The sequence below is a fragment of the Lysobacter sp. HA35 genome (assembly GCF_054061195.1).
The window spans coordinates 1178686-1236356 of the sequence record NZ_JBSSDY010000001.1; the positions used below are offsets into that span (position 1 = coordinate 1178686).

50 protein-coding genes (2 of these 50 only partly in view) are annotated in these 57671 nt (G+C 66.5%); 24 read left to right on the top strand and 26 right to left on the bottom strand.

Annotated elements, in window-relative coordinates; genetic code table 11:
* From ACVWZN_RS05805 to ACVWZN_RS05825, 5 genes are all read right to left on the bottom strand, one after another.
* Positions 1 to 910, bottom strand: the start of a protein-coding gene (locus ACVWZN_RS05805; RefSeq protein ID WP_456952992.1) for a thiamine pyrophosphate-dependent enzyme. Its footprint begins 1364 nt before the window's first position; 910 of the gene's 2274 nt are visible here — the first part of the coding sequence; it begins with the start codon at positions 908 to 910; its stop codon lies beyond the left edge, outside the window.
* A 44-nt stretch (positions 911 to 954) separates the two neighbouring features.
* Complete coding sequence (locus ACVWZN_RS05810) at positions 955 to 1623, bottom strand: glutathione S-transferase family protein (RefSeq protein WP_456952993.1); 669 nt, start codon at positions 1621 to 1623, stop codon at positions 955 to 957.
* Positions 1593 to 2141 carry a GNAT family N-acetyltransferase gene (locus ACVWZN_RS05815; protein ID WP_456952994.1) on the bottom strand — a complete coding sequence of 183 codons (549 nt, stop codon included), beginning with the start codon at positions 2139 to 2141 and terminating at the stop codon, positions 1593 to 1595. The genes ACVWZN_RS05810 and ACVWZN_RS05815 overlap by 31 nt, the downstream gene beginning before the upstream one ends.
* Positions 2142 to 2242: 101 nt before the next feature.
* On the bottom strand, positions 2243 to 3406 hold the full coding sequence (locus ACVWZN_RS05820) for an acyl-CoA dehydrogenase family protein (protein WP_456952995.1): 1164 nt from the start codon (positions 3404 to 3406) through the stop codon (positions 2243 to 2245).
* Positions 3407 to 3552: 146 nt separating this feature from the next.
* Positions 3553 to 4383 (bottom strand): glycine zipper 2TM domain-containing protein, encoded by an 831-nt coding sequence (locus ACVWZN_RS05825; RefSeq protein WP_456952996.1) that lies wholly within the window; start codon positions 4381 to 4383, stop codon positions 3553 to 3555.
* Between the two features lie 143 nt (positions 4384 to 4526).
* On the opposite strand from ACVWZN_RS05825, the gene ACVWZN_RS05830 reads away from it, so the two are divergent.
* Both ACVWZN_RS05830 and ACVWZN_RS05835 read left to right on the top strand, forming a co-directional pair.
* Complete coding sequence (locus ACVWZN_RS05830) at positions 4527 to 4733, top strand: DUF6116 family protein (protein WP_027082077.1); 207 nt, start codon at positions 4527 to 4529, stop codon at positions 4731 to 4733.
* A complete protein-coding gene (locus ACVWZN_RS05835) occupies positions 4730 to 5515 on the top strand; it encodes a TatD family hydrolase (protein WP_456952997.1) in 786 nt (261 codons plus the stop codon). Before ACVWZN_RS05830 ends, ACVWZN_RS05835 begins: the two co-directional genes overlap by 4 nt.
* On the opposite strand, the gene ACVWZN_RS05840 is transcribed toward ACVWZN_RS05835, so the two are convergent.
* A complete protein-coding gene (locus tag ACVWZN_RS05840; protein WP_456952998.1) occupies positions 5487 to 6308 on the bottom strand; it encodes a tRNA threonylcarbamoyladenosine dehydratase in 822 nt (273 codons plus the stop codon). The genes ACVWZN_RS05835 and ACVWZN_RS05840 overlap by 29 nt on opposite strands.
* Before the next feature lie 95 nt (positions 6309 to 6403).
* Between ACVWZN_RS05840 and ACVWZN_RS05845 the strand changes: the two genes are divergently transcribed.
* From ACVWZN_RS05845 to ACVWZN_RS05875, 7 genes are all read left to right on the top strand, one after another.
* Complete coding sequence (locus ACVWZN_RS05845) at positions 6404 to 6856, top strand: hypothetical protein (RefSeq protein ID WP_456952999.1); 453 nt, start codon at positions 6404 to 6406, stop codon at positions 6854 to 6856.
* A 126-nt stretch (positions 6857 to 6982) separates the two neighbouring features.
* Positions 6983 to 7459, top strand: coding sequence for a glycine zipper 2TM domain-containing protein (locus ACVWZN_RS05850; RefSeq protein WP_456953000.1), 477 nt, complete (start codon positions 6983 to 6985; stop codon positions 7457 to 7459).
* A 162-nt stretch (positions 7460 to 7621) separates the two neighbouring features.
* Positions 7622 to 8728, top strand: coding sequence for a M35 family metallo-endopeptidase (locus ACVWZN_RS05855; RefSeq protein WP_456953001.1), 1107 nt, complete (start codon positions 7622 to 7624; stop codon positions 8726 to 8728).
* A gap of 131 nt (positions 8729 to 8859) precedes the next feature.
* Positions 8860 to 9369, top strand: coding sequence for a DUF456 domain-containing protein (locus tag ACVWZN_RS05860; RefSeq protein ID WP_456954721.1), 510 nt, complete (start codon positions 8860 to 8862; stop codon positions 9367 to 9369).
* 80 nt (positions 9370 to 9449) lie between these two features.
* Positions 9450 to 10715, top strand: coding sequence for a phospholipase D-like domain-containing protein (locus tag ACVWZN_RS05865; protein ID WP_456954722.1), 1266 nt, complete (start codon positions 9450 to 9452; stop codon positions 10713 to 10715).
* Positions 10716 to 10737: 22 nt separating this feature from the next.
* Complete coding sequence (locus tag ACVWZN_RS05870) at positions 10738 to 12054, top strand: mechanosensitive ion channel domain-containing protein (protein WP_456953002.1); 1317 nt, start codon at positions 10738 to 10740, stop codon at positions 12052 to 12054.
* Positions 12055 to 12151: 97 nt separating this feature from the next.
* Positions 12152 to 13108, top strand: a complete 957-nt coding sequence (locus tag ACVWZN_RS05875; protein WP_456953003.1) for a patatin-like phospholipase family protein — start codon at positions 12152 to 12154, stop codon at positions 13106 to 13108.
* Positions 13109 to 13165: 57 nt separating this feature from the next.
* On the opposite strand, the gene ACVWZN_RS05880 is transcribed toward ACVWZN_RS05875, so the two are convergent.
* Together ACVWZN_RS05880 and ACVWZN_RS05885 are read right to left on the bottom strand one after the other, a co-directional pair.
* Positions 13166 to 14680, bottom strand: a complete 1515-nt coding sequence (locus ACVWZN_RS05880) for a fumarate hydratase (protein ID WP_456954723.1) — start codon at positions 14678 to 14680, stop codon at positions 13166 to 13168.
* 100 nt (positions 14681 to 14780) lie between these two features.
* The gene (locus ACVWZN_RS05885; protein ID WP_456953004.1) at positions 14781 to 18086 is read right to left on the bottom strand and encodes a sensor domain-containing protein; all 3306 of its coding nucleotides are present in this window, start codon (positions 18084 to 18086) and stop codon (positions 14781 to 14783) included.
* A gap of 171 nt (positions 18087 to 18257) precedes the next feature.
* Here ACVWZN_RS05885 and ACVWZN_RS05890 point away from each other — a divergent pair, with 171 nt between their 5' ends.
* Positions 18258 to 19418 carry a PQQ-dependent sugar dehydrogenase gene (locus tag ACVWZN_RS05890; protein WP_456953005.1) on the top strand — a complete coding sequence of 387 codons (1161 nt, stop codon included), beginning with the start codon at positions 18258 to 18260 and terminating at the stop codon, positions 19416 to 19418.
* A 106-nt stretch (positions 19419 to 19524) separates the two neighbouring features.
* Positions 19525 to 21879, top strand: coding sequence for a Tex family protein (locus ACVWZN_RS05895; protein ID WP_456953006.1), 2355 nt, complete (start codon positions 19525 to 19527; stop codon positions 21877 to 21879).
* Between the two features lie 637 nt (positions 21880 to 22516).
* Here ACVWZN_RS05895 and ACVWZN_RS05900 read toward each other — a convergent pair.
* The gene (locus ACVWZN_RS05900) at positions 22517 to 23068 is read right to left on the bottom strand and encodes a DUF488 domain-containing protein (protein WP_456953007.1); all 552 of its coding nucleotides are present in this window, start codon (positions 23066 to 23068) and stop codon (positions 22517 to 22519) included.
* Between the two features lie 78 nt (positions 23069 to 23146).
* Here ACVWZN_RS05900 and ACVWZN_RS05905 point away from each other — a divergent pair, with 78 nt between their 5' ends.
* The 4 genes from ACVWZN_RS05905 (at position 23147) to ACVWZN_RS05920 (ending at position 27817) form a co-directional block, all read left to right on the top strand.
* Positions 23147 to 24838, top strand: coding sequence for an ABC1 kinase family protein (locus ACVWZN_RS05905; protein ID WP_456953008.1), 1692 nt, complete (start codon positions 23147 to 23149; stop codon positions 24836 to 24838).
* A 120-nt stretch (positions 24839 to 24958) separates the two neighbouring features.
* Positions 24959 to 25735, top strand: a complete 777-nt coding sequence (locus tag ACVWZN_RS05910; RefSeq protein ID WP_456953009.1) for a murein L,D-transpeptidase catalytic domain family protein — start codon at positions 24959 to 24961, stop codon at positions 25733 to 25735.
* A gap of 63 nt (positions 25736 to 25798) precedes the next feature.
* Entirely contained in the window at positions 25799 to 26992 is a 1194-nt protein-coding gene (locus tag ACVWZN_RS05915) for an App1 family protein (protein ID WP_456953010.1), read from the top strand.
* A gap of 30 nt (positions 26993 to 27022) precedes the next feature.
* Entirely contained in the window at positions 27023 to 27817 is a 795-nt protein-coding gene (locus tag ACVWZN_RS05920; RefSeq protein WP_456953011.1) for a ferredoxin--NADP reductase, read from the top strand.
* Here ACVWZN_RS05920 and ACVWZN_RS05925 read toward each other — a convergent pair whose 3' ends face one another.
* From ACVWZN_RS05925 to ACVWZN_RS05935, 3 genes are all read right to left on the bottom strand, one after another.
* The gene (locus ACVWZN_RS05925) at positions 27818 to 29806 is read right to left on the bottom strand and encodes a diguanylate cyclase domain-containing protein (protein ID WP_456953012.1); all 1989 of its coding nucleotides are present in this window, start codon (positions 29804 to 29806) and stop codon (positions 27818 to 27820) included. It lies immediately after the preceding gene.
* A 90-nt stretch (positions 29807 to 29896) separates the two neighbouring features.
* Positions 29897 to 32056, bottom strand: a complete 2160-nt coding sequence (locus ACVWZN_RS05930) for a diguanylate cyclase domain-containing protein (protein WP_456953013.1) — start codon at positions 32054 to 32056, stop codon at positions 29897 to 29899.
* A gap of 15 nt (positions 32057 to 32071) precedes the next feature.
* Complete coding sequence (locus tag ACVWZN_RS05935) at positions 32072 to 32968, bottom strand: LytTR family DNA-binding domain-containing protein (RefSeq protein ID WP_456953014.1); 897 nt, start codon at positions 32966 to 32968, stop codon at positions 32072 to 32074.
* 152 nt (positions 32969 to 33120) lie between these two features.
* Between ACVWZN_RS05935 and ACVWZN_RS05940 the strand changes: the two genes are divergently transcribed.
* On the top strand, positions 33121 to 34314 hold the full coding sequence (locus ACVWZN_RS05940; RefSeq protein ID WP_456953015.1) for an acyltransferase family protein: 1194 nt from the start codon (positions 33121 to 33123) through the stop codon (positions 34312 to 34314).
* A gap of 48 nt (positions 34315 to 34362) precedes the next feature.
* On the opposite strand, the gene ACVWZN_RS05945 is transcribed toward ACVWZN_RS05940, so the two are convergent.
* Together ACVWZN_RS05945 and ACVWZN_RS05950 are read right to left on the bottom strand one after the other, a co-directional pair.
* Complete coding sequence (locus tag ACVWZN_RS05945; RefSeq protein ID WP_456953016.1) at positions 34363 to 36399, bottom strand: amidohydrolase family protein; 2037 nt, start codon at positions 36397 to 36399, stop codon at positions 34363 to 34365.
* 144 nt (positions 36400 to 36543) lie between these two features.
* Positions 36544 to 36966, bottom strand: a complete 423-nt coding sequence (locus ACVWZN_RS05950; RefSeq protein WP_027083562.1) for a CBS domain-containing protein — start codon at positions 36964 to 36966, stop codon at positions 36544 to 36546.
* Between the two features lie 181 nt (positions 36967 to 37147).
* On the opposite strand from ACVWZN_RS05950, the gene ACVWZN_RS05955 reads away from it, so the two are divergent.
* Together ACVWZN_RS05955 and ACVWZN_RS05960 are read left to right on the top strand one after the other, a co-directional pair.
* Positions 37148 to 39352 carry a M3 family metallopeptidase gene (locus ACVWZN_RS05955; RefSeq protein WP_456954724.1) on the top strand — a complete coding sequence of 735 codons (2205 nt, stop codon included), beginning with the start codon at positions 37148 to 37150 and terminating at the stop codon, positions 39350 to 39352.
* Between the two features lie 203 nt (positions 39353 to 39555).
* A complete protein-coding gene (locus ACVWZN_RS05960; RefSeq protein WP_456953017.1) occupies positions 39556 to 40239 on the top strand; it encodes a hypothetical protein in 684 nt (227 codons plus the stop codon).
* A 129-nt stretch (positions 40240 to 40368) separates the two neighbouring features.
* Here the strand turns inward: ACVWZN_RS05960 and ACVWZN_RS05965 are convergent, their stop codons facing one another.
* On the bottom strand, positions 40369 to 41265 hold the full coding sequence (locus ACVWZN_RS05965) for a LysR family transcriptional regulator (RefSeq protein ID WP_456953018.1): 897 nt from the start codon (positions 41263 to 41265) through the stop codon (positions 40369 to 40371).
* Between the two features lie 340 nt (positions 41266 to 41605).
* Between ACVWZN_RS05965 and ACVWZN_RS05970 the strand changes: the two genes are divergently transcribed.
* The 4 genes from ACVWZN_RS05970 to ACVWZN_RS05985 all read left to right on the top strand — a co-directional run bounded on the left by ACVWZN_RS05970 (position 41606) and on the right by ACVWZN_RS05985 (position 44738).
* The gene (locus ACVWZN_RS05970; protein WP_456953019.1) at positions 41606 to 42571 is read left to right on the top strand and encodes an alpha/beta hydrolase; all 966 of its coding nucleotides are present in this window, start codon (positions 41606 to 41608) and stop codon (positions 42569 to 42571) included.
* 72 nt (positions 42572 to 42643) lie between these two features.
* Positions 42644 to 43894, top strand: a complete 1251-nt coding sequence (locus ACVWZN_RS05975) for an MFS transporter (protein WP_456953020.1) — start codon at positions 42644 to 42646, stop codon at positions 43892 to 43894.
* A 32-nt stretch (positions 43895 to 43926) separates the two neighbouring features.
* Complete coding sequence (locus ACVWZN_RS05980) at positions 43927 to 44340, top strand: (R)-mandelonitrile lyase (RefSeq protein WP_456953021.1); 414 nt, start codon at positions 43927 to 43929, stop codon at positions 44338 to 44340.
* Between the two features lie 56 nt (positions 44341 to 44396).
* The gene (locus tag ACVWZN_RS05985; protein ID WP_456953022.1) at positions 44397 to 44738 is read left to right on the top strand and encodes a carboxymuconolactone decarboxylase family protein; all 342 of its coding nucleotides are present in this window, start codon (positions 44397 to 44399) and stop codon (positions 44736 to 44738) included.
* Positions 44739 to 44835: 97 nt separating this feature from the next.
* On the opposite strand, the gene ACVWZN_RS05990 is transcribed toward ACVWZN_RS05985, so the two are convergent.
* From ACVWZN_RS05990 to ACVWZN_RS06010, 5 genes are all read right to left on the bottom strand, one after another.
* Positions 44836 to 45861: an ion channel gene (locus tag ACVWZN_RS05990; RefSeq protein ID WP_456953023.1), complete on the bottom strand. Its 1026-nt coding sequence runs from the start codon at positions 45859 to 45861 to the stop codon at positions 44836 to 44838.
* Between the two features lie 316 nt (positions 45862 to 46177).
* A complete protein-coding gene (locus ACVWZN_RS05995; protein WP_456953024.1) occupies positions 46178 to 46513 on the bottom strand; it encodes a hypothetical protein in 336 nt (111 codons plus the stop codon).
* Between the two features lie 121 nt (positions 46514 to 46634).
* The gene (locus ACVWZN_RS06000; protein ID WP_027083555.1) at positions 46635 to 46928 is read right to left on the bottom strand and encodes a hypothetical protein; all 294 of its coding nucleotides are present in this window, start codon (positions 46926 to 46928) and stop codon (positions 46635 to 46637) included.
* Positions 46929 to 47116: 188 nt separating this feature from the next.
* The gene (locus ACVWZN_RS06005; protein WP_456953025.1) at positions 47117 to 48718 is read right to left on the bottom strand and encodes a M28 family metallopeptidase; all 1602 of its coding nucleotides are present in this window, start codon (positions 48716 to 48718) and stop codon (positions 47117 to 47119) included.
* A 167-nt stretch (positions 48719 to 48885) separates the two neighbouring features.
* Positions 48886 to 49032 (bottom strand): hypothetical protein, encoded by a 147-nt coding sequence (locus ACVWZN_RS06010; protein ID WP_155914371.1) that lies wholly within the window; start codon positions 49030 to 49032, stop codon positions 48886 to 48888.
* A gap of 111 nt (positions 49033 to 49143) precedes the next feature.
* Here ACVWZN_RS06010 and ACVWZN_RS06015 point away from each other — a divergent pair, with 111 nt between their 5' ends.
* Positions 49144 to 49758, top strand: a complete 615-nt coding sequence (locus ACVWZN_RS06015) for an HAD-IB family hydrolase (protein WP_456953026.1) — start codon at positions 49144 to 49146, stop codon at positions 49756 to 49758.
* Positions 49759 to 49785: 27 nt separating this feature from the next.
* On the opposite strand, the gene xth is transcribed toward ACVWZN_RS06015, so the two are convergent.
* Genes xth through map form a run of 6 tightly spaced genes read right to left on the bottom strand, consistent with a single transcriptional unit; the run spans position 49786 to position 56857 of the window.
* A complete protein-coding gene (xth, locus tag ACVWZN_RS06020; RefSeq protein WP_456953027.1) occupies positions 49786 to 50994 on the bottom strand; it encodes an exodeoxyribonuclease III in 1209 nt (402 codons plus the stop codon).
* A 39-nt stretch (positions 50995 to 51033) separates the two neighbouring features.
* Positions 51034 to 52164, bottom strand: a complete 1131-nt coding sequence (gene dapE, locus ACVWZN_RS06025; RefSeq protein WP_456953028.1) for a succinyl-diaminopimelate desuccinylase — start codon at positions 52162 to 52164, stop codon at positions 51034 to 51036.
* Positions 52161 to 52523, bottom strand: a complete 363-nt coding sequence (locus ACVWZN_RS06030; RefSeq protein WP_456953029.1) for a Spx/MgsR family RNA polymerase-binding regulatory protein — start codon at positions 52521 to 52523, stop codon at positions 52161 to 52163. Before ACVWZN_RS06030 ends, dapE begins: the two co-directional genes overlap by 4 nt.
* Before the next feature lies 1 nt (position 52524).
* A complete protein-coding gene (dapD, locus tag ACVWZN_RS06035) occupies positions 52525 to 53427 on the bottom strand; it encodes a 2,3,4,5-tetrahydropyridine-2,6-dicarboxylate N-succinyltransferase (protein WP_456953030.1) in 903 nt (300 codons plus the stop codon).
* Positions 53424 to 56084, bottom strand: coding sequence for a [protein-PII] uridylyltransferase (glnD, locus tag ACVWZN_RS06040; RefSeq protein WP_456953031.1), 2661 nt, complete (start codon positions 56082 to 56084; stop codon positions 53424 to 53426). Before glnD ends, dapD begins: the two co-directional genes overlap by 4 nt.
* Complete coding sequence (gene map / locus ACVWZN_RS06045; protein ID WP_027083549.1) at positions 56081 to 56857, bottom strand: type I methionyl aminopeptidase; 777 nt, start codon at positions 56855 to 56857, stop codon at positions 56081 to 56083. Before map ends, glnD begins: the two co-directional genes overlap by 4 nt.
* A 381-nt stretch (positions 56858 to 57238) precedes the next feature.
* On the opposite strand from map, the gene rpsB reads away from it, so the two are divergent.
* Positions 57239 to 57671: the 5' portion of a 30S ribosomal protein S2 gene (gene rpsB / locus ACVWZN_RS06050; protein WP_027083548.1), read on the top strand. The gene runs 431 nt beyond the window's last position; only the first 433 of its 864 coding nucleotides appear in the window; its start codon is at positions 57239 to 57241; its stop codon lies off the right edge, out of view.

Below are 57671 nucleotides of genomic sequence, written 5' to 3' on the forward strand. Positions count from 1 at the left end.
TGCGGGTGGTCTTGAGATGCAGGAACGTCGGGCGACGCGTGCGTCGGCAATGCTCGACGGCGCGCTGCACGTCGGCATAACCCGACGCCAGATCGAGACCATCCGCGAAGAAGTAATCCAGCCCGGGCATCTGCTGGAAGCGGTTCGCGATCCAGCCGGTCGGCGTCTTGACCGAAATGCCGATGCCGTTGTCCTCGCAGACGAACAGCACGGGCGCGGGCAGCTTCTGATACGCCGTCCACGCCGCGGCATTGAACGCGGTCTGCGCGGTCGCGTGATTGGCCGATGCATCGCCGAACGAGCAGATGGCGATCGAATCGTCGGGGATCGGCAGCGAATGACCGATGCGGCGACCGGTTTCGATTGCTACCGCCGTGCCGAGCGCCTTTGGCAGATGCGAGGCGATGGTCGACGTTTGCGGTAGCACCCACAACGGCTTGCTGCCCCACACCTTGTGGCGGCCGCCGCTCGCGGGGTCATCCTTGCTCGCGGCGAAGCTCAGCGCGGAATCCATGATCGGATCCATGCCCGGCAGCTTGCGGAAGCGCTCGGCCATGAAGCCGCCCGAGCGGTAATGCAGGAACGCGGGATCGGTGTGACGCGCTGCACGCGCGACCATCGCATTGCCTTCGTGGCCGCTGCTGCCGATCGTGTAGAAGACCTTGTTCTGAACGCGCAGCACGCGCGCCATCAGGTCGAGATGGCGGCTGATCAACTGCGACTCGAACAGCTCGCGGAAACCCTGCGCGTCGAGCGCGCTACCGTCGAGGATCGCTTCGTGCGGCGCCGGACGCGCATCGACGCGACCGTTCCACGCGGTGACGAACTCCGTGAAGTTGACGTCGCAGATCTCGGCGCGGTTAAGGCCCTTCATACGGGCGGGAATCGGGTTCGGAAGCGTGGCAGCCATGCGGTCATCCAGGCGGGCCGAAGCCCGCCGTGCGTCGTGAAAAATCAGGTGGACCGCGCGATCAGCGCAGCGGCGCGGTCGTCGGGTTCGACCATCGCGACGAAGCCCGGCGTCGCGCGGACGCGGGCAAGCCAGGCGCGGATCGCGGGATAGGCGTCGAGCGACACGCCGCCGTGCGGCGCGACGTCCGTGTAGGCGAACAGTGCGATATCGGCGACGCCGTAGGCGTCACCGGTGAACCAGTCATGCGATGCGAGATGGCGTTCCATCACGCGCAGTGCGTCGTGCGAGCGCTCGCGCAGGCGCGGCAGGTCGGCGCGACGCGGCGAGTCCGCGGGCGTCCATCCGCAGATGAAACGCGCGACGGCAACGTACGGCTCGTGGCTGTACTGCTCGAAGAACATCCAGCTCAGCGCCTGCGCGCGCGCCCAAGCGTCGCTCGGCAGGTACGACGTGCCGTCGGCGAGCCAGCACAGGATCGCATTCGATTCGACGAGGATGCGGCCATCGTCGAGTTCCAGCATCGGCACTTTGCCGTTCGCGTTCTTCGCAAGGTATTCGGGCGTGCGCGTCGCGCCGGTGCTGCTGTCGGTCTCGACCCACGTGTACGGACGGCGCAGCTGCTCGAGCAGCAGGCGCACCTTGTGGCAGTTGCCCGAAGGCGAGAAGCCGTAAACGGTGATCACGCCGCGGCGCTCCGGCGTGCGCGCCACTCGTCGCGCGTCTGGCCCCAGAGGTCGATCCGGAACTTGTCGTGCGGCGGCCGGAACACGCCGCGACCGCGGTTCTTCGCGCCGAGACGTTTCGCAACGTTCTGCGATGCGGTATTAGCGACGTCGATGGAATGGATGATGTCCGTCCAGCCCAGCGTGTCGAATGCCCAGTCCATCGCCGCGGCGCAGGCTTCGGTCGCGTAACCCTTGCCCCAGGCTTCCGGATGCAGCGCATAGCCAACTTCCGTACCGGGCCAGCCGGCGGGCTGCCACGGACCCGCCTGGCCCATCCACAAGCGGCTGGACTTCTCTTCGATCGCGAACATCGCGAAGCCCTGCAACGCCCATGCGCCCGGCATCTGCAGGAAGCGCCGCCATGCATCGCCGAGCGTGAGCGGCCCGCCGATGTGATGCGTTTCCGGCGCGGCGAACATCTGCGCGTAGCGATCGAAATCCTCGGCGCGCCATTGGCGGAGGATCAAGCGCTCGGTTTCGAGACGCGGGCCCTGCTCCGACATCCTCGCTTCCTCTGCTGGGCGACGCGATGCGCCGCGGAACGATGCGGTGGCGCCATGCCGGGCGCCGATGCGAAAACCGGCCCGAAGGCCGGTTGCGTCGATCAGAACGCGTTGATACCGGTGAGTTCGCGGCCGACCACCAGCTGGTGCACGGTTTCCGTGCCTTCGTAGGTGATGACCGACTCGAGGTTCAACGCATGGCGGATCGCGCCGTGCTCGGTGGTGATGCCGGCGCCGCCGAGCAGGTCGCGGCATTCGCGCGCGATGTCGATCGCCATGCGGCAGTTGTTCCACTTCGCGAGCGACACCTGCGTCGGCTGCATCGCGCCGGCGTCCTTGAGACGGCCGAGCTGCACTACGAGCATCTGCGCAAGCGTGATGCGACGCGCCATGTCGGCCATCTTGATCTGCGCGCTCTGCGTCGCGGCGACCGGGCGGCCGAACAGGATGCGTTCCTTCGTGTAGTTCACCACCTCGTCGAGGCAGGCGATCGCGGCGCCGATCGGGCCCCAGGTGATGCCGTAGCGCGCCTGCGTCAGGCAGCCCAGCGGACCCTTGAGGCCCTTCACGTTCGGCAGGCGGTTCGCCTCCGGCACGCGCACGTTGTCGAAATACAGCGCGCTGGTGACCGACGCGCGCAGCGACATCTTGTGCTTGATTTCCTGCGCCGCGAAGCCGGGCATGCCCTTCTCCACCACGAAGCCCTGAATGCCGTCGTCGGTCTGCGCCCAGACGATCGCGATGTCGGCGAGGTTGCCGTTGGTGATCCACATCTTGGAGCCGTTGAGGATCCAGTCGGCGCCGTCGCGCTTGGCGTTCGTCTTCATGTTCGCCGGGTCGGAGCCACCGTGCGGTTCGGTCAGGCCGAAGCAGCCGATGACCTTGCCCGCCGCCATGTCCGGCAGCCAGCGCGTGCGCTGCTCCTCCGAGCCGTAGGCGTAGATCGGGTACATGCAGAGCGAGCTCTGCACCGAGACGAAGCTGCGGATGCCGCTGTCGCCGCGCTCGAGTTCCTGGCAGATCAGGCCGTAGCTGACCGCGTTGAGTTCAGCGCACCCGTACTTTTCCGGCAGCGACGAACCCAGCAGGCCCATCTCCGCGATTTCCGGCACCAGCTCGCGCGGGAAGCGGCCCTGGTCGAAGGCCTCGCCGATGATCGGGATCACGCGCTCGTCGGTGAAACGGGCGACGGTGTCCTGCACGGCCCGCTCTTCCTCGGACAGCAGCGAACGGACGTCGAAGAGGTCGTACGGATTCAGTGCCATGCGAGGGGTCGGACCTTGGGGCGTGGGAGCCCGATATTGTAGGCCGCCGTCACAGTCCATCGACACCCCCGGCCCGACCGCCGGCGGCTCCGCACATGAAAAAGGGCCGGTTGCCCGGCCCCTTTTCCCTACTCCCGACGCGTCGATCAGCGCGTGGCGACGGCCGTCGAGGTCACGACGCGGCCGTCGATGACCGGCAGCTGCGAGCCCGGGCGCTCGTTCATGCGCACGGTGTGCTGCGCGCCCTGGTAGCGATAGGTCACGTCATAGCCAGCGACCTGCGTGTCGGAACCCACGCGGATACGCGTGCCCGGGCGGCTGGTCATGCGCTGCGTACCGACGGTGCCGTCCGGATTGCGATAGGTGACGGTGTACGCGACGGTGCGCGAGCTGCTGGAGGTGTCGCTGACGGTGTGGCACTGCTGTTCGGTGCGCTCGACCACGCGGCCGCCGACATGGTTGCGGTCGACGCGATTGCCGACGAAACCGCCACCGACCGCACCGGCCACCGTCGCCAGCTTGCGACCGTTACCGCCGCCGACCTGGTTGCCGACGAGCCCACCGATCAGAGCACCCGCGACCGTGCCGCCGACGTTGCCGTCGCGCTCCGGCAGGCGGTCCTGCACTACCACGTCGTTACAGACCTGACGCGGCGTGCTAGTGGTGCTGGTTTCCTTGACCGGATCAACGCCGATCACCGACGCGTAGCGCGGCGACGACGTACGAACCGGATCGACGTTTACGACGTCCGCGTATTCGGCCCGAGGCGCTTCTGCGACGGCGAGCTGCGGCGCGGTCGGCGCAATGCGGCCCTGCGCGTCAGCCGACGCGTCGAACTGCGTGGCACCGACCGCGACCGGCTGCGCGGGCTGCGCGACCACCGCGTCGTCGCGATGATTCATCGAGCTGTAGGCCGCAACCGCAACGCCGCCGAGCAGCATCGAACCGAGAGCGACCGCGAGGATGTTCTTGTCCATAGAGCCTCCGAGCCAGTTCATCCTGGCGTAGGTCGATTGCAGCACCGGGAACCTGAACAACGTCGGAGCATGACCGGGGGTTCACACGGCCCGTTCAGATGTGTCGCGGCAGCGTGGTAGCGTCGGCTTATCGCGAGGTGCACATGGCCCGTTTCCTGCTCAAACCCTTCATGCGCTGGGCTGAAAAGCTGCGCCACCCGACGTTGTTCTGGATCGTTGCGGTGCTGTTCTTCTTCGACCTGCTGATTCCCGACTTCATTCCGTTCGTGGACGAGATCCTTCTCGGCCTCGGCACGATGCTGCTCGCGAACTGGAAGTCGCGCGCCAAGGACGTCCTGCCGCCTCGATGATCCTCGTCGACAGCCACTCGCACATCGACGTCGACGAATTCGATGCTGATCGTGCGGAGGTGATCGGTCGTGCGCGCGCCGCCGGCGTCACGCGGCAGATCGTTCCCGCGATCGAAGCGGCGACGTGGCCGACGCTGCGCGATGTCTGCGGGCAGTTCGGTGGACTGTTCCCGGCGTACGGGCTGCATCCCGTGTATCTCGACCGCCATACCGACGCGCACGTCGACGCGCTGCGCAGCTGGATCGAAAGCGAGCGCCCGGTCGCGATCGGTGAATGCGGGCTGGACCACTTCATCGATGGGCTCGATCGCGAGCGTCAACGCGTGCTGTTCGACGCGCACCTGCGGCTTGCACGCGACTTCGACCTGCCGCTGATCGTGCACGCGCGGCATGCGGTGGACGATGTGATCGCCGCGGTGCGTCGCATCGGCGGCGTTCGAGGCGTCGTGCACAGCTTCGCGGGCAGTCGCCAGCAGGCCGAGATGCTGTGGGCGAACGGGTTTCTCATCGGTCTTGGCGGGCCGGTGACGTACGAGCGCGCGAATCGCCTGCGTACGTTGGCGGCGACGATGCCGATCGAACATCTGCTGCTCGAGACGGATTCGCCCGATCAACCGGGCGCCGCGAGCCGTGGCGAACGCAATGAACCCGCACGGCTTGTCGATGTGCTGGAGATGATCGCGTCACTGCGGGGTCAGTCGCCGCAGCAGCTCGCCGCCGCGACGACGTTGAACGCGGAACGCCTGTTCGGCCTTACGCCCGAGGTGCCGACTTCGCCTTGAGCAGCAGCTCGATGGCCTTGCCGACCATCGCGAATGCGAACGCGCCGGTGATGTGCGTGGCGGCACCGAGCCCGCCGCTGCAATCGAGCTTCAGGCTTCCGTCCGCGTCGGTCGCGCTCGGGCGCAGGCCGCACACGCTGCCATCGGCCTGCGGATAGCGCACGTTCTCCAGTGAGTAGACGGCCGGCACGCCGAAGTAGCGATCCTTGTTCCGCGGGAAGTTGAAGTCCGCACGCAGCTTCTTGCGCACCAGCGCGAGCATCGCGTCGTGCTCGGTACGCGATAGGTCACGTACGCGGATCAGCGTCGGATCGATGCGACCGCCCGCCGAGCCGCTGACGACGATCGGAAGCTTGCGTCGACGGCACCAGGCGATCATCTCGACCTTGCTGCGAAAGCTGTCGCAGGCATCGACGACAAGATCGAGATCGACGTTGAGCTGGTGGTCGAGGTTCGACGCGGTGATGAAAGCCGGCACCGGCTCCACGTCCATCAAAGGACTGATGCGCTGGCAGCGCGCGGCCATCGCGGCGACCTTCGCGTGCCCGAAGGTGCCATCGAGCGCGGGCAGCTGGCGGTTGGTGTTCGACACGCAGATGTCGTCGGCATCGATCAGGCGCAGGTGGCCGACACCCGAGCGCGTCAGCGCTTCCGCGACCCACGAACCGACGCCGCCAAGGCCCACAACGGCGACGCGGCACGTCACGAGTTTGGCGAGGCTTCCTGCGCCGTAAAGGCGGTCGATACCGGCGAAGCGTTCGGTCCAGGCCGGGTCGAGGTCGTGCGTTTGCATGCACGCATTCTAGGCGGTGCGCGCGTGACGATCGGCGCCACGGGGGTGCGTGCTATGGTCCCGCGCACTTCGCGCAGACACGAGGAAACAGGCCGATGTCCGACGTCAATGCTCCGTCGCCCAGCCCTGCCCGCCGCGGCAACGGCTCCCGTTATCTCTTCATGGCGCTGCTCGGCCTGGTGATCGGCGCGGTCGCCAGCGTGATGATCATGCGTGCGATCGATCAGCGGAAAGATCCGTACCCGCTCGCCGTGATGCACGTGATGGCGGCGCACTCGCGCGCACTGAAAGACAACGTTACCCAGAACCGTTGCGCGGCAACGGACGTCATCCCGCACCTGCAGGCACTTCGCACGATGGCGAACGACATCGAGCCCGCGTTCAAGGGCATGCAGGGCGACGAGAAGTTCGCGAAATACGCGAGCGACCTTCGTGCGCGCGTCGATGCGTCGCTCGCTACGCCGCCGCTGAATTGCCCCGGCGTGCAGCCTGCTGCAGCGAAGATCGGCGAGGCCTGCGAGAACTGTCACCACTACGCGAACGAGTGATCGTTGCGCGAAGAACTGTCGGCTGAACGCGTGTTCGCAGTTTGATAACGCGTTCACCGACGCGCTCCCACGATCTGTCGCGCATGGCAATGGCCATCGTCCTGACCACGAATCCTGGAGCGTCCCATGAATGTGCAACTTCGTCTCACCGCCGTCGCGGCCGCCTCGCTGATCGCCCTGGCCGGCTGCGCGTCCACTCCCTATTCCTCGGGCTACGCGGGTTCGCCGCCGCCGGCCAATAGCTACGGCGTCTGTTCCGATTGCGGCGTGGTCACGCGCATCGAAGCGGTCGGTAACGGCACCGCGCCGCGCTCCGGTGTTGCGGGCGGCGTGATCGGTGGCGTCATCGGCGCCGCCGCGGGTCATGAGCTGACCAAGGACTCGAGCAACGGCAAGCAGAACGTCGCGACGGTCGCAGGCGCAGTCGCCGGTGCGGCCGCGGGCGCGGCGGTCGATCGCAACATGTCGACGTCCGGCACCAGCTACAACGTCTATGTGCGCATGAACGACGGACGCACGACGATGGTCAGCCAGACCGACCTGGGCGGCATCGGCGAAGGTTCGGCGGTTCGCGTTTACAACGGTCGCGTCTGGGCACGCTGAGCGACGCTCGTCTCAGTTTCAAAAACGGCCCGGTAACCCCGGGCCGTTTTCGTGTCCGGTCCTGATTGCGGATTGCGTTTGTTGCGGCGCGGCATGCATGGGGCTGATCGCGGGGTTAACGTCGGGGCGTCCATGACGGACTCCCTTCCCCCGAGGTGTCGAATGAATCGCCTGCCCCTGCTTGCCGCCGCCGGTAGCGTCCTGCTCGCCGGTTTTGCCCTGAATGCCGCCGACGCCTCGGTGCAGACCGCCACGTTCAACCCGTTGCGGATCGCCGTGGTCGCGTCGACGGGCCAGTCGTCGTTCCTGGGCGCGGTGGACGTGGAGGTGACCAACACCAGCAATCGCGCCGTGCGCATGCCGGGCTGGCAGCTGCCGTCGCAATACCTGCAGTCCGACGTCTTCAGCGTGACCCACGACGGCCGCGAGGTTCCGTACGAAGGCCCGATGATCAAGCGCGGCCTGCCGGCGGCGAGCGACTTCACCGTGCTGCGCCCGGGCGAGACGATCCGCACCAGCGTCGACCTCTCCGCGTTCTACGACCTGTCGAGCACCGGCGAATACACGGTGACGTACAAGTCACCGCTGCAGCACGCCTCGCTGTCCGGCGGGCAGATGCTGATCGCGTCGAATGGCCTGCCGATGGTGGCGCAGAGCGCCTCGCTGAAGCTGTGGGTCGACGGCACCGACCAGCTGGGCGGTAGCCGCACGCTCAAGGCGCAGGCGAAGCCGAGCGCGGGCGCGACCGTCGTCAACGGCGTGTCGTACAAGAGCTGCTCGACCACGCAGATCAGCACTGCGGGCAGTGCGGTCAACGCGGCGCGCACCTATTCGGAGAACGCGAAGGGCTACCTCAACGGCGGCACCGTCGGTGCGCGTTACACGACGTGGTTCGGCGCGTACACGTCGTCGCGTTATTCGACGGCTCGCCAGCACTTCGTCAACATCGACAGCGCGATCGACCAGAGCGGCGGCCAGGTCACGATCAACTGCGGTTGCAACCAGAGCTACTACGCCTACGTCTACCCGACCCGCCCGTACGAAATCTTCGTGTGCAAGGCGTTCTGGTCGGCGCCGTTGACGGGTACCGATTCGAAGGGCGGCACGCTGATCCACGAGATGAGCCACTTCAACGTGACCGCGGCCACCGACGACCATGTCTACGGCCAGAGCGGAGCCAAGAACCTCGCCGCGTCCAACCCGGATCAGGCGCTCGACAACGCCGACAACCACGAGTACTTCGCCGAGAACAACCCGGCGCAGAAGTAAGTCAGCCTCCCCCAAGAGGGACGTTGAAAGCCCGGCTTCGGCCGGGCTTTCTTTTTGTCGACGGCGCTGGACGCCCCTCGTGCAGCGGCAATGACGACGCGTGCCGCAGAATGCCGCGACTGCCGATGGAGATGCCTGTGTCCGACCTGTCCACGCTGTGGTTCGTCATCGCCGTCGTGCTGGTCATCGTCGGCATCGCCGGCACGGTGTTGCCCGCGCTTCCCGGCATTCCATTGGTCTTCGGCGGGCTCCTGCTCGCGGCCTGGGCCGACGGCTTTCATCACGTCGGCGGTTGGACGCTCGGCGTGCTCGTTGTCCTGACGCTCGCGTCGTTCGCGGTCGACCTGCTTGCGACGGCGATGGGCGCGAAGCGTGTCGGCGCGAGTCGTCTCGCCTTGCTGGGGGCCACCATCGGCACCTTCGCCGGCCTGTTCCTCGGCTTCATCGGCATCTTCATCGGGCCGTTCGTGGGCGCCGTCGCGGGTGAGCTGATCCACCGTCGCAAATTGCAGGACATGGGCCACGCTGCGAAGGTCGGCGTCGGCACCTGGGTCGGGCTCCTGCTGGGGACGATCCTCAAGCTGGTCATCGCCTTCGGAATGCTCGGGCTGTTCGCGGTGGTCTGGCTGGCCCACCGCTAGCGGCAGTTTCACACCCGCTTGCGAAGCGGCCGTTCAGAGTCGGCGCCATGAAATTCCGACTGAATTGGAGCCGCCGCCGCATGTTCTGGACGATCGCCCTGACGGCTCTTGTGACCGTGCTGATCGTGGTCATCGCGATGAACTTCGCGACGCCCGAGAAGAAGCTCGAAAACCGCGTCATCCACCAGTACGCGAGCACGGACCCGCAGTTCATCCGCGAAATGGGCGTGCTGCTCGGGCCGTCGATCGTGCCCGGCAACAAGATCACGGTGCTGCAGAACGGCGACGAGATCTTCCCCGCGATGCTCGAGGCGATTCGTGGCGCGAAGACCACGATCACGTTCGAGACCTACATCTGGTGGGAGGGCAAGATCGCCGCCGACTTCAGCCAGGCGCTGTGCGAGCGCGCGAAGGCCGGCATCGAAGTGAACGTGACGGTCGACTGGGCCGGCAGCATCAAGATGGACAGCTCGATGCTGAAGAACATGCAGGACTGCGGCGTGCGCATCGAGCGCTATCGCCCGCTGCACTGGTACAACCTCGGCCGCCTCAACAACCGCACGCATCGAAAGCTGCTCGTGGTCGATGGCAGCATCGCGTTCACCGGCGGCGTCGGCATCGGCGACCCGTGGCTCGGCCACGCGCAGGACCCCGATCACTGGCACGACCTGCACTTCCGTATCGAAGGCCCGGTGGTGTCGCAGGTGCAGGCCGCTTTCAACGACAACTGGATCAAGACGACCGGCCACGTCCTCAACGGCGCCAAGTACTTCCCGGCCGTGCAGCCGGCGGGCGACATGCCGGCGCACATGTTCATCGCCTCGCCCGCGGGCGGCGCGGAGAGCATGCACCTGATGTTCCTGATGGCGATCGCCGCGGCGGAAAAGAGCATCGACGTCGAGGCCGCCTACTTCATCCCGGACCCGCTGCTTCGCGACGCGCTCATGGCTGCCCGCAAGCGCGGCGTTCGCGTGCGGCTGCTGCTGCCGGGCCCGTACATCGACTCCGAAACGGTGCGCATCGCGACCAAGAAGGAATGGGGCCCGCTGCTGGCGGCCGGCGCTGAAATCCACCTCTACCAGCCCACGATGCTGCACGTGAAGCTGATGATCATCGACCACTACATGGTGTCGGTCGGCTCGACGAACCTCGACCAGCGTTCATTCCAATTGAACGACGAGGCCAGCCTGAACGTCTACGATGCGGGCTTCGCCGAGACGATGACGCAGGTCTTCGAGCGCGACCTCAAACTGACCAAGCCGTACACCTACCAGATGTGGGAATCGCGGCCCTGGAAGGAAAAGATGTCCGAGCGCTTCATCGTCCCGATCAAATCACAGCTGTAACGATCGAGGTTTCCGGGTGTCGATGCGCCGTTTCGCCGGCCTGTTGCTGGCTGTCTGTCTGATCTTGGTTCCCGCGGTATCTGGTGCGCAGTCCGAGGCGTGGATCGCGCAGGCGGCTGGCGTCAAGGTCGCGTCCGCGACGCCGACGTCCGCCGACGAGCAACTGTCGCGCACGGTCGCCGCACGCCTGCGTGCCGTGCCGGGCTATTCGAACATCACGGTGACGGCTGCGGGCGGCGTGGTGCGGCTCGATGGCTCGGTTTCGGGCGACGAGGAACGCGCGCACGCGGAGCAGATCGCGGGGCAGCAGCCGGGCGTCGCGAGCGTCGACAACCGTCTGCAGATCGCGGGAAGCATCGTCACCCGCCTGAAGCTCGCGCTGCAGCAGGTCGGCGGCAAGTTGATCGGTCTGGTCGCGCGACTGCCGCTGCTCCTGGTCGCTGCATTGATCGTGCTGATCGCGTGGTGGATCGGGCGGTCGGTGAGCCGCCGCATCCACCTCTCGCGTTTCAGCGCGAAGAATCCGTACATCGATTCGCTGGTCGCCCGGCTGGTGAACTGGGTGATCCTGCTTGTCGGCCTGCTGATCGCGCTGGACCTGTTGGAAGCGACAGCGATCGTCGGCGCGTTGCTGGGTTCGGCCGGCGTGGTCGGCATCGCGATCGGCTTCGCGTTCCGCGACATCGCGGAGAACTACGTCGCCGGCATCCTGCTCAGCCTGCGTCGCGGGTTCTCGCCCGGCGACCACATCCTCGTCGACAAATACGAAGGCAAGGTGGTCGCGCTGACGTCGCGCTCGACGTTGCTGATGACGTTCGACGGCGTGCAGGTCGCGGTGCCGAACGGCATCGTCTTCAAGTCGGTCGTCACCAACTTCACGCAGAATCCGAAGCGCCGTTTCGAATTCCTGATGGTGATCGACACCGCGGAGTCCATCCGCGAAGCGCAGGAAACGGCGATCGGCGAGATCAAGAAAGTGGCCGGCGTTCTCGACGATCCATCGCCTTCATGGGCGGTCGACGGCTACCTCAACGGGGGCATCCAGCTCAAGTTCCAAGGCTGGGTGAACCAGCGCGAGAGCGACCTGGGCAAGGTGCGCAGCGAGGCGGTCCGCGCGGTGAAATCGGCGTTCGAGAAGGCCCAGATCGACGGCCCGCGCCCGGTGCAGTACATGTTCACCGCGCCGCTGCCGCCGGCGGTCGCGCACCGTATCGGCATGGAAGTGGTGGCGACGCCGCAGACGGAACCCGAAGGCTGCGGGGACACCTCGGTGAACCACGACATCGATGCGCAGGTGGACGCGCAGCGCGCCGCGCACGACGACGAAAACCTGATCTGACCGCGCGTCGGCACCCGGTGCGTTTTCACGCGCCGCGTCGGCGCGAAGTGCAGTCTGTGCGACAGGTGGGATCGATACTGGCGTCAAGGAGGACTCCATGCAGCTGCGACGCATTCTTTCGCTCGACGGTGGCGGTATCCGCGGGCTCGTCAGTTGCCGATGGCTGGCCGGCGTCGACGCCGCGCTCGCCGCCGCAGGCAAGCCGCATATTCCCGGCAGCTTCGATCTTCTTGCCGGCAGCTCGACAGGCGGACTGATCGCCTGCGGGCTCGCACTCGGGCGCTCGCCCGACATGCTCGCCGAGCTGTATCGCGGGCGGCGGCATGAAATCTTTCCGGGCATCGCGAGCCGCTTGTGGTCGCGTGCATCGCGTTTGCTGGTCGACGGCCCGTCCGCGCCGCGCTATGACGGCCGCGGCATGGAAAAAGTGCTGGCCGACGTGTTCGGCGATGCGCGCCTCGGCGACTGCACCGTCAAGACGATGGTGACCAGCTACGACACCATCAACCGCAAGCCGGTGATCTTCAAAAGCTTCAAGCCCGAGCACGCGGACCTGCACGTTCGCGACGTCTGCCGCGCGACTACCGCCGCGCCCACGTATTTCCCAGCGCATCCGTTGCGCGTGGAAGGCCAGGACTGCGCGCTGATCGACGGCGGCATCGTCGCCAACAATCCCACCGCCTGCGCGATCGCCGAAGCGCTGCGCAAGGACGACACCGTCGACAACTGCCGCGACCTCATCGTCGTGTCGGTGGGCACCGGCGAACGCACGCGCACGATCGACCTGCGCTCGGCACGCGAGTGGGGCGCGCTGGAATGGGCGATCCCGATCATCGACGTGCTGTTCGACGGCAATGCCGAGTCGGTCGACTACATCGCGCAGCACATCGTCGGCGATGCGTACTACCGACTGCAGACGCCGCTGACGATCGGGCTCGACGACCTGGACGACGTGAGCGATACGAACATCAACGCGCTGGAAGTGCTGGCGAAGGGTTATCTCGCGCAGCCCACGACACAGCAGACGCTGACCGCCCTCGCCCATCGCCTCTGAGGCGTCCCAGCACCCGAATACGACGATGCCCGGACAGGCCGGGCATCGAAGTTCGCATCAGGCCGGTTCGACCACCACCGGAATCTTGCCGATACGCGCCTGCCATTCGCGCGGGCCGGTCTGGTGCACCGACGTACCGTTCGAATCGACCGCGACGGTCACCGGCATGTCCTGCACGGTGAACTCGTAGATCGCTTCCATGCCGAGATCTTCGAACGCGACCACGCGCGAGGCCTTGATCGCCTTCGACACCAGATACGCCGCGCCACCGACCGCCATCAGGTAGGCCGACTTGTGCTTGCGGATCGCCTCGATCGCGATCGGGCCGCGCTCGGCCTTGCCGACCATGCCGAGCAGGCCGGTCTGTTCGAGCACCTGGTCGGTGAACTTGTCCATGCGCGTCGCGGTGGTCGGGCCTGCGGGGCCGACAACTTCATCGCGCACCGGATCGACCGGGCCGACGTAATAGATGAAACGGCCCGACAGATCGACCGGCAACGTCTCGCCGCGATTGAGCATGTCGACCATGCGCTTGTGCGCGGCATCGCGGCCGGTGAGCAGCTTGCCGTTGAGCAGCAGCACTTCTCCCGGATTCCAGCTCGCGACTTCGTCCCGCGTGGTCGTGTCGAGGTCGACGCGACGGCCGGCACTCGCGTCATACGTGAGCTTCGGCCAGTCCTCCAGCGACGGCGGATCGAGCTGCACCGCGCCGCTGCCGTCGAGCACGAAATGCGCATGACGCGTGGCCGCGCAGTTCGGAATGATCGCGACCGGCAGGTTCGCCGCGTGGGTCGGGTAATCCTTGATCTTGACGTCGAGCACCGTCGTCAGGCCCCCAAGGCCCTGCGCGCCGATGCCGAGTGCATTGACCTTGTCGTAGAGCTCGAGGCGCAGTTCTTCGATGCGGTTGCTCGGTCCGCGGGCGACGAGATCCTGGATGTCGACGGGCTCCATCAACACTTCCTTCGCCAGCTGCATCGCCTTCTCGGCGGTGCCGCCGATGCCGATGCCGAGCATGCCCGGCGGGCACCACCCCGCGCCCATCGTCGGCACGGTCTTGAGCACCCAATCGACGATGGAGTCGGACGGGTTGAGCATCGCGAACTTCGACTTCGCTTCGGAGCCGCCGCCCTTCGCCGCAACAGTGACGTGCACGGTGTTGCCCGGCACGAGCTTGGTGTGGATTACCGCCGGCGTGTTGTCACGCGTGTTCGTGCGCTTGCCCGCCGGATCGGCGAGCACGCTCGCGCGCAGCACGTTGTCCGGATCGAGGTACGCGCGTCGCACGCCTTCGTTGACCATGTCCTCGACCGACATCGTCGCGCCGTCCCAGCGCACGTCCATGCCGACGTCGAGGAACACGGTGACGATGCCGGTGTCCTGGCAGATCGGGCGACGGCCTTCGGCGCACATGCGCGAGTTGATGAGGATCTGCGCCATCGCGTCGCGCGCCGCCGGCGACTGCTCGCGCTCGTACGCGGCGGTCAGCGCCTTGATGTAGTCGACCGGGTGGTAGTAGCTGATGTACTGCAGCGCGTCGGCGACGGACTGGATCAGGTCGTCCTGGCGGATGACGACGGGCGCGGACGGAGCGAAAGGAGCGGTCTGGGCGGACACGGCGAGCACGACGGGAGGGAAGCCGCCATTTTACCGCCCGCTGCGCACCTGGCGCTCAGGCCGAGCGTGCGATGGTCGGCGGATCCGAGCGTTGCAGCAGGCGCGCCAGCGCGGTCGACGACAGCGGCGGGCTGAACAGCGTGCCCTGAAGGCTTCCGCAGCCCCAGCGCGCGAGCAGGTCGCGATGCGCCTCGCTCTCGACGCCCTTGGCGACCACTTCGCATTGCAGCGCTAGACCCGTGCGGCAGATCGCCTCGGCGACTCGACGCGCGCGCTCGTGGTCGATCAGTGCATCGACCACCGCGACATCCAGCTTCAGCGCGTCGAAACCGACGTCGACCAGCTGCGACACGCTGGCCTGGCTGGTTGCGATGTCGTCGACTGCCACCTTCACACCCATCGCGCGCAGATCGGCGACGAGGCTACGCCCCGGGTCGCCGAGCGCGAACAGCTGCTCGCCGCGGAACTCGACCTCCAGCCATTGCGGATCGAGCGTCGCCGCAGCCAGCGCGGCATCGATCTGCGCGAGCAGGCGATCGGGATCGAAGCGCGCCAGCGATACGTTGACCGACAGCGGCAATGGCGGCAGCCCGGCCTGTTGCCAAGCGGCGTTCTGCAGGCAGGCCTTGCCGAGCACCCATTCGTCGATCTGGATGATGAGCCCGGTTTCTTCGGCGACCGACAGGAACGTTTCCGGCAGCAACACGGTGCCGTCGGCACGACGCCAGCGCAGCAGCGCTTCGACCGACGTGAACTTGCCGGTGCGCGTGTTGACCACCGGCTGGTAGTCCAGCACGAAGTCTTCCGCCGCGAGTGCGAGGCGCAGGTCGTTCTCGGTGCGCATGCGCGCTTCCGCACGTTCGCCCATAAGGTCGGTGAAGTAGCTGTAGCGACCGCGACCCGTGTCCTTGACGTGGTACAGCGCGGTGTCGGCCTGCTTCATCAGCGAGCGGGCATCGCGCGCATCCTGCGGGAACAGCGAGATCCCGACGCTCGCGCCGACGCGCAGTTCGTGGCCGTCGACGAGGATCGGCTGTTCGACCGAGCGGATGAGTTTTTCCGCGACGCGCGCGGCATCGCGCGGGTCGGCGAGTCGCTGCAGCAGCAGCACGAATTCGTCGCCGCCCTGGCGGCTGACGGTATCGTCCTCGCGCACGCATTCGCGCAGGCGCTGCGCGACTTCCTGCAGCACCTTGTCGCCAACCGGATGGCCGAGTGTGTCGTTGATCGGCTTGAACTTGTCCAGATCGATATACAGCACGGCACCGCGATTGCCGCGCCCGAGCTGCGCGAGTGCCTGTCCCAATCGATCTTGGAACAGAACGCGATTCGGCAGGCCGGTGAGCGAATCGTGCTGCGCCATGTGCGCGAGCACCTGCGCCTGTTCGCGCGCATGGCTGACATCGCGCAGCAGCAGCACGCCGCCGATCGCCCTGCCCTGCGCATCGCGCAACGGCGACGCCGATTCCTCGACCACGCGCTGCGCACCGTCACGTCGCACGAGTTCCCGTTCGCCTTCCAGTCGTGCCGACTTGCCGGTCTTCAACGCCTCGCGAAGCACCGACACCTGCGGCACACCGCGACTGGGCTCGACGAGCTTGATGACTTCTTCCACGACGTGCCCAAGCGCGTCTTCGCGCGCCCAGCCGGTGAGCTCTGAAGCTGCGGGATTGAACGCGATCACGGTGCCACTCGGATCGACGACGACCATTGCATCGCTGATCGAATCCAGCGTCGCCTGCGCCTGCTCGCGTGCGGCACGCGCCGCGTGTTCAAGCGCGAGGTCACGGCTGAGATCGCGGAGCGTGACGACCGAACGTCCGCCGTGCTCGCCCGGCATCGAGCCAAGCTTGAGGTCGACCGGGAACGTCGTGCCGTCGCGACGACGCGCACGCAGACCGGCGTCGGTGCTGGCGGCCGGCGTGGTGCCGTCGGATGCGGTGAGCCAGGTCGGCAGCAGCGTGCCGACAAGATCGGCATTGGCGGCGTCGAACAACGTCGCGGCCGCATCGTTGTGCAGCTGGATGCGGCCGTCTTCGTCGAGCACCAGCGTCGGTTCGGGCGATGCATTGACCAGCGTGCGCAGGTAGCGCTCGCTCTGCTTGCGCCATGTGACGTCCTCGGCCAGCAGATGGAAACCGGCGATGGCACCGTCGAGCCCGAAGTACGGTTCGAGCTGGATATCAAGCGCACGATCGCCGCGGTCGGCCTGCAACTGTTGGGATGCGCCGGCCATCGCGCGTGCGGCGCTGGTCTGCAGCTTGCCCGCGAACTCCATGCCGAGCACGTCGCCCAGCGTGGCGCCTTCGACACGCTCGCGCGTCAGGGCGGTCCAGCGAACATAAGCATCGTTGACGTGGCGGTGGCGCATGTCGCGATCGAACGTCGCGACGAGGCCCGGGCTTTTTTCGGCAAGCGTGAGCAGATGCCCGCTCGCCGCGCGCAGGCGTGCACGAACGCGGTCGCGCTGGTGCGCGAGCAGGCTGCCGAGCAGCGCGATCGCCAGCATCGTCGCAACAAGACCGAGTGCAGCCGCGGTCGACCAGCCGCCGGCGATGCGCGACAACGTCGCGGATGCGTGGTCGGCGGCGATTAACGCCGCAAGGGCGAGCACCAACGACAACGCACCGAGAGTGCGTGGGCGGCCCGACGCCGCGAGTGCGAGCAGGCCGATCGCGAGCAACGGAACGAGGCGCGGCGAGATCGCGGACAACACGGCCGCGCCGAGGACCATTGCGAGCGAAAGAACGAGCGTGACGCGACGCGGATCCTCGGCGAACGGATCGGGTGGATCGATCGCGGCAAGCGTCACCGATGCAGCGAATCCGGCGACGGCCGCAGCCGCAAGCGCAGGCCAAGCCGCAAACCACGCGCCATGCAGGAACGGAACGGCTTGGGCGCTCACCCACGCGAGTGCGAGCGTCACGGCGCCAAGCGATGCGATCGCGACAGCCGCCGGCGCCGGGTCGTCCCACTCGACCTGCGGATGCAGTTGTCGAACCAGTGCGCGTGTCGCGACGACCGTGGCAGTCATCACCGCGGTTATAACGATGACAGTGACCGGCACGACATGCGCGGCGAACAAGCCGGCTGCGATGCCGAGTACGGGCATCAACCATCGCGCATCGGCGCGTCCGGCCAGCGGCCGCGCAAGCCAGAGGCCCGTCCACGCACCGACCACTGCACCGATCGCACCTGCAGCGAGCGCCGGCGACAAGACGCGCGCGGCGGCGGCGCACAGCAGTCCGGCAACGGCGGCGAACGCAACGGGCGCACGCAGCAGCCGCGCGGACGCGAGCGCCCGTCGCCGGGCCTCCACCACGGGAGCCGATCGTTCGCGGGACGCGCTCTGGGAATCCATCAAGTTCCGGCCGGTGAGACGAAAAACGTCACTTCTCTGTCGATAACGGCATTCTGCGAACGGACCGCAGCAAGAAACTGTGCAGCGGATTACAGCTCGCCACCTGCCGCGACGCCGTCATCGCATGGAGTGGCGATACGGTCACAGCCTTCACGGTTCGACGGTGCCGTCATGCGATACGCAGCCCTTGTCGCGCTCCTTCTGATTTCTGCTGGAACAAGCGGCTGTCGGGCCGGCGACGCGCCCGCTGCACGGACGTCCGCGCCCGCGCAGACCGCCGCGACGGCGGGCCAAATTCGCGTCACGCGAATCGCCGGCGGGCTGGCAAACCCCTGGGCGCTGGCCTTCCTTCCCGACGGCCGCTTCCTCGTGACCGAGCGCCCCGGGCGCCTGCGCTACGTCGAGCGCGACGGTCGCGTGTCTGCACCGATCACCGGCGTGCCGACGGTATGGGCACAAGGCCAGGGCGGGCTGCTCGACGTCGAGTTGGCGCCGGATTTCACGAGCAGCCACCGCGTCTACCTGACGTACGCCGAACCCGGCCCCGATGGCACGGCCGGCACCGCGGCCGGCTACGGCGTGCTCGACGGTATGGCGCTGACCGGCTTCCGCGTCATCTATCGACAGCAGCCCAAGCTCGAAGGCCCCAACCACTTCGGCTCGCGCGTCGCCTTCGATCGCGACGGGCACGTGTTCATCAGCCAGGGCGAGCGCTTCCAGCGCATGCGCGCGCAGGATCTCGGCGTGCTGCAGGGCAAGCTGGTGCGGCTGATGCTGGATGGCGCAGTGCCGCCCGACAACCCGTTCGCCGGCCGCAGCGATGCACGCGCGGAGATCTGGAGCTACGGGCATCGCAACGTGCAGTCGCTGGCGGTCGATCCCCGCACGGGCCGACTGTGGGAAGCCGAGCACGGCCCGCGCGGCGGCGACGAGATCAACCTGCCGCAGGCCGGCAAGAATTACGGCTGGCCGATCGCCAGCCACGGCAAGGATTACGCGACGCCGTTCCCGTATCCGGAAACCAAGGGCACCGACGTGCCGGGCATGGAATCGCCGTACCACGTGTGGCTGAAATCCCCGGGGCTGTCCGGCATGGCGTTCTACACCGGACATCCCGGCTCGCCGTGGAACGACAGCCTGTTTCTCGGCGCCCTCGCTGACCGCTGCGTGATCCGGCTGCAGCTCGACGGCGACCGCATCGTCCGCGAGGAACGGCTGCTGGAGGACCGCAAGGCACGCATCCGCGACGTGCGCGTCGCGGCCGACGGCGCGGTCTACGTGCTGACCGACGACGAAAACGGCGAACTGCTGCGCATCGACCCGGCTCGCTGAACACGGCAGATCGCGCGTCGGTCCCACACGGCTGCAGCGCTGTCAACGTCGACGCCCCCGGCGCGCGCGCCCACAATCGCCGGCCCATCCGGATGTCGACGCACCCATGCAGGACCGCAGCACCGCCCAGCACATCGCCCGCCGCATCGCCGAGGAAATCGGCGCACAGGCCCGACAGGTGGAAGCGGCCGTCGCGCTGCTCGACGAGGGCGCGACCGTGCCCTTCATCGCGCGCTATCGAAAGGAAGTGACCGGCGGCCTCGACGACATCCAGCTGCGCGAACTCGAAACGCGCCTGGGCTACCTGCGCGAGCTCGAAGACCGCCGCGTGCAGGTCATCGCGAGCATCGAGGAACAGGGCAAGCTCACCGACGAGCTGCGCAACGACCTGCTGGCCGCCGACAGCAAGGCGCGCCTCGAAGATCTCTACCTGCCGTACAAGACCAAGCGCCGCACGCGTGCGCAGATCGCGCGCGAAGCCGGGCTTGAGCCGTTGGCCGACACGCTGCTCGGTGATCCCACGCAGTCGCCCGAAGCAGTGGCGGCGACGTTTGTGGATGCCGACAAAGGCATCGCCGATGCGAAGGCCGCCCTCGATGGCGCGCGCGCGATCCTGATGGAACGTTGGGGCGAAGACGCGGCACTCGTTGGTGAATTGCGCGAATGGCTGTCGCAGGTCGGCGTCGTGCGTTCCAAGGTGATCGAAGGCAAGGAGAACGAAGGCGCGAAATACCGCGACTACTTCGACCACGCCGAACCGATCTCGAAGATTCCGTCGCACCGCATGCTCGCGCTGCTGCGCGGGCGTCGGGAGGAATTCCTGCAATTCGATCTTGATCCGGGCACGGATGCCGACGCCGGCCATCTCATCGCGACCGGTCGTGTCGCCAAGCACGCGGGCATCCGCAACGAAGGCCGCGCCGCGGATCAGTGGCTGATGGACTGCGCTCGACTCACGTGGAAGGCCAAGCTGCACCTGCACCTGATGCTCGACCTGACCGCGCAGGCACGCGAACGCGCCGAGCTGGAAGCGATCAACGTGTTCGGCGACAACCTCAAGGATCTGCTGCTCGCAGCACCCGCCGGCGCGCGCACGGTGCTGGGTCTCGATCCGGGTCTGCGTACTGGCGTCAAAGTCGCCGTGGTCGACCGCACCGGCAAGCTGGTCGCGACCGACACGATCTATCCGCACGAACCCAAGCGCCAGTGGGACCAGTCGCTCGCGACGCTCGGCCGCCTGTGCAAGCAGCACGGCGTCGAACTGATCGCCATCGGCAACGGCACTGCATCGCGCGAAACGGACAAGCTCGCGGCCGATCTCATCAAGCTAGCGCCGGAACTCAAGCTCACCAAGATCGTCGTGAGCGAAGCCGGTGCCTCGGTGTATTCGGCGTCGGAACTGGCGTCGCGCGAGTTTCCGGATGTGGATGTTTCGCTCCGCGGCGCGGTGTCGATCGCACGTCGCCTGCAGGATCCGCTGGCCGAGCTGGTCAAGATCGAACCGAAGGCGATCGGCGTCGGCCAATACCAGCACGATGTCGACCAGTACAAGCTGGCGCGCGCGCTGGATGCACGCGTCGAGGACTGCGTGAATGCGGTCGGCGTGCACGTGAACACCGCATCCGCCGCATTGCTTGCGCGCGTGTCGGGCCTGAGCTCGACGGTGGCCGACAACATCGTGCGCCACCGCGATTCGAACGGCCCGTTCAAGTCGCGCAAGGAGCTGCTGAAGGTGCCGCGCCTCGGCGACAAGACGTTCGAGCAGTGCGCTGGCTTCCTGCGCATCGCCGACGGTGACGAGCCGCTGGATTCGAGCTCGGTGCACCCCGAGGCGTATCCCGTCGTCGAACGCATCGTGTCGTCGACCGGCAAGCCGATCCGCGGCCTGATCGGCGACGCCGTGTTCCTGCGCGGCCTGCGCGCCGAACAGTTCGTCGACGACCGTTTCGGCGTGCCGACCGTGCGCGACATCCTCAAGGAACTCGAGAAGCCGGGCCGCGACCCGCGCCCTGAGTTCAAGGCCGCGCGTTTCGCCGATGGAGTGGAGGACCTGAAGGACCTCAAGCCTGGAATGGTGCTGGAGGGCGTCGTCACGAACGTCGCGGCGTTCGGTGCGTTCGTCGACATCGGCGTGCACCAGGACGGGCTCGTGCACATATCCGCGTTGTCGGACACGTATGTGAAAGACCCGCGCGACGTGGTGAAGGTCGGCGACATCGTCAAGGTGCGCGTGCAGGAGGTGGATGTCGCGCGCAAGCGGATTGCGTTGACGTGTCGTTTGGACGATGCGGCACCGCGTGCGCCGCGGAATGATCGTGATGCGGGGCGGCCGCAGCCGGGCGTAACGCGAGCGACGCAGGAACGTAGGCTTGGGCCGGCGCCTAAACCGCAGGGCAAGCCGCAGGCGGCGGTGGTCAATAGTGCGTTGGCGGATGCGTTTGCTAAGGCTAAGGGGAAGTAACGCGGCGCGTTGCTTCGTTATCCGGCGAGTGCGAAAGCGTTTCGTGCGCTGACGCGCCCGAGTTACTTTTCTTTGCTGGTGCAAAGAAAAGGTAACCAAAAGAAAGCACCTTCCCCGATCAGATCTACAGCGCGCGATCGTGTGAGTCTTCCACGATCCGCACACTCGCCATCCTGGCTCGGGTGCGGACGGCGCACATCCATGTGCGCCGCCCTTCGGGTCCCACGATTGGGTTCGCGGCCCGGAGTCGCTATTGCGCCCCCTGACGCCTGCCCTGTCGCCTCTGCAGCCCTGTGCCCCGATCGTTCTCGACTTATCGCGTTCTGTGCAGCTTTGCTGCTTTGACATCGCGTCCCAAGCGCGTGCCGTCGACGACGCAGCTCCTCGTTATCGCCCCAACAGCCGCGCAAATCGTTAAGACCCCGAAGGGGCGGCCGACAGGACGTCGGCCGTCGCCACCCGAGGCAGGATGCCGAGTGTGGCGATCGCGACAGAGCGACCCGATCGCGGGCTGTAGATCCGTCGGGGAAAAGTGCTTTCTTTTGGTTACTTTTCTTTGCACGAGCAAAGAAAAGTGACTCGGCCGCGTGAGCGGACGAAACGCTCCGGCTCCTACATGACGTGTCCCCGCAAACGCTCAAAACAACCCCCGCTGCACCCCCTCATCCCCCGAATAATCCAACCTCCCCTCCACCACCCTCGCCGCGCCCGTATACGGATGCTCCTGCACCCGCCCACCGGCCTGCAGATGCAGCACCGTCCACCCGCGTGACTTGAAGTCGTCGGAGATCAGCGATCGGTGGCACTGCCACCACACCGCTTCAGCGCACATCACCGCCGTCCGCTTCGATGTCGCAAGCGCAGCCAACCGCTCGCGCGCACGCTCGTACGCCGGCGTCTCCATGTAATCCGCGTAACCGCGAAACGCGGCATTGCGCCATGCGACGTTCGGCGAATCCGGCCGCGCCGCACGGCGTCCGCCGAGGTCCGGAAACGGCACGTACTCGATACCCGCTTCTGGCAGCGCGGCCGCCATCGCGTCGCTGCCGAACTGCGGGTGCCGTCGCGACCCCGCGAAGCGGCGCACGTCCGCCACCGCCTTGATCTCCGCTTTTCGCAGGATGTCGACGAACGCCTCCCACGGGTGCGTGGAATGGCCGATGGTCCAGAGCGTGCCTGAGGTTTCCATCCGTACAGGTTCGCGCGGCCGACATGAAACAGCGTTGACGGTGCGCCGCTTAGGCTGCGTGACCCACGGAGACCTTTCATGTCCGAGCAGACCACCGGCATTGCGCGTACGGCCCAGATCCTGAAGTTCCTGCTCAAGTACCGCAGCGCCGGAATTTTCAGCGGGCTGGACCAGGATGCCGTTCTGCAGGACGTCGAGGCCAGCGTCGACGAGTCGGTGGGCGAACCGGGCAAGCCCGAGCAGTTCGTCGACGATCTCGAAGCGCTCGGCCCCACCTTCATCAAGCTCGGCCAGGCGCTTTCGACGCGCCCGGACATGGTGCCGCCGGATTACCTCGCCGCGCTGGAGCGCATGCAGGACAACGTCGATCCGTTGTCGTCGGAGGTCGTGCGGCAGGTGATCGAGGAAGAGCTCGGCGTGCGGCCGAACAAGCTGTTCGCCGAGTTCGACGACGAGCCGCTCGGCAGCGCGTCGCTGGCGCAGGTGCATCGCGCCGTGCTGCGCGATGGCCGCGAAGTCGCGGTGAAGGTGCAGCGCCCGGATGCGATTACGAGCGTGCGCAACGACCTCGAAGCGCTGCGCTCGATCGCCGGCAAGATCGACCGCGGCACCGACATGGGCCGCCGCCTGAAGTTCGGCGACTGGGTCAACGAGTTCGGCCGCGCGCTGCTCGCCGAACTCGACTACCGCCTCGAAGCCGAGAACCTGCAGCGCTTCGGCGAACGCCTCGAGCAATATCCGCAGCTCGTCGTACCGACACCCGTATGGAGCCTGTCAGGCAAGCGCGTGCTCACGATGGACCTCGTGCGCGGCCAGAAGGTCACCGACATCAGCGGCCTGCGCCGCACCGAGGAGCGGCTCGGCGACCTTGCCGGCGCTCTGCTGCGCGCCTACCTCGACCAAGCGTTCGTCTACGGCGAAATCCACGCCGATCCGCACCCGGGGAACCTGTTGCTGATGGAGGACGGACGCCTCGCGATCTTCGACCTCGGAATGATCGCGCACGTGCCGCCGAAGCGTCGCGACCGCCTGCTGAAGCTTCTGTTCGCATCGGTCGATGGACGCGGCGAAGACGTCGCGATCGAAGGCATTTCGATCTCCACGCGCCTCGAGGATTTCGACGAGGAGCGCTACATGCGCGAGGTCGGCCAGCTCGTCGCGTCGTACGCCGCGCGTTCGGGCGGACGCACGGTGTCGGAAGGCAGGCTCGTGCTCGACCTCACGCGCATCGCGACCGCATGCGGCCTGCGCACACCGCCCGAGCTGAGCCTGCTGGGCAAGACGCTGCTCAACCTCGAATCGATCTGCGACGCGCTCGATCCCGACTTCGATGCGAAGGACGTGGTGCGCGACCACCTCGAGGACGTGATGCGCAAGCGCCTGCGTCGCTCGTTGTCGCCGGCCGGGCTCGCGGGTGAGCTGATCGAAGTGGAAGGCCTCGTGCGCGAGGCGCCGCGCAAGCTGAACAACCTGCTGACGCTGCTGTCGGACAACCGGCTGCAGGTGCGGCTGGACGGGCTCGACGATTCGAAGCTCATGGAGAACATGCAGAAGATCGCGAACAGGATCACCGTCGGGTTGATCATCGCGGCGCTGCTCGTTTCGTCGGCGCTGATGATGCGGGTCGACAACGGGTCGCGGCTCTTCGGCTATCCCGCCATCGCGATCATCCTGTTTCTGATCGCAGCATTTCTCGGGCTTTTCGTGGTGGTCAGCGTGCTGCTCACCGATCATCGCGCACGTCCGAAAGAGGAGCGTGGCCTTCACTGAACAGGCAGGCTGAACCAGCCTGAATCCGGCCGCTTGCACGCAGCGCTCACGGGCCTAACCTAGACGGAAAGCTTCACCGGGAATGCACCTCCCTGAAGCGTCTGTTGAAGGGGTCTGTGAATGCGTACCTCCCTCGCCTTGGCTTCGGCCATCGCCTGCTGCCTTCTGCCGGCCCTGTCTCCGGCGGAACCGAATCCGACCACCACGCCTGCACTGCAGCCGTCGGCGCCGCTCGCGCCGATGACCGCGCCCGTGCAGACCGCGCCGTCGATGTCGTTGGCCTCGCGCCTGGCATCGCTCGCGCCGGGTGCGAACCCGAAGGTCATCGAGATGGCGCTCGAAGCGCGCGAATGCGCGATGAGCACCGGCGAAGCCACGGGTTCCGGCGAGAAGCTCGCGGTCATCGACTACTCGATGCCGTCGTCGCAGAAGCGCCTCTGGGTGTTCGACCTGCACAACACGCGCGTTCTCTACAACGAGTACGTCGCGCACGGTGCCGGTAGCGGCGAGAACTACGCACGTTCGTTCTCCAACCTCGACGGCACGCACCAGACCAGCCTCGGCCTGTTCCGCACCGCCGAAACGTACGAAGGCCACAACGGTTATTCGCTGCGCATGGACGGTCTCGACCGCGGCTTCAATGACAACGCGCGCTCGCGCGCGATCGTGATGCACGGCGCGTGGTACGTGGATCCGTCGATGGTGCAGAAGGTCGGCCGCCTCGGCCGCTCGCAGGGTTGCCCTGCGGTGCGCGCGCAGGTCGCGCACGAGATCATCGACACGCTCAAGGGCGGCCAGTTCGTGTTCTCGTACTACCCCGACAGCAAGTGGCTGCACGAATCGCGCTACCTGGCGTGCCCGAACCGTCCGAACCGCACGATCGTCGCCACGCGCTGATCGCACGCGCTTGAAAACATGATGGCCGGATCCTCACGGGTCCGGCCGTTATCTTTTGCGGTCATGACGACACCCGATCGCCCTGCCCCGAATCCCGTCCTCGCCGCGCTTTCGGCAATGGAGGACGCCGTCGACGGCCTGCGACGCCGCATCGCGCCGCGCGTGCCCGCCCACATCGCCGCCTATTGCGGCTGGGGCGACGCGCAGGGCATCGAGTTGCGCGGCCGCGTGCTGGCCGACGCGCCGGAAGGCGGCCCCACCGAGAACGAGTCGCGCTGGCGCAACCTGCAGCATTCGGTCGGCCGCTTCCTCACGTCCGAAGTGCCGGGCGTGCCATTGCTGCTGCGGGCAGGGCCCTACAGCGCCGATGCCGTGACCGATGACGAGGGCTACTACACGGCGACTGTGCCCGCACCGGACGCGCCTGTCGGCCTCTGGTCCGAAGCGACTGCGAGCCTCGCCGACGGCCGCATCCCCACGTCGCAGCCGGTGCTCTACGTGCATGACGACGTGCAGGTCGGCGTCATTTCGGACATCGACGACACCGTGCTCGACAGTTCGATCACCGACTGGACGACGGCCGCGCAGCTCACCTTTCTGCACAACGCGCGCACGCGAAAGCCGCTGAAGGGCGCGGCGCTGCTCTACCAGGCGTTGCAGTCGGGCATCGACGGCCGCGGTCGCGTGCCGCTGTTCTACGTCTCGAGTTCGCCGTGGAATCTCTACGACCTGCTCGACGAATTCATGCGGCTCAACGCGTTGCCTGCCGGGCCGATGTTCCTGCGCGATTTCGGGCTAGACCCGACCAAGCTGCTGAAGTCCGCCGGCCACGGCCACAAGCTCGACCGCGTGCGCGAACTCGTGGGGCGCTTCCCGCGGCTGCGCTGGGTGCTGCTCGGCGATTCGGGCCAGGCCGACGCCGGCCTGTACGCCGAGGCGGCGCAGGAATTCGGTGACCGCATCGCCGCGATCTATATCCGCGACGTCGACCCGGACCTCGATTCGCCGCGCGACGTGGCCGTCGATGCGCACATCGGCCGTGTCGCCGGCACGCGCGTCCCGATGATTCGCGCACGCGACAGCCGCGCCATTGCGGAGCACGCGGCGTCGATCGGGCTGATCCGCCCCGAGACGTTCGATCCGATCGCCCGCGAGGTCGCGCGCGACGCCGCTCGCCCCACCTTGGGCGAAGCGGCGGCCACCGCCGCGATTGAGGGAACGCAGGGCGACGACGGCCCGGGCGCGCCGGTCGGCTAAAATTCGCGCCCCACCGCAGCCTGCCCGCCGATGTCCTCGCCTTTCGGCACCGAAACCGTGCTCGACGTCCGCCACTGGACCGACGCCTACTTCAGCTTCACCACCACGCGCGACGACGGCTTCCGTTTCGACAACGGCCAGTTCGTGATGATCGGGCTGGAGGTGGACGGGCGTCCGTTGATGCGCGCGTATTCCATCGCCAGCGCGAACTGGGAAGAGCAGCTCGAGTTCTTCAGCATCAAGGTGCAGAACGGCCCGTTGACCTCGCGCCTGCAGCACATCAAGCCGGGCGACACCGTGCTCATCGGCCGCAAGCCCACCGGCACGCTGCTGATCAGCGACCTGCATGCCGGACGCAATCTCTACCTGCTCGGCACCGGAACGGGCTTCGCGCCGTGGCTGTCGATCGTCAAGGATCCGGAAACCTACGAGCGCTTCGAGCGCGTGATCCTCTGCCACGGCGTGCGCTCGGCGGCGGACCTCGCGTATCGCGACTACATCGTCAACGAGCTGCCGCGCCATGAATTCCTCGGCGAGCAGATCGCGCGGAAGTTGCTCTACTACCCGGCCGTTTCGCGCGAACCATTCGAGCTCAATGGCAACGACCATCGCGGCCGGCTGACCGACCTGATGGCCGCCGGCACGATGATGGAGCAGCTCGGCATCGAACCGCTGGACGCCGAACACGACCGCGCGATGATCTGCGGAAGCCCGCAGATGCTCGCGGATTTCCGGTCGCTGCTGGATTCGCGCGGCTTCACCGCCGCGCCGCGTATCGGCACGCCCGGCCAGTACGTCTTCGAGCGCGCATTCGTCGAGAAGTGATCAGACGGTGCGCACGGCCTGCGGTCGTGCAGGCGACGGGCCGTCCACCATCTGCAAGGTGACATCGCCACGTGCGGCCGCGCCGGCAAGGTCGCCGGCAATCTGACTGACGTCTGCATCGGGCGCGACCTCGGCGACACAGGTCGCGCAATTGCGGCCGCCCGCCTTCGACATGTAGAGCGCAAGGTCAGCGACGTGCATCGCGTGCTGCCAGTCCACGCCTTCTTGCAGCGGCGACATCACCGCGCCGATTGAGACGGTCACCGTCACCGACTGGCCGCCGATGTCGATAGGCTCGCCGGCGACGTTCTGCATCACACGTTCTGCGAGTTGTGCGAGTCGTTCGCCTGCAGCATCCGGCAATACCAACACGAACTCCTCGCCGCCCCAACGCACCACGGCGTCGTTCTGTCGCACCAGCGTGCGCAGGCGACGCGCGATCTCGACGAGTACACGATCGCCCGCGGCATGGCCCCACGTGTCGTTGACGCGCTTGAAGAAGTCGACGTCGAGCAGCATCAGGCCGACCGGCGCGCCGCCGCGACGCCGCATTTCCGCCTCGCACCAGCGGCGATTCGCGACGCCGGTGAGGGCATCGATCATCGACTGCTCGGACAGCACCGCGACGTCGCCCGACAGCTTGCGGTTGTCGTTGCGTGCGCGAGAGAGATACGTCAGCAACGCAGCGAGCGCGAGCAGCGCCAGCACCGCGACGGTCGACCATAGCCGCTGCTGCCAGCGATGCGCGTCCATCTCCGCGGCCTGCGCGCGGTTGGCGATCGACAGGCGTTCGATCTCGCGACTGCGACGCTCCGATGCGTACTTCTCCTGCAGCTCGAGCACCGCCTTGTCGCGTTCCTGCTTCACCATTTCCTGGCTGAGATGCAGCTGCTCGCGCATCGTCGCCACCGCTTCGATCAGGCGGCCGGCCTTTTCGTAGGCGGTCACCAGCTCGTCGAGGATCGGCATCAGGTAGGTGCGCGCGCCGATGCGTTCGGCCAGCGTCTTCGCATCACGCAGTTCGCGGATGCCTTCGTCGAAACGACCGAGCCGCACCAGCGCGATGCCGCGATTCGCGCCCGCGACGGCGACACCGTTGTCGTCGTGCTCCGACGCCGATATCGCACGCGCACGTTCGGCGACGACCAGCGCCTTCGCCGGCTCGTTCGATTGCAGGTAGTAGTCGGAGAGATTCCCGAGGCTGATCGCGACGAGCTCGCGCATCGACGGGTCGTCGCCGGCAAGCCGCAGAACATCGAGCAGCGCCTGGTGTTGCGCCTCGCCCTCGCCCCGCATGCTGTAGGTGTACGCCTGCTGCGCGCGCAGGTAGGGCTCCATGTAGACGAAGCCGATGCGGTCGGCGAGCTGGTACGCCTCTCGGCCCAATGCTTCGGCACGCGCGAAATCGCCAAGGTCGGCATTCATGCCGATCATCGGGCTCATTGCGCGCACCTCGTCCGCCGGCCAACCGTGACGCGCCGCCAGCGACCGCGCCTGCACCGCATCCGCAATGCCCGATGCCATCTCGGTGCGCAGGTCACTTACTCGCGTACGCGTCAGCAGGTATTCCAGCCGCATCACGTCGCCGGACCGCAGCGACAGCGGCTCCGCACTCGCGATGATCGCCTGCGCTTCCGACGTATGCCCGACCCCGATCGCACGTTGCGCGCGCGAAAGCCGCGCGGCGAGATCGCAGGGCACGCAATGTTCGTTCGCGGCCATGGCGTCGATGCGCGCCAGTATCGGGTCCGCGCGATCGAACGCGTCCTGCTGTCGCTCCAGGCCCTCGACCGCGATCAGGTAGGTCGCGCGAGCCGCGAGCGGCGCCTTGTCGCCCGGCTTGTCGTCCGCCGCGTACAGGCGTTGCAGCACGTTCTGCGGACGCACGAATCCGTGGACGTGCACGTCCTGAAGAATCGCGTCGACGGTTTCCGCGCGTGCTACGGCGGACACCAGAAGAAGCGCGAGTGCGAGTCGGATCCGGGTCATTCGCCCGTTTATCGGCCCTGCACGGCCAGCGCTTGATGAACACGGCGATGGGATTGCTGAGTGAGTCAGCAATCGGGTCGCGCGTTGTGACTACGCCGGCATCGCGCTCGCGACGGCGGTCACGGTCGATGACGATGTCGCCGGGCCGGTCACGGAATCGAGGCGCACGTCGCCGCGTGCCTGCGCCGAGGCGAGATCGCTGGCGAGCGACGCCATGTCGGCATCCGCGGCGACGTCGAGCACCATGGTCGCGCGATTCCGTCCGCCCGACTTCGACAGATAGAGCGCCAGATCGGCGACGTGCATCGCCTCTTCCCATTCACCGCGCGGGCCGATCGGATGCACGACCGCACCGATCGACACCGTGACATCGACGCGGTGGCCGCCGAGATCGAACGGTGCCGACGCGATCGCCTGCAACACGCGTGACGCAAGCGCCGCGAGTGCGTCGTCGCCGATGCCCGGCAGAAGCAGTGCGAACTCTTCGCCGCCCCAGCGCACCACGGCGTCGTCCTGGCGTACCAGCGTGCGCAGGCGCGTGGCGATCTCGATGAGTACGCGATCGCCGGCCGCATGGCCGAGCGCATCGTTGACCTTCTTGAAAAAGTCGACGTCGAGCAGCAGCAGGCCGACCGGCATGGTCGCGTCGGCGGCGGCGTAGCGCGTCATCAGCGCATGGCACTGACGACGATTGGCGACGCCGGTGAGCGGATCGTGCAGCGATTGCTCCGACAGGATCGCAACGTCACCCGATAGGCGCTGGTTGTCGTTGCGCACGCGCTTGGTCAGCCGCACCAGAGGCACCGCAGCGAGCGCCAGCACCAGCGCGAGCGCCGCCCAGAGCCGTTGCTGCCACGTGCGCGCGGCGAGTTCCGCCTGCTTGATCTGGTTCGCAGCAGCGAGGCGATCGATGTCGCGCTGTCGGCTCTGCGCGGCATAGCGCTCCTGCATTTCCAACAGCGTCTTGTCACGTTCCTGGCGCGTGAGGTCCGCCTGCAGCGACGCCACCTGCTCCATCGCTTCCAATGCTTCGCGATAGCGGCCCTGCATCTTGAGGATGCCGACCAGCTCGCCATTGATGCCGATGACGTCGCCACGCGCTCCGGTGCGCTCGGCGATCGCGACCGCTTCGTGCACGCGACGCAGGCCGCCCTCGGGGTCGCCGAGGTGCGCCATCGCGACGCCTTCGTTGGTCAGTGCATACGACAGGCTGCGCGGGTCGTCGGTGTGTCGCGCGAGCGCATCGCCCTTGCGCGCGGCGTCGAGCGCTTTGCCGTAGTCCTTCACGATCAGCCAGTGATCGGCGAGGTTCGACAGGCTGATGGCCTCGAACTCCTCCATGCCTTCCTGATCGTGCGACAGCGCGATCGCTTCTTCGAGCGCGCGCAGCTGGTCGTCGGTACGACCGCTGCGGCCATACGTGTACGCCATGTTGAGCCGCAGCGATGCCATCGCGAAGCCGAAGCCGATCTCGCGCGCCTGCGCATACGCATGGCGGCCGATCGCTTCCGCGCGCTGGTAGTCGGCGAGCGCGGTGCTCATCGACACCATCAACGCCTGGCTCATCAACGCGGCGGCGGTGTCGCCCGCGCGCTCCGCGAGTTCCGACGCACGCAATGCTTCGGCGACACCGCCGACGTAATTGCCGCGCAGGTTGTAGAGCCGTGCGCGTGCGTAGTGCAGGCGATACGCGAGGTCGCTTTCGTCCGGCACACGCGCGTCGAGGCCGCGCAGGTAGCGTTCGGCGCCATCGGTGTCGCGACGCGTCAATGCATCGGATGCGCGCGCGATGCGCAGTTCATCCGCGCAACGCGTGCAACCTTCGGCGCTCATGCGTTCGAGTTCGGCCATCGCCTCGCGCGCAGCGGCAACCATGCGCGGACGACGCGACGTCACCGCGAGATGCATCACCGCCGCGTAGTAGCGCATGCGAGATGCCGGCGTGGACGTCGTTGTCGGGCGATCGTCCGCGGCCTGCAGCTGCTCGATCGCAGCCGCCGCCGACCGGAAGCCGTGGCGGTGCTGCTCGCGCAGGATGTCGTCGACCCGCCCGGTGGCGAACGCCAGGGAGGGGACGAGGGCGAGCAGCAGGAAACGGACGACCGGGAATCGCATGTCGTCGATATCGGCCGGCATGGTCGTACGCTTGAGCAGCGCGACCGTCAGCCAGTGGCTGAACAGGGCGATCGACGTCGCCGCGTGTGGTCCGTAAGCGAGCCCGCGACGTGGCGTTCGCTGGAACCGCTGCAATGGGAGGCGGCTAACTCACGCCGCCGCCGACACCACCCCATCCCCACGCAACGCGGCGCGATAGCGACGGCTGCACGGCACCGACGCGCCGTCCTGCATCACGATGCGCGCGTCGCCGGAGTCCACCGGCTCGATGCGTTCGATGCGGTCGAGGTTGACCATGTAGCTGCGGTGCACGCGGCGGAAGGTCGCGGGGTCGAGGCATTCCTCGATCTGCGCCATCGTGCTGCGCAGCGGGTAGTCGCGGCCGCGCACCCGCAGGTTCACGTAGTTGCCGGAGGCCTGCAGCCATTCAATGTCCGCGGCCGGTACCAGGAACTCCTTGCCGAGCTTGCGGACCAGGAAGCGTTCGGGACGGGCGACCGTCTCCGCAGGGGTGGCGTCGTCGGGCGTGCCGAGCAGACTGGCCTCGCCTTGCAGGCGGCGCAGGAACAGCCGGTAGGCCTCGATCGTCAGCACGATGGTCGCGAAGCCGCGCACGTCCTTCAGGTACTCGTAGCCGCTTTCGATCAGCCAGTTGCCGAAGTCGTAATGGCCACCCAGCGCCGCGTAGGCGACCTTTCGCAGCGCGACCATGCCGACGACGTGCAGCGCGGACCAGACGAGGCTTGCGACGAAGTACTCGCCGAGCCGGCGTCGCCAGTTGGCGAACTCCATCGGCCGCCAGCGGGTGAAGGCGACGATGGTCGGGACCAGCAGCAGGATCATGAAGTTGCTGCTGAGCTCCCAGATCACCGGCTCCCAGTCGCGGACGTCGACGTGCGCGCGGTGCAGGTCGAGGTTGGACGTGATGCTGTTGGCGACCGCGTTGATCACGAACAGGCCGATCCAGAAGCCGTACTCCAGCCACGGCCGCCAGGGTTGGAAACGGGCCCAGTCGGAATCGGCAGCGGGACGGGTGGCTTCGTTCATTCGCGCATTGTCACCGTTCGCCCCACCGGGACGCGATGCGTCCGTCCCAGCCGTCCACCGTTCGTCCCTGCGCGGCCCCGATGCGTCCCTTGGTGCGTCGCGGAACGTCGCCGCGTCCCCAGAGTCGGCGCCACTCCAACCGGACCGCCGACATGACGCGACGCCACCACATCGATGCCCTGCGCGCCCTCGCCTTCGCCCTGCTCATCCTCTACCACTGGGGGATGCTCTATGTCGGTGACTGGGGCTGGCACATCAAGAGCACCCACACCAGCGAATGGCTGCAGCTGCCGATGCTGCTGGTCAACCGCTGGCGCATGTCGCTGATCTTCGTGATCTCCGGCGTGTCGTCGGCCTTCCTGCTGGGACGCAGCGGCAGCCTGTCGTTCCTCGGCCAGCGCACCTGGCGCCTGCTGCTGCCGCTGGTGTTCGGCATGCTGGTGATCGTGCCGGTGCAGCCGTACGTGCAGGGCATCCAGACCGGCTTCGTGAAGCCGGGCTTCGTCGACTTCCTGCTGCGCTACTACGAGTTCAAGCCGTGGCCGGAGGGCGCGTTCGACGGCGACACCAACGGCATCACCTGGAACCACCTCTGGTACCTCGCCTACCTGTGGGCGTTCACCGTCGCGCTGGTGCTGGTGCGACCGCTGCTGGACTCGCGCGCCGGGCTGCGCCTGCGTGACGCCGTCACCGGGCTTCGCGGCTGGGCACTGCTGCTGATCCCTGCGATTCCGATCGCGATCGAGACCATCGCGCTGCAGGGTCATTTCGAGGATACCGGCGACCTGGTGCACGACGGCTACCGCGACGTCCTCTACTTCACGATGTTCCTCTACGGCTTCTGGCTCGCCCGCGCCGATGGCGCGTGGGACGAGCTCGCCCGCCTGCGTCGGCGCTCGCTGACCTGCGCCCTGCTGCTGTTCGTTCCCTACCTGTGGCTCGGCAAGACGCTGCCCGACACGATGGCCGGCGCGCAGGCACTGATCTGGACGCTGCGCAGCGTCTACATCTGGCTCGCGATCGCCGCGGTGCTGGGCTGGTCGAAGGCGTTCCTCGATCGCCCGTTCCCGTGGCTGGGCTGGGCGAACGAAGCCGTCTTCCCCTGGTACGTGCTGCACCAGAGCTTCATCGTGCTGATCGCGTACTGGCTGGTGCCGCTGCACCTGTCGGCGTGGATCGAAGCACCGGCCGTGCTGGTCGGCACCGTCGCCGGGTGCTGGATGGGCTTCGCGATCGTGCGCCGCGTGCCGCTGCTGCGACCGCTGTTCGGGATGAAGCTGCGTCCGCGCGCGGTCGAGACGTCGCGGGCGCTGCGCTCGATCGAACCGGCGAACGACGTCGCCTGAGTCCGACGAAGGAAACGGGCGCCCGGCATCGACCGGGCGCCCATCGTTCTACTTCGACGTCGCGACGCGCACCGGCGTGGTGAACGGCGCGATGCCGAGCGCCTGGTCGATGTCGGCCGGCGAATACGCCGTCGCACCCTTGATCACCAGCGCGACCTTGCGAACATCGGAGATGTTGTTGAGCGGGTCGCCGTCGAGCAGCACGAGGTCGGATGCCTTGCCCGGTGCGATCACGCCGCGATCGGTCGCGCGCGCGACGGTCGCACCATTGAGTGTCGCCACCTGCAGCACCTGCGCGGGCGTCAGCCCGGCCTGCACGTAGAGCTCGAGTTCACGCTGCAGCGTGAAGCCCGGCATCTCGTCCGTGCCCGCGAGGATCGGCACGCCCGCCTTGTACATGCGGCCCACGAACTCGACCATCTTCTTGTACGACTTGTCGAACTGCTGGTACGTCGCGTCGTCAGGAATATCCATCTCCGCGGCCATGCGCCCGCGCGTGACGTCCGGCGGCAGGTGATCCGCAACCGAGGCGACGATCGGCGACATCGTGCCGTCGCGCTGATGCACGAACTCGAACGTTGCCAGCGTCGGGTCGCTCGCGATCTTCTTCGCCGCCATCTCGTGGATGAAGTCCTGCACCGGCTTGCTGTCGAAGTCGAGGTCGGCGACCTTGCGCGCCGGCAGGTAGAAGCGCTCCAGCGTGCGCGTATCGGTCTTATCGTCGACGAGGAAGTTCAGCATCAACTGGTTGATGTGCTGGATCTCGTCGAAGCCGTCGTCGATGACGTCCTGCGCGCGCAGGAACGCCGGCACGTGTCCGCTCACGCGCATGCCCTTGCTGTGCGCATACGCGACGGTGTCCTTCAGGATCGCCTTCGGAAACGAGTTGTAGATCTTGATCTGCGGGTAGTCGTGCGCGTGGTACCAGTCGACCGCCTTCTTCGCTTCGTCGAGGTTCTTGATCACGAAGCCGTTGCGCGCGGACATCGGGCTTTCGCCTTCGATGAAACCGGCCGGCGTGATATGCGGCATCAGCAGCGTGCCGGCTTTTTCCTCGGCGATGATCTGCTGCAGCGTGTCGTTGTCGTTGCCCATGTCGCGCACGCTGGTGACGCCCGACGCGATGTTCAGCCCGCCGTCCCAACGGCCGACGTGCGCATGCATGTCCCACAGGCCGGGGATCATCACGCGTCCGCCGCCGTCGATCGTGCGGTCGGCCTTCGCGGCTTTGCCAGTCGGCTTCACGGAGACAATCTTGCCGTCGCTGATCAGCACGTCGCTCGCGGCGCCGAGCTTGGCGTGCACGCTGTCGAACACGCGCACGTTGCGGATCAGCGTGCTGCCCGGCAGCGGTTGCGCGAGTTGCTTCTGCATCGCGACCAGCAGTTCGCCTTCGGCCTTCTTCTGGCGTTCCTCGAGTTGCTTGCCGACGCTCTCCCAACCCACCGGCACCATCTGCATGAAGCCCGGTGCGATGAAGCCGAACATCTGTGGCGTTGCGTCGTCGGTGAACCAGCCGAAGTTCGGCGTCAGGCCTTGGCCGGTGAGCGCGAGCAGGCGAACGGTCTTCGTCTCTTTCCCGTTCGACACCTGTTCGCGCGCGAGCTCGCGCATCGTCAGCGTGCCGCCCGGCACCAGCGGCAACTTGCCGTCCGTGCGCTTGGCGAGCGCTGCGACGGTCGCGGCGGCGGACTGCGGCGTGCCCGCGAGCGGCGCGTATTCGGCGGTGCCCGTAACGCTGCGATCGCCGTGGTCGGCGGTCGTCTTCCACTGCGCGCGATCGCCGGTGCGGCTGTAGGTCTCGTCGAGCTTCGCGCCGAAGGTCGAGGTGCCGGTCACGTGGAAACGGCTGAACGTGCCGTCGGGCGCGAGCTGGTATTCCTCCTGCATCTCCGGCCCGCGGCCGTTGTCCTTGAACACGAACGACGTACGCACCACGCCGTCGTCGCCGGTGGTGACCACCTGTTCGCCGGCCTTCTTCCCGTTGTCGACGAGCACCACCCAGCGCTGCGTCGTGGCGCTCCATGCGGGGACGGCGGGCAGCATGCACATCGCGATCAGAAGGCTTCGGGCCAGCGGCTTCATCGGAGGAACCTCGGGTCGCGCCGGCAGTGGCGCCCGCCGAGCCTAGCGCGACCGCCGCTCGCATACGCCCACCGATGGTCATGACGCGCCGCAAAAAAACATGCCGCCCGGAGGCGGCATGTCTCGAAGCGATGCGCGCGTCGATCAGTGCTTAGGTTCGGAAACCCCGCGCAGCAGCTCGGCGGTCTTGCGATCGCGGCCGCTGAGCGCGATGTCGGCCTGCGCGATCACGCCGCAGAGGCGGCCGTCGCCATCGACCACCAGCAGGCGGCGGATCTGGCGCGACTCCATCAGCTCCATCGCGTCGGTCAGGCTGCTGTCGATGGTGACGCTGGTGACCGGGCTGGTCATGCAGTCCTGCGCGGTGCACTGCTGCGGGTCGCGGCCTTCCGCGACGACACGGAGCGCGATATCGCGGTCGGTGACCGTGCCGACGGCGCGGCCCGAGGCATCGATCACCGGCACCAGGCCGATGTCGTTCTCGAGCATCAGGCGGGCGACGTCGCGCACCGGCGCTTCGGCCTGGCAGGTGGCGGGATCGGGCGTCATGACGCTGCGGATGTCCATGGATCCTCCTCGGTTCGTGGAAAGCGGGAACGCTGCGGGAACGCGGGTCGGGTGTGCGTGAAACCGACGGGTTCAGGCGATATGCCTTTCGTCATACGCCCGTGAAGCGGCGGTCGGGTACGCTGGGGCATTCACCCGTCGAGGCTCCCCCATGAAGCATCCTCTCGCCCTCGCGCTGGCAATGGCCCTCGCGGCGACGACCGTCCCGGCCGTTTCGCATGCTGCGACCGCCAAGCCCGCCACGTCCAAGTCGACGCAGAAGTCCGCCGTGAACCCCTTCTTCTCCGTAAGCACCCTGCCGCTGCACTACCCGCAGTTCGACAAGATCAAGGATACGGACTTCGCGCCCGCCTTCGATCGCGGCATGGCCGAGCAGCTGAAGGAAGTCGACGCGATCGCCAACAACAAGGCCGCGCCGACCTTCGACAACACCATCGTCGCGATGGAAAAGAGCGGCCAGACCCTGCGCCGCGCGACCACCGTCTTCTACAACCTCGTCGGCGCCGACACCAACCCGGCGCGCGACAAGCTCGACAGCACCTACTCGCCGAAGTTCGCCGCGCATTCGGACGCGATCAACCTCAACCCGAAGCTCTTTGCGCGCATCGAGACGCTGTACAACCAGCGCGATTCGCTGGGCCTCGACGCCGAGAGCAAACGCCTTGTCGAGAAGTACTACCAGGACTTCGTGCGGTCCGGCGCCAAGCTCAACGACGCGCAGAAGGCGCACCTGAAGTCGATCAACGGCCAGATGGCGAAGCTCGGCACGCAGTTCAGCCAGAACGTGCTGGCCGAGCGTAACGACATGGCGATCATCGTCGACAACAAGGCCGACCTCGCAGGCCTGTCCGACGAGCAGATTGGTGCGGCGTCCAAGGCCGCCACCGATCACAAGATGCCGGGCAAGTACGTCATCGAGCTGGTAAACACGACGATCCAGCCGCCGCTGACCTTCCTCGACAACCGCGCGCTGCGCGAGAAGATCTACAAGGCGTCGATCGCGCGCGGCAGCCGCGGTGGCAAGTTCGACAACACCGGCATCGTTTCGCAGGTCGCCAAGCTGCGCGCCGAGAAGGCGGCCCTGCTCGGCTATCCGACCTACGCCGCCTACGCGCTGGAAGACCAGACCGCGAAGACGCCGGAAGCGGTCAACGCGATGCTGTCCAAGCTCGCGCCGCCGGCCGTGGCCAACGCCAAGCGCGAAGCCGCCGACCTGCAGGCCATGATCGACCGCGAGCAGAAGTCCAAGGGCCAGCCGACGTTCAAGCTCGAGCCGTGGGACTGGGCGTACTACGCCGAGAAGGTGCGCCAGGCGAAGTACAACTTCGACGAGTCGCAGCTCAAGCCTTACCTCGAGCTCAACAACGTCCAGCAGAACGGCGTCTTCTACGCGGCCAACCAGCTCTACGGCCTGACGTTCAAGGAGCGCAAGGACCTGCCCGTATACGAGCCCGACGTGCGCGTCTTCGACGTGTTCGACAAAGACGGCAAGCAGCTCGCGATCTTCATCTCGGACATGTACGCGCGTCCGTCGAAGAACGGCGGCGCGTGGATGAACTCGTACGTCGACCAGTCGGCGCTGACGGGTTACCTGCCTGTCGTCGCGAACCACCTCAACATCCCGAAGCCGACGGCCGGCCAGCCGACGCTGCTCACGTGGGATGAAGTGACCACGATGTTCCACGAGTTCGGCCATGCGCTGCACGGCATGTTCTCGGACGTGAAGTACCCGTACTTCTCGGGCACCAGCGTTCCGCGCGACTTCGTCGAATACCCGTCGCAGGTCAACGAGATGTGGGCCGACTGGCCGGAGATCCTGTCGAACTACGCCAAGCACTACCAGACCGGCGCGCCGATGCCGAAGGCACTGCTCGACAAGGTGCTGGCGAGCAGCAAGTTCAACCAGGGCTTCACCACGACCGAATACCTCGGCGCCGCGATGCTCGACCAGAACTGGCACCAGCTGCCGGCCGACAAGATCCCCGCCGCATCCGGCGTGATGGATTTCGAAGCCAAGGCACTGCACGACGACGGCGTCGATTTCTACGCCGTGCCGCCGCGCTACCGCACGCCGTACTTCAGCCACATCATGGGCGGCTACGCGGCGGGCTACTACGCGTACATCTGGTCGGAAGTGCTCGATGCCGACAGCGTGGAGTGGTTCAAGCAGAACGGTGGCCTGAGCCGCAAGAACGGCCAGCACTTCCGCGACACCCTGCTCTCGCATGGCGGTTCGGAAGACGCGATGGTGCTGTTCCGCAACTACACGGGTCGCGACCCGTGGATCGAGCCGCTGCTGAAGCGTCGCGGCCTCGACAGCTCGACCGATGACAGCAAGGCGCCGTCGGCTTCGACGCCGGCCAGCGCGACGCCGACGAAGAAGTAACCGTCTGCAAGATGTAACGAAACCGCCCGGCGAAATCCGGGCGGTTTTTTTTGGGCGTTGGTAGATGTTTGGATGCAGCGAACGCATATGGATTCGCCCATCGAAAACGCAGGACCACCGCAAAGCATCACCAACGAATCGCGCCATCACCCGACGCCGCCACCGGCTGGTGCAGCCTTCGCCGGACGCCACGGAGACCCGCCATGACCATGCAACTCTCGCGTACTGAAGTTTGTCCCGCTGCACGCAACGTGCTCGCACTGGCCGTGACGCTATGGGCTGCCTCCGCGTGCCATCCGGCTGCACCGGCATCCACGTCGACAACCGAACCCGCGGCAAGCTCCGCATCGACTGCGACGGATGCGTCGCCCGCAAGCGACACGAGCGCGAGCACGTCTCCTTCAGCGACTAACGACACGACGCCCGCTGCAGACGCGACGCCGCCGGCACCGCCTGCGGCCACGTCGACGGCCACGTCCGACGCATCGAAGGCATCTCTCCCCGAACCGAGCACGCCGCCTGACGCGGCAAGTCCGCAAGCCGCGGCGACTGTGGTCGAAACCTACTTCGCACTCGTCGATGAAAAGCGCACGCAGGACGCCGATGCGCTATGGACCGATGCCGGCCACGCCGCCGAATTCCGCGCGAAGCTCGCGAGCCTCGGCATGCCGCATGTGGAAGTCGACGCCCCGGGTGGCATGCAAGGCGCGGCCGGCTCGAGTTACGTCACGGTTCCTGTGCGCTTCCAGCCGACGTCCGTACCTGCCAACTCCCGCCCGCGCAACGGCGAAGTCGTACTCCGCCGCGTGAACGACGTCCCCGGCTCGACCGAGGCGCAACGCCACTGGCACATCGACCACATCGATGTCGCGATGACGCCGAAGTAGCGTCGGCTAGACGGGCTCAGCACACGCACTTGATACGACGGGTTGTCGCTGTTCGCGGCGCCAACCCGGTCGACATAGGCTGCGCTCAGCGTCGAAGCGTTTCGGGAAAGTCACCGACGGCCACGCACGTCATCCAGTCGGCCGATACCGCAACGCATCCAGCACCAGCGAAAACGCGGGCGACGGGTGACGGCGGCTGGGGTAATACAGGTGGAAGCCGGGAAACGGCGGACACCAGTCTTCGAGCACGCGAACGAGCCGCCCTTCCTCGATATGCGGCGCGAACTCGTCTTCGGGCAGATATGCGATGCCAAGACCATCGAGCGCAGCCGCGACGATGTGCGGCGATGTGTTGAAGATGAGCTGGCCTTCGACGCGCACTTCGAGTTCTCGTCCGCGGCGTTCGAACTCCCATGCATACAGTCCACCGCTGCCCTGGCGCTGGTTGATGCAGCGATGGTGCGTGAGGTCGTCCGGCGTCTTCGGCGGCGGGCGCTTCGCGAAGTATTCGGGTGACGCCGCGGCCGCCATGCGCACCTTCGGTCCGATGGGCACGGCGATCATGTCCTTCTGCACCGCTTCGCCCAGGCGCACGCCGGCGTCGAAGCGGTCGGCGACGATGTCGCGCAGGCCGTAACTCACGTCGAACTCGATGTTGATGTCGGGATATTCGACGAGCAACGGCGCGAGCTTCGGCCAGATCGTCGCGCGCAAGACGTGGTCCGCGCAGGTGATGCGCACCGTCCCTGCAGGCTTGTCGCGCAGCGCGGTTAGCGCGTCCAGTTCGGCTTCGATCTCGTCGAAGCGATGCGCGATGGCATTGAGCAGCCGTTCGCCGGCCGCAGTCGGCGAAACGCTGCGCGTGGTGCGCGTCAGCAGGCGGATGTCGAGCCGATCCTCGAGTGCGCGCACGGTCTGACTCAGCGCCGACTGCGTTACGCCGAGCACCTTCGCGGCGCGCGTAAAGCTGCCTTCGCGCGCGACGGTGATGAAGGCCAACAGGTCGTCGAGGTTGCGTCGTGCCATGGCCCAGCCTCCCACATCAATTGATTAGCAGAGCTACTAGGGCATTTAAGCACCAAGTGGCTAATCAAAAGGATGGACGCGCGCCAGACTGGCTGCCAATCCCCCGCTGCGTTGGACGCAACGACCCGCAGTTCGGAAACAACCGCCGAGGACGACGCCCATGCCTTTGAATGCCTTCGGCGAGCACGCCGCCCACGCACCCGGACCGCACCGCGCGGACAACCGTCCAGGCCGCGAAGTTAGTTCGGCCGCACGCCGCATGGCACCAAGCCGCTTGCTGCGCCCACTGATGCTCGCAGCCGCACTGCTGCTCAGCTCGCCCATCGCTATCGGAGCCGACATGTCGCACGGAGCCAACAACTTCTATACGAGCGACCAGGTGGTCGTGCAGAAGATCACGTTCAAGAACCAGTACCGCATGACGGTATCGGCCAATCTGTTCACGCCGAAGAACCTGGACCGCAGCCGCAGGAGCGCGGCGATCATCGTCGGCCATCCGATGGGCGCGGTGAAGGAACAAAGCGCGAACCTCTACGCGACGAAGATGGCGGAACAGGGCTTCGTGACCCTGTCGCTTGACCTGTCGTTCTGGGGCGAGAGCGAAGGCGAACCGCGCAATGCCGTGTCGCCCGACGTCTACGCCGAAGATTTCAGCGCTGCCGTCGATTTCCTCGGAACGCAGGCGTTCGTGGATCGCGAGCGCATCGGCGTGATCGGTGTCTGCGGCAGCGGCAGCTTCGTCATAAGCGCTGCGAAGATCGACCCGCGCATGAAAGCGATCGCGACGGTCAGCATGTACGACATGGGCGCAGCCAATCGCAACGGCCTGCGACATTCGCAGACGCTCGAACAGCGCAAGCAGTCGATCGCTGCGGCGGCCGAGCAACGCTACGTCGAATTCAGTGGCGGCGAGGCGAAGTACACCAGCGGCAGCGTGCACGAGCTCGACGCGAACACCGATCCCGTCCAGCGCGAGTTCTACGACTTCTATCGCACGCCGCGCGGCGAATACACGCCGCCGGGCTCGTCACCGTTGCTGACGACGCACCCGACGCTGACCAGCAACGTGAAGTTCATGAACTTCTATCCGTTCAACGACATCGACACGATCTCGCCGCGTCCGATGCTTTTCATCACCGGCTCGGAAGCGCACTCGCGCGAGTTCAGCGAAGAAGCCTATCGGCTCGCGGGCGAGCCTAAGCAGCTCGTCGTCATTCCTGGCGCCGGGCACGTCGATCTCTACGACCGCACCGACCTGATCCCGTTCGATCAGCTGACGGCGTTCTTCCGCGCGAACCTCAAATAACCGTTGAGCGACGGTAGCTCGCTCTCGTTGAGGCGAGCCGCTGCGCAACAAAGTCATCCAAGCAGGACCGCCATGGCTGCAACTTCCATATCCACCGTAACCACGCACCCGGAGCGTGCGGCCTGGGGCGGCGTGTTCGCGCTGGCCCTTGGAGCGTTCGCGCTTGTCGCGTCCGAGTTCATGCCGGTCAGCCTGTTGACGCCCATCGCGCACGACCTGCACGTCAGCGAAGGACAGGCCGGTCAGGCGATTTCGGTGTCCGGCGCGTTCGCACTGGTCACAAGCCTGGTCATCGCCAAGGCCGCCGGAAGGCTCGATCGCAAACTGCTGCTGGCCGGCCTGACGCTGCTGATGATCGCGTCCGGGTCGATCGCCGCGTTCGCACCGAGCTACACGATCTTCATGATCGGACGCGCACTGATCGGCGTGGCGATCGGCGGCTTCTGGTCGATGTCGGCGGCCACCGCGATGCGTCTCGTACCCGACGCGCAGGTACCGCGCGCACTCGCCATCGTCAACGGCGGCAATGCATTGGCGACGGTCATCGCGGCGCCCGCCGGCAGCTACGTTGCGGCACTCGTCAGTTGGCGATGGGCGTTCTTCAGCGTGGTACCGGTCGCCGCCATCGCGCTGTGCTGGAAGCTGCTGACGCTTCCGCGCATGCAACCGGAACAACACGCCAGGCAGGCCAGTGTTTTCGGCCTGCTGAAGCGCCCGCCCGTCGTGCTGGGCATGGCCGCGGTCAGCCTGTTCTTCATGGGCCAGTTCGCACTGTTCACCTACCTGCGTCCGTTCCTTGAAGCCGTCACGCGTGTGCAGGCGTCGACACTCTCGCTGCTGCTGCTCGTCATCGGGGTCGCCGGCTTCGTCGGCACCACGTTGATTGGTAGGTTTCTCGACACGCGCATCTACCGCACGCTGACGGTGATTCCGTTGTCGATGGCGGCGATTGCGGTCGCGCTGCCTATCGTCGGCGGTTCGATGATCGCGACGGCGCTGCTGCTCGCGGTGTGGGGCCTTGTCGGCACCGCGGCGCCGGTCGGTTGGTGGACGTGGCTCACGCGCACGCTTCCGCGCGATGCAGAAGCCGGTGGCGGGCTGATGGTGGCAGTCGTGCAGTTTGCGATCGGGCTCGGCGCCGGCGTGGGCGGCGTTCTGTTCGACGCCATCGGTTATCGGGCGACGTTCGGCGCGAGCGCCACGATCCTGCTGATCGCCGCAGGGCTCGCGGTACTTGCGGGCCGTGCCGCGTCGACTGCCGCCGTCACGTCCACGATCGCCGCCGCAGGTAATTCATCGCGACGTCCCGTCGTGGTCGATTGATCGCACTCTCACTAAGCACCAAGGAGCCGCACATGAAGATTCATCGCATCGGCGCGCAGCCTTCGAAAGAAGGGCCGGCCGAAACGTTCACCGGGCGCGTGCGCCTCGACCAGATGGTGTCCCTGTCCGAACCCGCTCGCGTGTCCTGCGCATCGGTGACGTTCGAGCCGGGTGCACGCAGCGCATGGCATACGCATCCGCTCGGCCAGGTCCTGATCGTCACCGCCGGTTGCGGCTGGACGCAATGCGACGACGGCCCGATCGAAGTGATCCGCGCGGGCGACGTGATCGTATGCCCGCCAGGACATCGGCATTGGCATGGCGCGACGTCGACGACCGCGATGACGCACATCGCCGTGCAGGAGTCGCTGGATGGCAAGGCGGTCGAATGGATGGAGAAGGTCACCGACGAGGAATATCTCGCCGGCGAACGCATCGGCGTCTGAGCTTGTCCGCGCGCCCTCGCCGACCGGCGCAACGCATCACCACCGGAGGAACGTCCATGTCCGACACCAACAATCCGAAACCTACGCCGTACGCCGACATCGCACCGCCGCTCGATCACTACACGCGCAGCGTGCTGTTCGGTGATGTCTGGGAGCGCACCGAACTCAGCAAGCGCGACCGCAGCCTCATCACCGTCGCCGCTCTAGTCGCCGGTTACCGCATGAACGAACTGCCGTTCCATCTCAAGTTCGCGCAGCAGAACGGCGTGACGCGCGACGAACTCATCGAACTCATCACGCATCTCGCCTTCTACGCCGGATGGCCGACGGCGAATACGGCGGTGGACGTCGCCCGCAAGGTATTTGCGGAAGGCGATGCAGGTACGATGTCCGGCTAGTACGCACGTCGACGTTGATCAACGCTCTGATCGGGCGATGTACTCGACCACGACGGCTTGGACGGAAGCGAGCATCGTCGACGCGCCAAAACGTCGGTCAACGCCGCGAAGGCTGTTCCGCCACCAACGGTGCCCCACCGGCACCAAGGTGCCGACACAACGCTTCGATCCGCGATGTGCAGTCGGCACGCTCGCGTGCGAACGCCGCAGCATCGATGCCCGATCGCAGCCGATAGCCCGCCGCTGCAAGTCGCGTCATCAATGTTCGAACGTCGTCTGTCGACGCATCGGTGGCTTCCGGGTCAAGACGCACGAGTTCGACGAGCTGCGTGGACAAGCACTCGGCCTGCTGCCGCACCAGCGCACCCAGGCCGCAATGCTCCTGCTCTTCCAGCAGCCGCTCGAAGATGAGCCCGAGGTCCATCACCGCGCCGAGTGACGTCGGCCATGCGGTCGCGACGCTGGGGCTGCGGAAGTAGATCAACCAGGGATGCGAGGCATGGCTCTGCAGCACAGCGGCGCACCATTCGCGTGCGTTGCGGAGGATGACTGACAGCTCGCCTCGGCAGCCGAGTTCGGCATAGCGCTCCAGCAGCGTCAGCGCGCACGGCGGCTCGCCGGCGGACGTCGATATCTTCAACACGCCGCGGTCGCGCTCGTGCACCGTCGCCTGCACCTCGAGCACGTAGGTGACGGCCATCGTCATGCTGGCCAGGCCGGTCAGACCGCAGGCGACTGCTACAGCCGCGGCGAGACCGTGCGGATGCGACGGGCCGGTTCCGATCGTCGTCAACGCGCTGCCCGCCATGAACAACGCCGCGTCGAATCCCTCCAGCGGCGGCGTGAACTGCGAACGCGCGCCGTGCGCCATCAGCGCGAATCCGACGATCAGCAGCAGGATCCACACGGCGAACGATGCAATCAGGATCGCCGGCGCGAAGCTGACACCGATCTGCCGACGTGCTCCCCGTGTCCACAGCGGCAGCGTGATCGACACGAGCCGTCGCGATACGCGTAAGGAGTTATGCGCACCGCCGGGTACGACGACAGTTTCGACAAGATCGCGGAACGTCGCGATGACGAGCGCCAGGCCGAGGAGGAACTCGAGGATCTGCATGAGCATGGATGGACGCAGCGCGAGTCCGCAGCGGCAGTGCCCGACGCGCGAGCGGCGTGCCGATCCTTCCGAAGAACGCGTACCCGATGTGTCAACGGCGCTAGCGTGTCGAGGCACCAGGCAAAGGGTATTGGTTCCGACAGACTGGTCAGGCCGGCCGTACGTAACACGACCAGTAAGGAGCGTCGCCGCCTCTGGGGCGGCGACTCTATTGACCCACACTTCCCTTCGCTGGCATCCCTGTGCAGCCGTGCGACTTCATACGAATGGCTGAGCCAAGCGAAATGACGGAGCGGTGTCGGCTTGGATGGATTGCTCGCCCTCATGGGCGACTTGGCGCTGCCTTCGTTGTACTCGTCTTGGACAGTGCGATGAGTTCATCGGCTGTCATGCCATTTACGCGATCCTTGATTAATGCAATCGAGGGGCTGCGCAATTCCGGTCGTGACAACATTTCTCGTGCACTGCCGACGCCATCCATGACGATCAACAGCACGGCGACCTGCAACTCGCGCGCCCTTTCAGGGCTTGCGGCGTCGACCATGTGGTTGAAACTCGCCTTGGCTCTTTCGTCCGTGCTTCCATCGATCCGAATCGGATCGGCGGCAAACGCGCTGAACACCGCAAGACACATCATCCCCGTTGCCAGCGACTTCATGCTTCTTTTAAGCATCGACGACTCCATAGGCAGCGTTTAGATCCAACCAATGCTTGCACCCATCAATTGTCGCAGACGACACGCAATCAATCGCGGCATGCGCAGCACCGCAGTGCGTGAATCAGCTGACGCTGCCCGACGGGTACAACATCACCGACACGCCATCGCGCTGCGCCTCATCGAAGGCAGCCCGCATCGGACCACTGTATCGAGACAGGTCGGGCGACGACGGCAGCTGCACGACGTCGAGGAACGTGCACGACTGGAACCCCAGCGCGTTGAGAGCGAGCAGAGCGGCATCTCGCGCGCGCGATGCGTCATCGTTTGCGACCAGGCATGCGCCGTTGACGACCGAACCGTTCGGCACCGCAGTGCAGGTGGGGCCCGCAATCATCGAGAGCTTGAAGACATGCATCGTTGGGGTCCGTATCGGAGCGGAGGATTGGCAGGCGATTGTCGATCACAGCGGCGTTGTTCGGCTACAGGGCGTGCCCGTACGCTCCGTTCGAGCGGCCGTACGCTGCACCGCCGAGCTCCGCCGATCAGCGCCAAAACAAAAAGCGGGGCCCGAAGGCCCCGTCTCATACGCAACGTTCGAACCGATCAGTGACGATCGTTCGCCGTCGCATCACGTGCCGCGCGGAACTCCGAATCCTGGCTCCAGTTCGGCCAGCGCTCGGAATTGGCGAGATCGTGACCCAGCGTGTAGAGCATCTGCAGGTCGTGCGCCATGCCAGCGAACGTCCAGCTGGCTTCCCACTGGTCGGCCGGCTGGTGATAACGCTCGGCCGTGTACTTCGCCTGGTCGGCTTCAGCCGCTGCGACGCCGCCCTGCACCCAGTCGTTACCCGAGCCGTACGAGATCGCCGGCACGCCGCGCTTGGCGAACGGGAAGTGATCGGAGCGGAAGAAGTGGCCGGCTTCCGGATGCGGGTCGGCGCTGTAGCTCAGGCCCCACGTCTTCGCCGTTGCGGTGAGTTCATCGAGCAGGTCGACCTTCGCGCTGCCGGATGTCGTGAAGTTCTTCGACAGGCCGTTCGGATCCAGCGCGTCCATGTTGATGACGCCGACCGTCTTCGACAGCGGATACAGCGGCTTCGACGCGTAGTACTCCGAGCCGAGCAGGCCCTTCTCTTCCGCGGTCACGGCGAGGAACACGACCGAACGATCGGTACGCGGCGCCTTCGCGAACGCGCGGCCGAGTTCGAGCAGCGATGCGATGCCGGTCGCGTTGTCGACCGCGCCGTTATAGATGCGATCGCCCTTCGCGTCGGGCTGGCCGATGCCGAGGTGATCCCAGTGCGCGCTGTAGATGACGGTCTCGTCCGGGCGCTTCTTGCCCGGCAGGCGGCCGACGACGTTCTGCGACGTGATCACTTGGCTGTCGACGGCGTACTTCGCGGTGAACGACGAACCGTTGAGAGCCACCGGCTTGAAGTCGCGCGACTGCGCCTGCTTTTTGAGCGCATCGAAATCCAGGCCCGAACGCTTGAACAGATCGACCGCGGTGTCGCGCTGGATCCACGCCTCGAGCGACGGATGCGATGCCTTCGGATCGTCACGCACCACGTCGAACATCGTGTTGGTGTTCGAGTTCTTGACGGTGTTCCAGCCGTATGACGCCGGATCCGTCTCGTGCACGATCAGCAGGCCGGCGAGGCCCTGGCGCGCGGCTTCTTCGTACTTGTAGGTCCAACGACCGTAGTAGGTCATCGCCTTGCCGCCGAAGTCGCCCTGCCCCGTTTCGAAGTCCGGGTCGTTGATGAGCACGACGCCGACCTTGCCGTGCAGGTCCATGCCCTTGAAGTCGTCCCAGTTGCGCTCCGGCGCTTTCACGCCGTAGCCGAGGAACACGAGCTGTGCGTTGTCGATCGACACCGACTTCGAACCATCGAGCGCGGCACGCACGGCGATCTGCTCGCCCTGCGTCAGTGCCTGCGACTTGCCGCCCGTATTGAGAGACAGCTGGGGCGTGCCGGTGATGTTCGCGCGCAGCAGCGGAACGGGCTGCGTCCACGTGTGCTTGCCGGCCTTCATCTCGCCGCCGGGCTGAAGGCCCATGGCCTTCATCTGCGACACGATGTAGTCGACCGTCTTGGTTTCACCGGCCGTCGCGGGGCCGCGGCCTTCGAATGCGTCGGAGGACAACGTACGAACGATCGACGACAGGCGCGTCGCGCTGATGTCGGGGCCCTTCGCGGCCATCGCGGGCTGCAAAGCGAGCCCGATGGAAACAGTAAGGAGTGATGCGGCGAGCAATCTGGACAAGGGAACCTCGTTGATGCGATTGGCAACCGGCCGATGGTAGCAAGCGGCCGCGGCGCAACATTGCGCAACGGCCGCTGGAAACGTGAGCCCCAACGCGTTTCGCGTCAGTGCAACGGACGCGGCGGCGGCGGTGGAAGTGCTTCGCCTGATTCGAGCGGAAGCCCGCTGCGCAGGCGGTCGGCATCGGAGGCGATGGGCGCTGCACGACGCGGTGCAGGCGGGCGATTGGGTGTGGCCGAGACGGGCGACATGGTGGGGTCCTTCCTGTGGGGCGCGCAGTCTGCGCCGCGGGGGTCTCAGACACGGCGACGCCACCGTCGCTATCCTGAACGCGCCGCGCCAAGCGGCGGTATGGACTGCAAATGGACCTGGCTCTCTTCGTTTTCGACGGCACGATCACCACGCGGGAGACGTATCCACCGTTCATGCACGCCGTTGTTCCGCGCTGGCGCCTCGCGTTGGGCTACCCGCCGCTCGCACCGATCATCCTCGCGTATCGACGCGGGCTGGTCTCGGGCAACGTCGCTCGCGCGGCCATCGCGCGCATCGGGTTCGCGGGAATGAGCGCCGCTGCCTACGACGCCGCCGGCGTGGCGTTTGCTCGAGACGCGGTGCCTGCATTGCTGCGGCCCGAAGCAATGGCACGCATTGACCACCACCGTCGTCGTGGCGACACCGTCGTTGTGGTCTCTGGAAATTTCGACGCGCTGCTGAAACCTTGGGCTGCGACGCACGACCTCCCAGTGCTGTGCTCGACGATGGAGCGTCGCAACGGCCGTCTGACCGGCCGTTATGACGGCGAACAATGCGTGCGACAGGAGAAGGTGCGCCGCGTTCGCGAAGCGTTCGATCTTTCGAAGTTCGACAGCATCCATGCGTACGGCGACACGATCGAAGACGACGCGATGCTTGCGATGGCGCATCACGCCTACTTCCGGGAGATGCCGACAGCGACGTTTGCGCCGGAGGCCGCGTAACGCTGCTTGGGCGGCTGAGTCGACGGGCTAGCGACGCGCCGCGGGCTTCGCGCGCTTGGTCACTCGCTTGGTCGCGCCTTTCGACGCCTTCTTCGACGCGGCCTTCGCGGTCTTCTTCGTGGCCGCCTTCTTGGCGGCGACCGTCTTAGTGGCTATCTTCTTCGCGGCGACCTTCGAAGCAGTAGTCGCGCGACTCGGTGTCTTCGTTGCCGCGGCTTTCGGCCGTTCGACGCTGCCGGCACCTTTGCGCGCCAGTGGTTTGCCAGCAGCCTTCCGCGCCACGCTCTTGGTCGCAGTCTTCGCAACCTTTCCAGCAGCTGCGGACCGGCCTGCCTGCTTTGCTGCTGACTTCGTCACACGCTTGCCTTTGCTCGCGGAAGCTGTGCTTTCGTCGCCCGCTTCGCTGCGCGAAGGCGCGGATTTGGTCGACCCGGCCTTCTTCGACCCACCCGCCGTATCCAACACCACCCACGTCGGCGCATGATCGCTCGCGCCCGGTCGCCCGCGCACCCAGCGGTCGACGTTTGCGTCCTGCAGCATCGGCGCGAGGTCGGGGCTCAGCAGCAGATGGTCGATGCGCAGGCCGGCATCGCGTTCCCAGTGCTTCCGGAAGTAATCCCAGAACGTGTAGATCTTTTCGTCGCCATGCACGGCGCGGATCGAATCGGTCCAACCCTGTTCCAGGAGTTCGAACCACCTTACGCGGCTTTCCGGCTGCAGCAGTGCATCGGTCCTCCAGGACTTCGCGTTGTAGATGTCGAGCTCGTCCGTCGGCACCACGTTGAAGTCGCCGCAGACGACGGTTGGCGTGCCACTACGCAGTAACGCCGCGGTCCGACGCTGCAACTCCGCGAACCACTTGAGCTTGTATTCGAACTTCGGGCCCGGCCACGGATTGCCGTTCGGCAGGTAAAGGCAGGCGACGCGCAGGCCGTGCACGTCGGCTTCGAGATAGCGGCTCTGCGTGCTGTCCGGATCGTCGGGCAAGCCGCGCTGCCGCTCCACCGGCTGCGCGCCGCGCGCAAGGATCGCGACGCCGTTCCACGACTTCTGCCCGTGCCAGATCGCGCCGTATCCGAGATCTTCAATATCAAGCTGCGGGAACGCTTCGTCAGGCGCCTTCAATTCCTGCAGGCAGGCGATGTCGGGCTGCTCGCGCTTGAGCCATTCGAGCAGCGCGGCGTGACGCGCACGCACGCCATTGATGTTGAACGTCGCGATCTTCAATCGGGCCATGGACCGATGCTAGGCACCGCCCGTGCACGACCGGTGAGGTCAGCCCAGCAGGCGCTGCATCAGCTGGAAATACAGCTCCGGCAGTCGCTCCAGATCAGCAACCGACACGTGTTCGTCGACCTTGTGGATGCTCGCGTTCACCGGCCCGATCTCGACGCAGTGCGCGCCAAGCGGCGCGATGAAGCGTGCATCCGACGTACCGCCGCCCGTGCTCTCTTCGGGCGCTGTACCAGCCAACTCGCCGAGCACCTCACGACAAACGCGACGCAGCTCGCCATCCGGCGTGTAGAACGGCTCGCCGCTGCGATGCCAGTCGATCGTGTAGTCGCTGCAATGGCGCGCGACGATCGCGTCGCACTTGGCTTCCAGCCGTGCCGCGTCCCAGTGCGGGTTGTAGCGCAGGTTGAACAGCGCCTGCAGCTCGCCGGGAATCACGTTGTTCGCGCCGGTGCCGGCGAGGATGTTGCTGATCTGCAGGCTGGTCGGCGGGAATGTCTCGTAGCCATCGTCCCATTTGCGTGCGGTGAGTTCCGCGAGTGCGGGCATCGCCTCGTGCACCGGGTTACGCGCCTTCTCGGGGTACGCGACATGGCCTTGGATGCCGCGCACGGTCAGCGTCGCCGAAAGGCTTCCACGACGGCCTACGCGTAGCAGATCACCGAGCGCCGCTTTCGACGACGGCTCGCCCGTGATGCACCAGTCGATGCGCTCGCCGCGCTCACGGAACGTGTCGGCGACCTTGCGCACGCCATCGAGCGCGACGCCCTCCTCGTCCGACGTCAGCAGCAATGCGACACGGCCGCGATGCCCCGCCTGCTCGCGCGCGAAACGCTCGAGCGCGACAACGAATGCCGCGACACTGCCTTTCATGTCGGCCGCGCCACGCCCATAGAGATTGCCGTCGCGGATGTCCGGCTTGAACGGATCGCTAGTCCAATCGTCCACCGGGCCGCTCGGCACGACATCTGTGTGACCCAACAGCACAAGCGTCGGTCCTTCGCCGCCGACGTGCACCGCCCACAGGTTGTCGACCTCGCCGAAGCGCATCGACTCGCAGCGAAAACCTGCGACTTCCAGACGCGCCGCGATCAACGCCTGACAACCCGCATCGTCCGGCGTCAGTGACCGTTGTTCGATCAGTGCACGCGTAAGGTCGAGCACGTCGCTCACGATCCAACTCCAAAACGCTTCTTGAACCCGTTGTCCGTAAAACCCTGCGACACAGCGCCGTCATCCGTCATCACCACCGGCCGACGAATCAGCTGAGGATGCTCGCGCAGCAGCAGCTTCCATTCGGCGTCCGAACCCGGCGTTTTGCGCGACGGCGGCAGGTTGCGCCACGTCGTCGACGACCTGTTGACCATCGCGTCCCAGCCGCCCAGCTTGTCCTTCCACTCCACGAGCGTCTCGGGCGACTGCCGCGCGTCACGGTAGTCGACGAACTCGTGCGCGACGTCGAAACGCTTGAGCCAGTTGCGCGCCTTCCTGCAGGTGTCGCAGTTGGCGAGGCCGTAGAGCGTGGTCGCCATGTCAGTCGGCCAGCCCGCGCAGCAGGTCGTTGATGGACGTCTTGCCGCGAGTCTTCTCGTCGACCTGCTTGACGATCACCGCGCAGTAAAGGGAATGCGAGCCATCGGCGGAAGGCAACTGCCCCGAGACGACGACGCTCCCCGGTGGAACGTAGCCGTAGCTCACCTCGCCCGTCGCGCGGTTGTAGATGCGCGTGCTCTGTCCGAGGAAGACGCCCATGCCGATCACCGAGTGGTGGCCGACGATCACGCCCTCGACGACTTCCGACCGCGCGCCAATGAAACAGTGATCTTCGATGATCGTCGGCGTCGCCTGCAGCGGCTCCAGGACGCCACCGATGCCGGCACCACCCGAAAGATGGCAATGCTTGCCGATCTGCGCACACGAACCGACCGTCGCCCACGTGTCGACCATCGTGCCTTCACCGACGTATGCGCCGATGTTGACGAAGCTCGGCATCAGCACGACGTCCTTGCCGATATGGCAGCCGCGACGCGCGATCGCACCGGGCACCACACGTACGCCGAGCTTGCGGAACTGGTTCTCGCCGAAGTCCTTGAAGCGCGCCGGCACCTTGTCCCAGAACGGCGCGGGCTGCGACTCGATCACTTCCATGTCCTGCGTGCGGAAGTAGAGCAGCACGGCCTTCTTCAGCCATTCGTTGACCGTCCAGCCGCCCTTGCCGTCCGGTTCCGCCACACGGAATTCGCCGGACTCGATGCGATCCATGACCATGTTGACCGTGGGGCGCGTCGAGCCATCGATCTCGTCGACGGTCAGCATCGTGCGACGCTCCCACGCGCTGTCGATCATGAACTTCAGCTCGTCGCGACCCGGGCCCTTCGGCGCGGCCTTGCGGCGCGTGGTCTTGCGGGCGGCGGTCTTCTTGGCCGTCGGGCTCATGGGCAATCTCCGTCGAGGCAGGCGAGCAACGCTTCGCGCAACGCCTGCTGGTGGGCTTCATCAAGGGGTGCGTCGGTGCCATCGGGCGCCGCACGCGTGATCTGGAAAACGTCTTCGGCGCGCTCGCCGAATGTGGCGACGCGCGCATCGTGCACGCGCATGCCCTGCTCGCGCAGCACCAGCGCGACATCAGCGAGCAGGCCTGGGCGGTCGGTGCACACCAGGCTCATCACCGTGCGCGCGTCGAGCCGGTCGAAACCGACCTGCGGCGCGATGCGGAAGTGTTTGAGGTGTCGCGGCTGCGTGCGACGTGCCGGGCGCAGCTCATCAAGCGGGCCGGCAAGCACGTGTTCGAGCCGACGAGCCACGTCTTCAGGCGTCGGCTGCGTGCGCGCGTCGGACGGCAGCACCTCGAAGCTGTCGAAGACGCGCGCTTCGGGGCCGTCGAGCACGCGTGCCTGTGCGATCGCGAGCCCGAGGCGGTCGAACGTGATGACGATCGCAGCGAACAGGCCGTCCCGATCCGGTGAATGCACAAAGACTTCAAGCGCGCCGGCATCGCCGAGTGACCGCACCGCAACGGCGGTTTCGCGTGTGCCGAGCGCGAGCAACGTCCGGGCCTGCCACGCGACCTGATCGGGTCGTGCGCGCTGGAATCCGACTTCGGGCATACGCGCGAACGTCGCGTCGATCGCCGCGTCATCAATGCTGTCAGCGCGAAGCAGATCAGCGGCGGCGGCACGCGTTTCGCGTGCGCGCTGGTCGGCAGCGAGCGGATTTTCCAGCCCGCGACGCAGCGCCAGGCGCGTGGACGTGTAGAGGTCCGCAAGCAGCCGATCCTTCCATGCATTCCACAACTTCGGCGATGTACCGGCGATGTCGGCGCAGGTCAGCAGATAGAGAAGATCGAGCCGTTCGCGATCGCCGATCTTCTGCGCGAAGCGATGGATGACATCCGGGTCCGCGATGTCCTGCTTCTGCGCGGTCACCGACATCAGCAGGTGTTGCGCGACCAGCCATTCGATCGTCGCGATATCGCCTTTCGGCAACGCCATCGCGTGACCGAACGCGCGTGCGTCGACAGCACCGAGCTCGGAGTGATCGCCGCCGCGACCTTTCGCAATGTCGTGAAACAGCGCCGCGAGCAACAGCAGTTCCGGCTTGCGCAGGCGCGGATGTACCTCGTGCGCGAGCGTGAAGCGCTCGTCGTCGCCACGCACGAAGGCGGCGATGTTCGCGAGCACAGCGAGTGTGTGCTGGTCGACGGTGTAGACGTGGAACAGGTCGAACTGCATGCGACCCGAGACGTTCGCGAACGCTAGGATCCAGCGGCCGAGCACGCCAAGCCGTGCCATGCGCGTGAGCGTTCGCACCGGCTGCGCGCCGCGAAGAAGCGCCATGAATGCCGCACGCGATGTGGTTGGCGAGCGGTCGAACGCGGGAATGTCGTCGAGGAACTCGGCGAGTGCCCGCGCCGTGTGCGAGTGAAGACCTCGAATTCCGTCGTCACCTTCGGGTCGCGACGCCCACGCGGCAAACAATGCGAACACGTCGTCGACGTTCGATGGCCATGACGATGCGGCCGCGGCCAGATAGCCGCGCCGCAATTCGAATGCGGCGTCGATCGGTTCGACCGCACCCTCACCTTCCAGCTGCTCCTCGAAGCGCTGCAGCAGGCGTTCGCCAATGCGCTGCACCAGGCCGGCGCTGCGATAGAACATCTGCATCATCTGCTCGACCGCCAGCGCGCCGGGCGCGTCAACGAAGCCCAGCCGTGCTGCGAGCGTCTTCTGATGATCGAAGCGCAGGCGTTCCTCGCGACGCCCGGCGACCAGGTGAAGCCCGAACCGCAGCCGCGCGAGCACGTCGTGCTGGCGCTCGAGCGTGGCGTGCTCGTCGGCGCCGAGCTGACCGAGCGTGGTCAGCGATGAGAAGTCGCCGGTGTGCAGCAGGCGTAGCGACATCCAGCGCAGTGTCTGCAGGTCGCGTAGACCGCCCGGCCCTTCTTTGAGATTGGGTTCGAGGTTGTCGGCGGTGTCGCCGAAACGCGCGTGTCGATCGCGCAACTCACGGCGCTTCGCGTCGAAGAATTCGGCCGGTGGCCACGTGCGCGAGGGATCGGCCGCGTCCTGCAATCGGGCAACGACGGCATCGCTCGCCGCCAGCACGCGCGCCTCCAGCATCGAGGTGAGAACGGTGATGTCGTCGGCCGCAGCGCTGGTGCATTGCGTCGACGAACGCACTGCATGACCCACCGGCAAACCGGCATCCCACAACAACGTGACGAAGCGTGCGATCGACGCGGCGTATGCCGGCTGCGTTGTTTCGCCCAGCATCACCAGCAGGTCGACGTCCGACTGCGGATACAGCTCGCCGCGTCCGTAACCGCCGACCGCCAGCAGCGCCGGACTCGCGTCACCGTCCCCCGCTGCAACACCGACGGCGCGATGCCATGCGGACACGACGATTGCATCGACACCGGCGGCGCGCTTCGCGATCAGAGGCCTGACGTCGACATTCGCACCGCCTGCATCGAAGGACGCCGCAAGCGATGCCGCAAGTTCGGCAAGACGCATGCGCGCCGCCGCGATCCACGCGGCGTCGGACGCCTCATCGGTGACGGGCCACGCGGCGTCGAGGGCCGCGGCGTCGCTCATAGGTCGTTGTCGTCGCCCGGCACGCGCGTGAGGATCTCGACGCCGTCGTCGGTCACCAGGACGGTGTGCTCCCACTGCGCGGACAACTTGCGGTCCTTGGTCACCACGGTCCAGCCGTCGGGCAGCACCTTCGTGTGGCGCGTGCCTTCGTTGATCATCGGCTCGATGGTGAAGGTCATGCCCGGCTTCAGCACGAGGCCCTGCCCCGGCTGGCCGTAATGCAGCACCTGCGGATCTTCGTGATAGATGCGACCGATGCCGTGGCCGCAGTACTCGCGCACCACGCTGAAACGTTCGGCTTCGGCGTAGGTCTGGATCGCGTTGCCGATGTCGCCGAGCGTCGCGCCCGGCTTCACCACGCGGATGCCGCGGAACATGGCCTCGCGCGTGACGTCGACCAGCCGCTTCGCCATCACCGACGGCGTGCCGGCGTAGTACATGCGGCTCGTGTCGCCGTGGAATCCGTCCTTGATGACGGTGACATCGATATTGACGATGTCCCCGTCCTTCAGGACCTTGCCGACGCTCGGAATGCCGTGGCAGATCACGTTGTTGACCGACGTGCAGACGGTCTTCGGGAAACCCTTGTAGCCGACGTTCGCCGGAATTGCGCCTTGCACCTTCACGATGTGGTCGTGGCAGATGCGGTCGAGCTCCTCGGTGGTGACCCCGGGTTTCACATGCGGCGCGACGACCTGCAGCACTTCCGCGGCGAGGCGTCCGGCGACGCGCATCTTCTCGATGTCTTCGGGGGTTTTGATGGTGATCGGCATCCCGCCATTATGCCGCGCCACGCGGAGGCCTCGCCCAGGGCGCACGGGAATAAGGCGGTGCACGCCTGCTTTCTCGGTCGGGGCCAATCGGCTGGCGGTTTCTGACGCGGGGTCTCGGGATCCCTTCGGTTGCTCCAAGTCCGCGTCCCCGTTACAATTTCCGGCTTCGCAGCCCATCGCGAACCGCCCACGCCGGGCGCAGGGCCCCGCCAATAGCGGATCCCGGGCGAATACACACCTGTCGCCATCGCCCGTGCCGGGGTGCCTCGAATGAGGTTCGGACACGGAAGCGACAGGGAGGCCCAACCCCGGAATCCATTGCCCGCATTGTCGGGTGGCCGCTATTTCGCCGGCCGGGTTCCACTGCCTGGAGTTACTGCAATGCCTCAGATCACCATGCGCCAGATGCTGGAAGCCGGCGTCCATTTCGGCCACCAGACGCGTTACTGGAACCCGAAGATGGGCCCTTACATCTTCGGCGCCCGCGGCAAGATCCACATCATCAACCTCGAGAAGACGGTTCCGCTCTTCAACGACGCGATGAACTTCCTTTCGGGCGTCGCGCAGCGCCGCGGCATGGTCCTGTTCCTCGGCACCAAGCGCTCCGCGCGCGAGTCGATCAAGGAAGCGGCCGAGCTCTGCGGCATGCCGTACATGAACCAGCGTTGGCTGGGCGGCACGCTGACCAACTTCCGCACGGTCAAGCAGTCGGTGCAGCGCCTGAAGGACCTCGAGGCCGCGGAAACCGACGGCACGTTCCAGAAGCTCGTCAAGCACGAAGTCCTGCAGCTGCGCCGTGAGCGCGAGAAGCTCG

Coding starts and splice junctions, on each gene's coding strand:
- ACVWZN_RS05815 (WP_456952994.1), bottom strand. CDS start 2,141: ATGTCGGAGCAGGGCCCGCGTCTCGAAACCGAGCGCTTGATCCTCCGC.
- ACVWZN_RS05820 (WP_456952995.1), bottom strand. CDS start 3,406: ATGGCACTGAATCCGTACGACCTCTTCGACGTCCGTTCGCTGCTGTCC.
- ACVWZN_RS05825 (WP_456952996.1), bottom strand. CDS start 4,383: ATGGACAAGAACATCCTCGCGGTCGCTCTCGGTTCGATGCTGCTCGGC.
- ACVWZN_RS05830 (WP_027082077.1), top strand. CDS start 4,527: ATGGCCCGTTTCCTGCTCAAACCCTTCATGCGCTGGGCTGAAAAGCTG.
- ACVWZN_RS05835 (WP_456952997.1), top strand. CDS start 4,730: ATGATCCTCGTCGACAGCCACTCGCACATCGACGTCGACGAATTCGAT.
- ACVWZN_RS05840 (WP_456952998.1), bottom strand. CDS start 6,308: ATGCAAACGCACGACCTCGACCCGGCCTGGACCGAACGCTTCGCCGGT.
- ACVWZN_RS05845 (WP_456952999.1), top strand. CDS start 6,404: ATGTCCGACGTCAATGCTCCGTCGCCCAGCCCTGCCCGCCGCGGCAAC.
- ACVWZN_RS05850 (WP_456953000.1), top strand. CDS start 6,983: ATGAATGTGCAACTTCGTCTCACCGCCGTCGCGGCCGCCTCGCTGATC.
- ACVWZN_RS05855 (WP_456953001.1), top strand. CDS start 7,622: ATGAATCGCCTGCCCCTGCTTGCCGCCGCCGGTAGCGTCCTGCTCGCC.
- ACVWZN_RS05860 (WP_456954721.1), top strand. CDS start 8,860: ATGCCTGTGTCCGACCTGTCCACGCTGTGGTTCGTCATCGCCGTCGTG.
- ACVWZN_RS05865 (WP_456954722.1), top strand. CDS start 9,450: ATGTTCTGGACGATCGCCCTGACGGCTCTTGTGACCGTGCTGATCGTG.
- ACVWZN_RS05870 (WP_456953002.1), top strand. CDS start 10,738: ATGCGCCGTTTCGCCGGCCTGTTGCTGGCTGTCTGTCTGATCTTGGTT.
- ACVWZN_RS05875 (WP_456953003.1), top strand. CDS start 12,152: ATGCAGCTGCGACGCATTCTTTCGCTCGACGGTGGCGGTATCCGCGGG.
- ACVWZN_RS05885 (WP_456953004.1), bottom strand. CDS start 18,086: ATGGATTCCCAGAGCGCGTCCCGCGAACGATCGGCTCCCGTGGTGGAG.
- ACVWZN_RS05890 (WP_456953005.1), top strand. CDS start 18,258: ATGCGATACGCAGCCCTTGTCGCGCTCCTTCTGATTTCTGCTGGAACA.
- ACVWZN_RS05895 (WP_456953006.1), top strand. CDS start 19,525: ATGCAGGACCGCAGCACCGCCCAGCACATCGCCCGCCGCATCGCCGAG.
- ACVWZN_RS05900 (WP_456953007.1), bottom strand. CDS start 23,068: ATGGAAACCTCAGGCACGCTCTGGACCATCGGCCATTCCACGCACCCG.
- ACVWZN_RS05905 (WP_456953008.1), top strand. CDS start 23,147: ATGTCCGAGCAGACCACCGGCATTGCGCGTACGGCCCAGATCCTGAAG.
- ACVWZN_RS05910 (WP_456953009.1), top strand. CDS start 24,959: ATGCGTACCTCCCTCGCCTTGGCTTCGGCCATCGCCTGCTGCCTTCTG.
- ACVWZN_RS05915 (WP_456953010.1), top strand. CDS start 25,799: ATGACGACACCCGATCGCCCTGCCCCGAATCCCGTCCTCGCCGCGCTT.
- ACVWZN_RS05920 (WP_456953011.1), top strand. CDS start 27,023: ATGTCCTCGCCTTTCGGCACCGAAACCGTGCTCGACGTCCGCCACTGG.
- ACVWZN_RS05925 (WP_456953012.1), bottom strand. CDS start 29,806: ATGACCCGGATCCGACTCGCACTCGCGCTTCTTCTGGTGTCCGCCGTA.
- ACVWZN_RS05935 (WP_456953014.1), bottom strand. CDS start 32,968: ATGAACGAAGCCACCCGTCCCGCTGCCGATTCCGACTGGGCCCGTTTC.
- ACVWZN_RS05940 (WP_456953015.1), top strand. CDS start 33,121: ATGACGCGACGCCACCACATCGATGCCCTGCGCGCCCTCGCCTTCGCC.
- ACVWZN_RS05945 (WP_456953016.1), bottom strand. CDS start 36,399: ATGAAGCCGCTGGCCCGAAGCCTTCTGATCGCGATGTGCATGCTGCCC.
- ACVWZN_RS05950 (WP_027083562.1), bottom strand. CDS start 36,966: ATGGACATCCGCAGCGTCATGACGCCCGATCCCGCCACCTGCCAGGCC.
- ACVWZN_RS05955 (WP_456954724.1), top strand. CDS start 37,148: ATGGCCCTCGCGGCGACGACCGTCCCGGCCGTTTCGCATGCTGCGACC.
- ACVWZN_RS05960 (WP_456953017.1), top strand. CDS start 39,556: ATGACCATGCAACTCTCGCGTACTGAAGTTTGTCCCGCTGCACGCAAC.
- ACVWZN_RS05965 (WP_456953018.1), bottom strand. CDS start 41,265: ATGGCACGACGCAACCTCGACGACCTGTTGGCCTTCATCACCGTCGCG.
- ACVWZN_RS05970 (WP_456953019.1), top strand. CDS start 41,606: ATGTCGCACGGAGCCAACAACTTCTATACGAGCGACCAGGTGGTCGTG.
- ACVWZN_RS05975 (WP_456953020.1), top strand. CDS start 42,644: ATGGCTGCAACTTCCATATCCACCGTAACCACGCACCCGGAGCGTGCG.
- ACVWZN_RS05980 (WP_456953021.1), top strand. CDS start 43,927: ATGAAGATTCATCGCATCGGCGCGCAGCCTTCGAAAGAAGGGCCGGCC.
- ACVWZN_RS05985 (WP_456953022.1), top strand. CDS start 44,397: ATGTCCGACACCAACAATCCGAAACCTACGCCGTACGCCGACATCGCA.
- ACVWZN_RS05990 (WP_456953023.1), bottom strand. CDS start 45,861: ATGCTCATGCAGATCCTCGAGTTCCTCCTCGGCCTGGCGCTCGTCATC.
- ACVWZN_RS05995 (WP_456953024.1), bottom strand. CDS start 46,513: ATGAAGTCGCTGGCAACGGGGATGATGTGTCTTGCGGTGTTCAGCGCG.
- ACVWZN_RS06000 (WP_027083555.1), bottom strand. CDS start 46,928: ATGCATGTCTTCAAGCTCTCGATGATTGCGGGCCCCACCTGCACTGCG.
- ACVWZN_RS06005 (WP_456953025.1), bottom strand. CDS start 48,718: ATGGCCGCGAAGGGCCCCGACATCAGCGCGACGCGCCTGTCGTCGATC.
- ACVWZN_RS06010 (WP_155914371.1), bottom strand. CDS start 49,032: ATGTCGCCCGTCTCGGCCACACCCAATCGCCCGCCTGCACCGCGTCGT.
- ACVWZN_RS06015 (WP_456953026.1), top strand. CDS start 49,144: ATGGACCTGGCTCTCTTCGTTTTCGACGGCACGATCACCACGCGGGAG.
- xth (WP_456953027.1), bottom strand. CDS start 50,994: ATGGCCCGATTGAAGATCGCGACGTTCAACATCAATGGCGTGCGTGCG.
- ACVWZN_RS06030 (WP_456953029.1), bottom strand. CDS start 52,523: ATGGCGACCACGCTCTACGGCCTCGCCAACTGCGACACCTGCAGGAAG.
- dapD (WP_456953030.1), bottom strand. CDS start 53,427: ATGAGCCCGACGGCCAAGAAGACCGCCGCCCGCAAGACCACGCGCCGC.
- glnD (WP_456953031.1), bottom strand. CDS start 56,084: ATGAGCGACGCCGCGGCCCTCGACGCCGCGTGGCCCGTCACCGATGAG.
- map (WP_027083549.1), bottom strand. CDS start 56,857: ATGCCGATCACCATCAAAACCCCCGAAGACATCGAGAAGATGCGCGTC.